A 43,360-nucleotide genomic window follows, 5' to 3' on the forward strand; every position below is an offset into this window, starting at 1 on the left:
GCCGCGCACGGTCGGGGCCCGCAACGTCCGCGCACGCCGTGGTCGCCCGTCGCCCGGCGGGACCGGGGCGGGCTAGCGTGCGGCGCGTGGCACGCACCTACTCGCACGTCGTCATCGGGGCCGGCGCGGTCGGCTCGGCCGCCGCCTACTGGCTCGCCCGCGCGGGCGCGGAGCGGGTGCTGGTCGTCGAGCAGTTCGACCTGGTGAACTCGCTCGGCTCGTCGGGCGACCACTCCCGGATCATCCGGCGGTCCTACCACCGGCCCGAGTACGTGCACCTGACCGACGCGATGTACGCCGCGTGGGACCGGGTCGAGCGCGAGTCGGGCCTGCAGGTGTTCACGCGCACCGGCGGGCTCGACCTCGCCCCGCCCACCGCGGACGGTGCCGACCGCCTCGCCGTGTTCCGGGACGCGATGACCGCGGGCGGGGCGTCCTTCGAGGACCTGTCCACCGCCGACCTGCGCGCCCGCTACCCGCAGTGGCAGGTGCCCGACGGCACCACGGCGCTGCACCAGGCGGACGCGGGGCTGATCGACATCCGCCGCTCGGTCTCCGCGCACACGTCGCTGGCGCTGGCGGCGGGCGTCGAGTTCTGGCCGCACACCCGGGTCACGGGGGTCGACGTCCGGGACGGCGGCGTCACGGTCCGGACCTCGGCGGGCGACGTCGAGGCGGGCGGGCTCGTCGTCGCCGCGGCGTCCTGGCTCGGCGACCTCATGCCGGACCTGGGGCTCGACTTCCGGCTCACGCTGTCCGAGGAGCAGGTCGACTACGTCGCGTCCTCGCGGCTGACCGACTTCACGCCCGACCGGTTCCCCATCTGGGTGTGGCACGGCGACGAGGTCATGTACGGCTTCCCGGTCTACGGCGAGGCCGCGGTCAAGATCGCCCGGGACATGCGCGGGCACTTCGTCACCAGCGAGGGCCGCACGCACCGCGCCGACCCGGCGACCACCGAGCGGTCCCGGGAGTTCCTCGCCCGGCACCTGCCCGCCGCCGCGGGGCCTGCCCTGCGCAGCGCCGTGTGCGTGTACGACATGCCTCCGGACCGGGAGTTCGTGCTGGACACCGTGCCGGGGCACCCGCACGTCGCGGTGTTCAACGGGGCCGGCCACGGCGGGAAGTTCGCGAGCCTGGTCGGGTCCGTGCTGGCGGACCTGGTGACCGCCGGGTCCACGCCGCACGACATCGGGCTGTTCTCGCTGACCCGGCCGGCGATCACCGACCCGGGGTACGCGGCCGACTTCGGCCTGCACGCCTGAGCCCGGGCGCGCCCGAGGTCCGTCCGGCCCCGGGCGCACCGGGGCTCAGGCCGGGCCCGCCCCCGGACCCGCCGTCCCGCCGAGCCCCAGCACGGCCAGACCGCTGCCGTCGCCCTGCTCGAACACCGGCCGGTCGCGCCCGCACCGCGCGCAGACCTCGTACAGCGCCAACGCGCCGCCCTTCTCCGGGTTCCGCCGCACGCGCCAGGCGTGCCGTCCGACGGTGCACCGCAGCGACCGCATCGTCGCCCTCCTCCCCTGGACCGGCGCGACCACGGTCCCGCGGGCGCGACGGTGCCGTCAACCACCCGACCGGGTCACCGGACGTGCGGTCCGCGGCACCTCAGCCCCGGCGCACCGCGTAGCGCAGCCACAGCGTCCCGTTGCCGAACCCGCGCTGCTCCAGCAGCTCCAGGTCGAGCGGCACGCCCTCCGGCCAGAACCGCAGCCCGCCGCCCACCGACACCGGCGCGAGATACGGCTGCACCTCGTCGACGATCCCCGCCCGCAGCGCGTGCGCCGCGAGCGTCGGGCCGTCGACGGTGACGTCGTGGTCGAGCCCCGCGACCCAGGAGCGCACGGCCTCGGGGTCGAACGACCGCTCGACCGTGGTCCGCGCCGTCGTCGGCTCCGCGAGCGTCGAGGAGTAGACGACCTTGTCGGCCGCCTGCCACACCGCGGCGTAGGTCCGGACGAACTCGGGCGGGTCCGGCGACTCCAGCGCCGTCTCCCAGAACGACATGGTCTCGTACATGCGGCGGCCGTACAGGTACGTCCCGACGGACCGCGTCTGCTCCGAGATGAAGTCGTGCAGCGCCGGGTCCAGCGCGCCGCCCCAGTCGCTGCTGCCGGACGCGTCCGCCGCGTAGCCGTCGAGCGAGGTGAACATCGAGTAGATCAGCCGCCCCATCGCCCTACCGTAGGGGCGGCCGCCGCGTGGGCGCCATGGTCTGCGGGGGCGGGTGAAGTCGTGCGCCCCGGCTCGGGTGCCGCCCCCGGACGCCGATGGTGTGGGTGATGCCCTCCTCGATCACCCCGCCGCGACGACGCGTCCTGCCGCCCGGCCCGCTCCTCCTCGGCCCGGCCGCGCTCGTCGCCGCGCTCGCCGTGGTCGAGCACCTGACCGGGGTCGCGGGGCTGACCGCCGCCGGCGGCGCGCTGGCGGCGCTGTCGGCCGGCGTCGTGCTGCGGCAGCAGGTCCAGCTGCGGTCGCTCGAGGAGCGCGGGCTGTGGCGGTGGTGCGGCCGGTCGGTCACGGCCGTCGCCGCGGGCCTGGCGGTGGAGGCGCTCGTCGACCTGACGGTGCGCGGCCCGGCCGCGGCCGACCTGCGCGGGATCGCGCTGACCGTCGGCGGCGTCATCGCCGTGATGTGCGCGCACCAGGGCATGCTCAGCTGGAACAGGTTCCGGACGTCGGCCGTGCACCCGGTGGACTGGATCAACTTCGTCGGCTCGACGCTCGGCGCGCTCGCGCTGCTCGTGTGGGCCGTCGCGGTCGGCGTCCTGCCCGACGACGCGCCGGGCTGGGCCGCCGAGGGCCACCTGGTGCGGGCCGCCGCCCTCGGGGTGCTGGCGGCGATGACGCTCGTCGTCACGGTGCTCGGCGGGCTGCGCGACGACCCGCGCGCGTGGCTGCTGCTGGTCGGCCTCGGGGCGATGGCCGTGGTCGAGCTGGTGCTGCTGCCGTGGCTCCCGGCCGACGGCGCGCCCGCCCTGCCGGTCGTCGTCAGCTGGACCGCGCTCACCCTGGTGACCGCCCGCGCGGGTGCGATCAAGCCGCCGCCGCTGCGCGGGCACTTCGCGTCGACGCTGGTGGTGACGACGTGCGCGATGGTCGCCATCGCCGCCAGCACCGCGGTCCTGGTGCTGGACAGCCTGCGCCCCGCGGGCACCCCGGCCGTGGCGCTGCTCGCCGCCGCCGGGGTCGCGGGCGGCTGCGCGCAGCTGCTCCGGACCGCGAGCGAGCTGGCCGCGCTGGCCGCCACCCGCAAGGAGGCCCGGACCGACCCGCTCACCGGCGTCGCCAACCGCCGGGCGATGCTGGAGGTCGCCGACCGGTTCGCCGCGGCGCGGACCGGGGCGGCGCTGCTGGTCATCGACCTCGACCGGTTCAAGGACGTCAACGACCGGTACGGCCACCCCGCGGGCGACGCCGTGATCCGGACGGTGAGCCGGCGGCTGCAGGCCCGGCTCGACGGGGGCGCGCTGCTCGCCCGGTTCGGCGGCGACGAGTTCGGCGTCGTGCTCGACCACGACGACGTCGAGCGCGCCACGGTGGTCGCGCACGCGCTGCACGAGGCCGTGCGCGAGCCGATCGACGTGACCGGCCGGGTGGTCCGCCTCGACGCGAGCATCGGCGTCGCGAGCACCGCGTTCGGCGACCACCACGACGGCGAGCTGGTCCGCTGGGCCGACACCGCCATGTACGCGGCCAAGCGCGCGGGCGGCGGGGTGCGGGTGTACGACGAGGCGGCCGACGCCCGGGACCGCGACGAGATCGCGCTGGCCGACGAGCTGCGCGCGCTGCTGTCCGCCCCCGACGGCGACGCGCGGCACGGCGTCCTGGAGCTGCACTACCAGCCGCAGCTCGACTGCGCGGACGACCGGGTCGTCGGCATGGAGGCGCTCGTCCGGTGGGCGCACCCGGACCGCGGGCTGCTCCCGCCGGGCGCGTTCATCGACCTCGCGGAGCAGACCGGGTCCATGTTCGCGCTGACCGAGCGGGTGCTGGCCCAGGCGACCCGGACGGCGGCGCGCTGGCAGGCCGAGGGCCGCGACCTGCCGGTGGCCGTCAACCTGTCGACGTCGTGCCTCGGGCACCCGGGGCTGCTGCCCTCGCTGGACGGCGCGCTCGCCGCCGCCGGCCTGCGCCCGGAGGGGCTGGTCGTCGAGATCACCGAGACGACGCTCATGCACGACCCGCGGCACGCCGTCGCCGTGACCCGCGCGATCGCGGACCGCGGCGTCGGGGTCGCGATCGACGACTACGGGTCGGGCTACTCCTCGCTGACCTACCTCAACGAGCTGCCCGCCGGCGAGCTCAAGCTCGACCGGTCGTTCACGATGCGGCTCACGTCGGACGACCGCACCCGCGCGATCGTCTCGGGGACGCTGGAGCTCGCGCACCACCTCGGCCTCCGGCTGATCGCGGAGGGCGTCGAGGACGCCGAGACCGCCGAGGCGCTGCGCGGCATGGGGTGCGACCGCACGCAGGGCTACCTGCACGGCCGGCCGATGCCGCTGGCCGACGCGGACGCGTGGCTGCGCGCCCGGGACGAGGTGGGGCGCTCGGCGGCGGTCGGCGCGTAGCGGCGCGCGCGGGCCGGGGCGCTCGCGCCAGTGGGGTCGCTCGAGGGCCCGGCTGGCCGGCGCGTCGCGCGCCCGGCGCCCCGCGAACTCCACCGATTCTCGCGAGGCCAACCGATGGATCGGGTGGCCTCGCGAGAATCAGGTGGGGATCAGGACCGGGCGGGTCAGCTCGCGCCCGCCCCCGCCCCGGCGCCCGCCGCGGCGCCCGCCGCGGCGCCCGCGCCCGCCGCGGCCGCCGCCTCCGGCGCCGCCAGCGGGAACAGCCGCGCCAGCACGTCCGCCAGCGTCACCACGCCGAGCGTGCGCCCGCCGTCGAGCACCAGCGCCAGGTGCTGCCGCTGCTCCCGCATCTGCGTGAGCGCGCCCGACACCGGCGCGTCGGCCTCCAGCCGCAGCACCGGCCGCGCCAGCGCGCCGACGGGCGCCTCGTCCGGGTGGGCGAGCGTGTCGCGCACGTGCACGACCCCGTCCAGCCGGTCGCCGGCGCCGACGAGCACCCGCAGGTGCCCCGAGCCCTTCGTCGCGGCCCGCACGTCCGCCATGGTGGCGTCCGGCGCGACCGCCGTGGGCGAGCCGCCGGCCCGCACCAGGTCCCGCACGGTCAGGGACTGCAGCTCCAGGGCCCCGGTCAGCTGCCGCGAGTAGGCCGCGTCCAGCGCACCCACGTTGGTCGAGTGCTCGACGAGGTGCCGCAGGTCGTCCGGGTTCTGCCCGGTGGCGACCTGGTCGGCCGGCTCGACGCCGACCCGCCGCAGGCACCAGTTCGCCGCCTCGTTCAGCACGCGGAGCAGCGGCCGGGTGAGCCACATGAACGCGCGCATCGGGGTGGCGAGCAGGATCGCGGACGTCTCGGGGTGCGCGATCGCCCACGACTTGGGCGCCATCTCGCCGACCACCAGGTGCAGGAAGGTGACGATGATGAGCGCCAGGACGAACCCGGCGACGTCCGCGAGCCAGAGCGCGACGCCCCAGCCCTCGAACAGCGGGGTCAGCCAGTGGTGCACCGCGGGCTTGGTCACGGCGCCGAGCGCCAGGGTGCACGCGGTGATGCCGAGCTGGGAACCGGCGAGCAGCACGGTGAGCTCGGTCGAGCTGCGCAGCGCGGCCCGGGCGGACCGGCTGCGCGGCGCGGCCTCCTCGAGGCGGTACCGCTTGGCGGCGAGCGCCGCGAACTCCACGGCGACGAAGAACGCCGACAGGGCGATCAGACCGACGGTCACGATCACCACGACGAGCGGGCTCATCGGTTCTCCTCCTGGTCGCGCTCGACGGCGTCGGCGCGCTCGTCCTCGGTGGGCGGCGGGTCGGCGGGCACGGTGACCCGCACCAGGGCCGGGACGTGCCGCTCGATCTCCAGCACGTCGACCCGCATCCACACGGGGTCCGGCTCGCCCGCGTGCGCGAGCTCGCCCGGGTCGTCCGGCAGCAGCACGACCACGCTGGTCCCGGCCGGGGGCAGCGAGCCGTGCGCGGCGATCACGAGGCCGCCGATGGTCTCCCAGTCGCCCGAGGGCAGGTCGCGCCCGACGGCCCGCTCCACCTCGTCGACGTGGACGTCGCCGGCCATGGTCCAGGCGCCGTCGTCCTCCGCGAGGGTCGGCGCGTGCACGCCGGTGTCGTGCTCGTCGGTGATCTCGCCGACCAGCTCCTCCGCCAGGTCCTCGAAGGTCAGCACGCCGGCGAAGCCGCCGTACTCGTCCAGCACGCACGCGAGCTGGTTGCGCCCGGCCGCGAGCTGCCGCAGCGCGTCGGGCAGCGCCATCGACGTGGGCATGAGCGCGGGCGTCCGCATGAGCCGCTCGACGGGCTCGCCGGGGTCGGTGGCGACCAGCACGTCCTGCAGGTGCACGACGCCCAGCACCTCGTCGTCCGCGGACAGCACCGGGTACCGGGAGTGCCCGCTGGCCATCTGCTCCCGCACGTCCGCGACGGTGGCGCCGGCGCGCACGACGTCGACCCGCGACCGCGGGATCATCGCGTGCTCCACGTCCTGCTCCGGGAAGTCCAGGATCCGGTCCAGCAGGACGGACAGCTCGCGCGGCAGGTCCCCGGACTCGGCGGACTCGGCGACGATGTGCTCGAGGTCGCGCGCGGTCGCGGAGTGCTCCACGTCGTGCACGGGCTCGATCCGCAGCAGCCGCAGCAGAGCGTTCGACGCGGAGTCGAACACCCGGATCAGCCAGCCGAACACGGTGAGGTACGCGGTCGTCGACCCGGCCAGCCGCACCGCGACCGGCTCGGGGCGGGCGATCGCGAGGTTCTTCGGGAACAGCTCGCCGAACAGCATCTGCACGAGCGTCGACAGCAGCAGCGCGAACACCGTGCCGACGGCCACGCCGACGGCCGTGGGCACGCCGACGCCACCCAGGGCCTCGCCGAGCGCGTCGCCGATCAGCGGCTCCGCCACGTACCCGACCAGCAGGCCGGTCACGGTGATGCCGAGCTGGGCGCCCGACAGCATGAACGAGGTGCGCCGGGTCACGGACAGCGCGCGGCGCGCCCCGGCGTCACCGTCGGCGGCGCGGGCGTTCAGACGCGACCGGTCGACGGCCATGTACGCGAACTCCTGCGCGACGAAGTACCCGGTCGCGGCGGTGATCGCCAGCACGACGAGCACGCCCAGGAGCAGGGACAGCACCCACATCAGATCTCACCCCCCGTCGCCGTCTCGCACGGGCGCAGGGGGTCGGTACTACTGTCGCCGTCCATCTCTCTCCAGGTCGGGGGCACGATCGACAGCCTCAACGCGCCGGGTGCCGTGCGGGTTCCCGCGTTCCGGGACCAATGTCCCGCGGCCGCGTCGGCGGGTCAGACCCAGTACCCCGACGACGCCGAGTAGGCCCCCTGGTACTGCCCGCGCCGCAGCCGGATGGCGTTCCGCTTCACGTCGTACGCCAGCAGCCGCCACTGCGGCACCGTCCAGCGCCGGGCGACGGAGGCGAGCGCCCGCGCGCGGTCGACGAGCGGCAGCGGGGCCACCAGCGGCTCGGCCATCATCCGGTAGGCCAGGTACCACTGCGGGAACGCCACCGGCCGGCGGAAGCCCGGGTCGTAGCTGCGCACCTGGACGATCGGGTCCGCGCCGACGGCCTTGCTGTTCTGGTTGTCGTGCCGCCGGCACCGGAACAGCGGCTCCGGCACCACGACCCACTCGGCCCGCAGCGCCGACCGGATGCCGAGCACGATGTCCCCGCCGAAGAACCGCGGGTGCCCGCCCATCGCCCGCAGCGCGTCGGTGCGGAGCACCCCGCCCCAGGCGATCGCCTGCCAGGACTGGCGGCGCAGCAGCTGGTCGACCCGCGCCGCGGGCGCCAGGCCGAGGTACTGCAGGTCCTCGTCGTCCATCGAGCCGACGACGTCGCCCGCGGCGTCCACGAGCGTCACCCGCGGGAACGCGATCTCGGCCTCGGGGTGCGCGAGCAGCGCCTCCCGGCAGCGGACCAGGTGCTGCGGCTCCACCACGTCGTCGGCGGCGTTCCAGAGGAACAGCGGCGCGCGGGCCAGGTCGAGCACCCGGTTGAAGTTCCACGGCACGCCCCGGTTCTGCTCGGAGCGCACGTACCGGAACCGCGGGTCGGCCTCGGCGAACGCGCGGGCGATCTTGCCGGTCTCGTCGGTCGAGCCGTTGTCGGAGACGATCACCTCGATGTCGCGCAGGTCCTGGTCCCGCAGGGCGGTCAGGGCCTCCTGGAGGTAGAGGTCGCCGTTGTAGACCGGCACGCCGACGCTGACCAGCGGCGCAGGGCGGTCGTCGGCCGGCCGCGCGGGCACGGCGTCCTCGGGCAGCTGCACGGGCGGGCCTCCTCTGACGCACCCGGGCCGACGGCGCTGCCTGCCCGACATGTGGCATTTGCCCGGGATGCTACGCCGGGTTCACCCGATTGCGCGCGCGATTCCTCACCCTTTCGTGCCGGCGCCGTCCTGCAGCCCCAGGTGCACGACCAGCAGCGCGATGTCGTCGTCGGGGGCGTCCCCCGCCGCGCCGCGCGCGAGCACCGCGTCCGCGAGGAACCCGGCGTCCAGCGTCGCCGCGCCGGTGGCCCGGGCCTGCGCCTCGGGCGCCAGCTCCGCGACGAGCTCGGCCAGGGCGTCGATCCCCTCCTGCAGGTGCGCCCCGCGCCGCTCCACCAGGCCGTCGGTGTAGAGCAGCACCGTCGAGCCGCGCGGGAGCTCCACCACCGAGTCCGTGCGGGCGTTGCCCGGCGACACCCCGAGCACGAGCTCCGGGCGCGGCGCGCGCAGCTCCCGCACGGTGCCGTCCGGGGCCACCAGCAGGGGCGGCAGGTGTCCCGCGTTGGTCCACCGGAACCGGGTCGTGCCCGCGGCGCGCTCCTCGGGGGTCTGCTCCAGGCGCCCCACGACCGCGGTCGCCATCGCGTCGACCTGCAGCGTGTCGAGCGCCGCGTCGAGGGCGCGCAGCACCTCCGCCGGGGTGCCGCCGGTGGTCGCCGCGATGCCGCGCAGCAGGGTGCGGACCTGGCTCATCACGGCCGCCGCGTGCCGGTCGTGGCCCATGACGTCGCCGATCACCACGACCGTCGACCCCTGCGGCTGCAGGAAGGCGTCGTACCAGTCGCCGCCGACCTGGGCGGCGCGGGCGGCCGGCACGTACCGGACGGCGACCTCCAGGTCGTCGGGCTGGGCGGGCGCGGACAGCAGCGCGCGCTGCAGGGTCTCGGCCATCCGGCGCTGGCCCTCGTACAGCCGGGCGTTGTCGAGCGCGAGCCCCGCCCGGTCGGCGACCTGCACCAGCAGCGCGAGGTCCTCGTCGGAGAGGTCGGGGTGCCCGTCGTCGAGGAACAGCGAGATCGCGCCGACCGTGCGGCCGCGCGCCCGCATCGGCAGGGCGTACCCGGTGCGCGGCGCCAGGGCGGCGAACACCTCCCGCGCCTCGCCGGTGAGCAGCGGCAGCACGGCCGCGGTCGCGTCCGTGATCACGACGGGCTCGCCCGAGCGCAGCGCGCGGTGCAGGAACGAGGTCGGCGACAGCGAGGCGAGCCGGAGCTGGGTGTAGCGCGCCACCGCCCGCCGGCGCGCGGGATCCGCGTGGTAGCCCGCGATGTCCCGGAGGTGCCGGCCCTCGTCCCACAGCGTCACCAGGGCCCAGGAGCCGAAGTGCCGCACCACGTGCCGCGCGAGCCGCCCGACGGCGTACTCGGTGTCGAGCGTCGCGCTCAGGTCCTCGCTGACGGTCGCGAGCAGCGCGAGCCGGCTCGTCGCCGCGTCGGCCTCGGCGAGCGCGGCGGTCCACCGCTCCTCGAGCCGGCGCCGCTCGGTGATGTCGTGGAAGTAGACGGACAGCCCGTCGGGACCCGGGTGCGCCCGCACCTCGTACCAGCCGTCGAGCGGCGGCGGGTAGTACGCCTCGAACGACCGCGCGGCCCCGGACTCGACCGCGCCGCGGTAGTGCTCCTCGAACGCCGAGCCGACCGACAGGGGGAACAGGTCCCAGATCACCCCGCCGAGGAGCTCACCCCGGGTGCGGCCCAGCACGCGCTCCGCCTCCGAGTTCACGTACGAGAACCGCCACGCGTCGTCGAGCAGGAAGAACGCGGTCTGCATCGTCTCGAGCACCCGCGCGATCCGGGCGTCGGCCTCGCGCTCGGTGGTCGTGTCGTAGGCCGCGCCGAGCACCCGGACCGCGGTGCCGTCCGGTCCCGGCAGCGCCATGCCCTTCGCCTTGACCCACCGGACGGCGCCGGACGGGTGCACCACGCGGTACTCGGCCGTGTACTGCGCGACCCGGTCGATCGCGTCCTGCAGCGCCGCCGCGACCCGCGCGCGGTCGTCGGGGTGCAGGCAGGCGTCGAACGCCTCGATGGTGCCGCCGAACGTCCCCGGCTCCAGGCCGAAGATCGCGTGCAGCTCGTCGTCCCAGGCGAGCGCGCCGGAGACGAGGTCCCAGTCGAAGCTGCCGACCTCCCCCGCGGTCACCGCGAGCTGCCAGCGCACCCGGTCGGCCTCGTACTCGACGGCGAGCGCCGACAGCTCGAGCTCCGCGACGGCCGAGGCGGCCAGGTCGGTGAGCACCAGGACGTCGTCCGTCGACCACGCCCGCACCTGGGCGTCGTACACGCACAGCGCGCCGACGACGTGACCGTCCTTGCCGACCAGCGGGACGCCCAGGTACGCGCGCACCCGCCCGTCGGCGACGACGTCCAGGTCGCGCAGCCGGTCGTCCGCGCGCGCGTCCGCGACCACCAGCGGCTCGCCGAGCGAGGCGGTCACCGCGCACACCTGGTCCTGCAGCGGGCTCCGCAGACCGGTCGCGCCGACGACGGGCCCGGCCTCCGGCGGGGCGGGCGTGCCGTCGCCGGCCGTCGGGACGTCGGCGAGCAGGGAGACCTGCGACGACGGGGCGGCGAGCAGGCGGGACGCGAGCTGGGCGAGGCGCTCCAGCGCGGGGTTGCCGACCGACGCCAGCAGCCGCTGCACGGCGGCCCGCGACGACGGCTCCGCCGGGCGCTCCTCGGGATGGTCGGGCACAGGTCCCTCCCTCTGTCGCGGCCTGGCTGCAGCATAGGCGAGCCGGGTGGTGCCGCAGGCGCGATCGGCGCCCGGCACGGCGACGGGGGCGGCGCGCCGTCGCCGACGCACCGCCCCCGTCGGCCGGCTCAGGACGACGCGAGCACGTGCGTCGGCGCGCCGCCGTCCGCCCGGTCGGTCGGCTCCCCCGGCGCGACACGGTCCCGGTCGTCGGCCATGAGGAACCGCGCCACCAGCGTCACGGCCAGGATGACGCCGGCCATCACCAGGTACGAGTGCGCGAAGCCGATCGCCGCGTACGAGGCGCCGAACACCGACGCGAAGATCGCGATGCCGATCTGCTTCGCGAAGTTGAAGCCCAGCATGTAGGCCGTCGCGGAGATCCGGACGTCGAACATCCGGGTGATGTACTTCATCACCGACACGAGCAGGAACGGCATCTCGATCGCGGCCAGCAGGCGCCAGGCGATCAGCAGCCACTCGTGCGTGAAGAGTGCGGAGCCCAGGACTCGCACGAGCAGGATCGCCGCGAACACCATGAGGCCCTTGCGGGCACCGATCTTGTTGACGATGAACGGCGCGGCGACCATGAACGCCGCCTCGGCGAAGATCTGCACCGCCACGACACGCGAGAACAGCACCTCCGGGTCGCCGCTGGCGACGAACGTGGCGAAGTAGTTCGGGAACTGCTGGTCGAACACGTCGTACAGCGCGGCGGTGCCGAACATCAGCACGACGAAGCCGAGGAAGTTCCGGTCGCGGAGCAGCGCGAGCACGGTCTCCTTCGAGACCTTCGTGCCGCCCGACCCGGCGTCTGCCTCGGCGCCGGCGGCCGCGGCCGCCCCGTCGCCCCGCGGCACCCGCGCGACGAACAGCAGCGTGCCCAGCACGATCGCCGACACCGAGCTGGCCCACCAGATGCTGTCCGGGTTCGCGGCCCAGATGAACCCGCCGACCAGCGCCGCGGTGCCGCCCGCGAGCGAGCCGAACAGCCGGGCGTGGCCGTACTCGTAGCCGTTGGCGCGGCTGGCCCGCTCGCTGAACGCCTCCACGACGCCGACGCCCGAGTTCAGGCACAGGCTGAGGAACACGCCCCCGACGACCGCGGCCAGGTACTCGTTCACGCCGATCAGCGGCTGGAACACGAACACGAAGAACGGGCCCGTGAACGCCGCGCACAGCACGACGAACGCGAACAGGTACTTCTTGAAGCCGAGCCGGTCCTGCAGGAACCCGTAGACGGGCTGCAGGGCGAGCGCCGTGATCGCGGAGACGGTGCTGACGACGCCGATGGCGCCGGTGCCCATGCCCTCGCGCGCCAGCCACAGCGGCAGGAACGTGAACGCGAGCTGCCAGATGGCGAAGTAGAAGAAGAACAGCCCGCCGTAGTTCCAGAACACGCCCCTGGAGAGCGACTCCAGGGCGCTCGGGCGCTGCTCGGCGGCGGGGGTGGTGCTGGTGGTCACTGCGGGTCTCCGGCGGGGCTGAGGACCTCGGTCGAGGTCGGGGTGGGGCGGGTGTCGGGCACGGGGGTGCCCCACAGCGGGTTGCCGTGGTCGTCGAACGGCAGGACCTGGGCGCGGGCGTGCCGGTTGGGGTCCTGCAGCGGGTCGCCGACGATCTCGGTATAGGTGCGGGCGTGGTAGACCAGCACCGGCGTGCCGTCGGGCAGCTCGGTGAACGAGTTGTGCCCCGGCCCGTACTGGCCCGCCGCCGGGTCCGAGACGAACACCGGGGCGGGGCTCTTGGTCCACGACGCCGGGTCCAGCAGGTCCGACCCGAGGTCCGCGGTCAGCACGCCCATCGCGTAGTCGATGCCGGTCGCCGCGCCGGAGTACGTGAGGAACACCCGGCCCCCGCGGACCAGGACCGAGGGGCCCTCGTTGACCCAGAACCCCTTGACCTCCCAGTCGAACTCCGGGCGGGACAGCTCCACGGCCGGCCCGGCCAGGGTCCAGGGGTTCGCCATCGGCGCGATGTACAGGTTGGAGTGCCCGCGCACGTCGAACGCCTGCTGCGCCCAGATCAGGTACTGCGTCCCGTCGATCACCGCGGACGTGGCGTCCAGGGCGAACGACTCCCACCCCGTGTCGACCTGCCCCCGCTCGACCCACTCGCCCTCGAACGGGTCGGCGGCCGTGTTCTCCAGCACGTACACCCGGTGGTTGAACGTCTCGGCGGTCCCGGGCACGTCGACCGTGCCGTGGTCGTCCGGCGCCGCCGCGTAGTACACGTACCAGGCGCCCCCGACCCGGTGGATCTCCGGCGCCCAGATCAGGTGCGACTGCGGACCGGACGCGTGCCGGGTCCAGATCGTCACCTCCTCGGCCGCCTGCAGGTCCTCCAGCCGCTCCGCACGCCGCAGCACGATCCGGTCGTACAACGGGTGCGACCCCGTGAAGTAGTACTGCCCCTCGTGCCGCAGCACGCACGGGTCCGCCCGCTGCAGCACGATCGGGTTCACGCCCACGCCGGCGCCGACGTCCGTCACTGTCGTCTCCTCGTCGAGAGCGCCGGGCTCGTTCCCGGCGGACTTCTCCATCGTTGTATGTTAACGCTCACACAGGCTACGCCCCGCTGTCCAGCCGACGGCCGGGACGCTCGTCCCGGCGCGTCCCGGACCCGGGCACCGCCCGCCGGTAGCCTGTCCGGCGCACCGTCCGCCGACCACCCGGAGCCCCGCATGCCCGCGCCCGACCCCGCCCCGCGCCCGGCACCCGCCGCCGGCGGCGCCCGGTTCACCCCGGGCGCCCGCGACTCGCGGATCCCGCCGCGGTGGCTCCCCCGCGCGCTCGCCATGGCCGTGGCCGCCGCGTTCGCGGGCATCCTCATCTGGCGCGCCGCCTCGATGCTCGGCAACGTCATCACGATCATCGTGATCTCGTGGTTCGTCGCCCTGGCGATGGAGCCGATGATCCTCTGGCTCGGCCGGCACGGCGTGAAGCGCCCGCTCGCCACCGGCATCACGATGATCGGCGCGCTGGTGCTCGGCATCGCGGTGCTCGGCCTGCTGGGCGGGCTGTTCGTCAACCAGCTCGTCGACCTCGTGCAGTCGATCCCGGGCTACTACGCGGACCTGCGCGAGATGGCGGCCGACCGGTTCGACGTCCACCTCCCCCGCACCGACGAGCTGCTCAGCAACGCCGGCGACTACGTCGGCAGCATCGCGCCGGGCGTCATCGGCGTCGGCACCTCGATCGCCGGCGGGCTGTTCACCGCCACCGCCGTGCTGCTGGTCGTCTACTACATGGCGAGCGCCGGCCCGAAGTTCCGCGCGGCCGTCTGCCGCTACCTCGCCCCGCACCGGCAGCGCGAGGTGCTGCGGCTCTGGGAGGTGTCGCAGGACAAGGTCGCCGGGTTCATCAACTCCCGGCTCGTGCTCGCCGCCATCTCCACGGTCGCGACCTGGGCCTTCCTGGCGCTCATCCAGATCCCGTACGCGCTGCCGCTCGCCGTGTTCACCGGCCTGGTCTCGCAGTTCATCCCGACCGTCGGCACCTACATCGGCGGCGCGCTGCCGGTGCTCGTCGCGCTGACCGTGTCGCCCCTGCGGGCCCTGGCGGTCCTGGCGTTCATCATCGGGTACCAGCAGATCGAGAATCTGGTGCTCACCCCCAAGGTGTCCCAGCGGTCGCTCGCGCTGAACCCGGCCGTCGCGTTCCTGTCGGTGATCGCCGCCGGGGCCGTGTTCGGGGCGCTCGGGGCGTTCCTCGCGCTGCCGGTCGTCGCGACCATCCAGGCCGTGCTGTCGACGTACCTGCGCCGGCACGAGCTCGTCGACCCGTCGCTGCTCCAGGAGGAGAACGTCGGCCGGCGCAAGGAGGGGGACCGCGCGGACGCCGACGTCCCCGGCGAGGGCGAGCTGCGTCCCCCGGTCGCGTCCCCCGGCGACCCGGCCTAGCGTCGGGCGCACCGGCGCCGCGAGGGCGTCGGACCCGACCCGAGGAGGACGCGTGACCGACTCGACCGACGACTGGATCCCGGACACCCCCGGCGAGGACCCCGACGCACCGGACGCCGAGCCCGAGCGGGACCTCGGCGGCGTGGACCGCGGCGACGACGTGGCGCAGGACCTGGAGGAGAACCTCGAGGACGGCGCGCTGACGGCGAGCCCGGACCCCCTCGACCCCCCGGACTGAGCGTCCCTCGCCTTGCGGACCCGCACGACCCGCACGAGCCTGCGAGTGGATCCTTCCGCACCAACACGCCGGCGCGTGTCGGTGCGGAAGGATCCATTCGTGCGTCAGCGGCCCGGGCCCTCAGGCGTAGAAGACGTCCTCGACCGCCTGGCGGGAGCGGCGCGACGCCCGCAGCCACGCGTCCTCCAGGTCCTGGCCCGAGCCGGACGGGTAGCCCAGCACCGCGGCCAGCCCGGTCAGCACCTGGCGGTCGTGCGGCAGGACGTCCGCGGTGCCCCCGGTCCGGCCGGTCCACAGCACCAGCGCGTCCCGGAGCCGCGACGCCAGGTCCCAGGCCTCGGCCAGCACCGCCGCGTCGTCCTCGGACACCAGCCCGGCGTCCCGGGCCGCGGCCAGCGCGTCGAGCGTCGACGTCGTGCGCAGGCCGGGCACCTCGTGCGCGTGCCGGAGCTGCAGCAGCTGCGCGGTCCACTCGACGTCGGCGATGCCGCCGCGCCCGAGCTTGAGGTGCCGCGTCGGGTCGACGCCGCGCGGCAGCCGCTCCGACTCCACCCGGGCCTTGATCCGCCGCACCTCGCGCACGCCCGCGGCGTCCAGCCCGCCCGCGGGGTACCGCAGGGGGTCCGCCAGCGCGACGAACCGCTCCCCCAGCGCCGCGTCCCCCGCCACCGGCCGGGCCCGGAGCAGCGCCTGGCTCTCCCAGACCAGCGACCAGCGGGCGTAGTACTCGGCGTACGCGTCGAACGAGCGCACCAGCGGGCCGTTGCGGCCCTCCGGGCGCAGGTCGGCGTCCACCTCCAGGGCGGGCTCCGGGCCGACCGCGCCGAGCAGCGCGCGCAGCCGGGTGGCGACACCGGTGGCGAACTCCTGCGCCAGCACGCCGTCGACCGCGCCGTCCGCCCCGCGCACCGGGTCGTGCACGAACAGCACGTCGGCGTCCGACGTGTAGCCCATCTCGCGTCCGCCGAGCCGCCCCATCGCGACGACCAGCAGGTCCGTCGGGTCGGCGGCCAGCCCGCGGGCCGCGCGCTCCTCCCACGCCGCCACCCGCAGCGCGCCCGCCAGCAGCACGTCGGCGGTCGCGGTCAGGCTGCGGGACGCCCGGGTGCCCGTCACGACGCCGAGCACGTCGGCGACCGCGGTGCGCGCGAGCTCCCGGCGGCGCAGCGCGCGCAGGGCGGTCGCCGCGGGCACGGGCTCGGTGGCCCGGGTGAGGATCGCGTCCGCCTCGGCGGCGAGCCGGTCCTGGCTGCGCGGCTCCAGCTCGGCGTCGTCGTCCAGCCACGCCACCGACTCGGGCGACCGGGCGAGCGCGTCCGCGACGTACCGGGACGTCGACAGCGCGCGGGCCAGCCGCTCGGCGGCGGTGCCGGAGTCCCGGAGCATCTTGAGGTACCAGTGCGTGCCGCCGAGCGTCTCGGACAGCCGGCGGAACGCGAGCAGCCCACCGTCGGGGTCGGGCCCGTCCGCGAACCAGCCGATCATCACCGGCAGCAGCTGCCGCTGGATCGCCGACCGCCGGGTGACGCCCTCGGTCAGCGCCGCGATGTGCCGGACGGCGCCGGCCGGGTCGCGGTAGCCGACCGCCGCGAGCCGCTCCCGCGCGGCCTCGGGCGCGAGGCTGACCTCCTCGGTGGACAGCTGCGCGGTCGCCGGCAGCAGCGGCCGGTAGAACAGCGCCTCGTGCAGGTCGCGCACCTCGCGCCGCACCTGCCGCCAGCGCTCGAGCAGCCCCTCGGCGCCCTCGGCGCGCATGCCGAGCGACCGGGCGAGCCGGCGCAGGTCGGCCTCGGCCGTCGGCATGAGATGGGTGCGACGCAGCCGGTGCAGCTGGATCCGGTGCTCGATCGCCCGCAGGAACCGGTAGCAGACCGCGAGCTGCCCGGCGTGCTCGCGCCCGACGTACCCGGCGGCCGACAGCGCGGCCAGGGCGGTCAGCGTGTTGCCGCTGCGGATCTCCGGGTCGGCGCGGCCGTGCACGAGCTGCAGCAGCTGGACGGTGAACTCCACGTCGCGCAGCCCGCCGACCCCGAGCTTGATCTGCCGCTCGGCCTCCGCGGCGGGCACGTTCCGCTCGACCCGGCGGCGCATGGCCTGCGAGTCGGCGACGAAGTTCTCCCGGCGGACCGCCTGCCACACCATCGGGTTGGTCGCCTCGACGTACGCGCGGCCGAGCTCCGGGTCGCCGGCGAGCGGCCGGGCCTTGAGCAGCGCCTGGAACTCCCAGGTCTTCGCCCAGCGCTCGTAGTACGACCGGTGCGAGTCGAGCGTGCGGACCAGCGGGCCGTCCTTGCCCTCCGGGCGCAGCGCGGCGTCGACCGGCCACAGCGCCGGCTCGCCGGACGGCGCGGCGCACGCCCGGGCCAGCGCGGTCGCGAGCCGGGTCCCGGCGGCCAGCGCCTCCGCCTCGTCGGCCCCCTCGACCGGCTCGGCGACGTAGACCACGTCCACGTCGCTCACGTAGTTGAGCTCGCGGCCGCCGGTCTTGCCCATGCCGATGACGGCGAGCCGCACCGAGGCGCCGTGGTCGTCGAGCTCGGCGCGGGCCAGCGCCAGCGAGGCCTCCAGCGCCGCGGCGGCCAGATCGGCGAGCGCGGCGGCGACGCCCGGCAGCCGGGTCAGCGGCTCGCCGGACGTGAGGTCGGTGGCGGCGATCCGCAGCAGCCGGCGCCGGTACGCGCGGCGCATGGCGTCGACGCCGTCGGGCCCGGTCACGCCCGCCACCGCGACCGCCGCCCCGGGGTCCGCGCCGACCGCCGCCAGCAGCTCCGCGCGCACCTCCCCGACCGGCACGCCGGTGCCCGGGGCGTCGTCCAGCACGACGTCCAGGTGCTCGGGGTGCGCGCTCAGGTCGTCGCCCAGCGCGACGGACGCCCCGACGACGGCGAGCAGCCGGTCCCGCGCCGGGCTGTCCTCGGCCAGCGCCGCGGCCAGCCGGTCGCGGCGCTCGGCGTCGGGCTCCACGGCGCCGGCGATCTTCGCGAGCGACAGCAGCGCCTGGTCGGGGTCGGCGGACTCGGCGAGCGCGGGGACGAGCGCCTCGGACGCGAGCGGCGCGGCGCCCGGAAGGCCGTCGGGGCCGGGTGCGGCGCGCGGCGCCTCCTCGTCCGGGACGGCGTCCGCGCCGCCCACCAGCCGCAGCAGCGCGGCGTCGGCCAGCAGCCGCTCCGCGCGCGCGACGTCCGCGAACCCCGCGCGGGTCAGCCGACCCGCGAGCGTGCTGCCCCGACCGACCGACGTGCTGCTCACGCCCCCACGCTACCGACCGCCGCGCGACCTGCGCCTCCGCATCCGGAAACGCCGAGATGGCAACTCTCGGCTGCGTCACCGCGGGGGCGCACAGCCGGGAGTTGCCATCTCGGCGAGATCAGCACCCGGGTCAGAGCATCGGGAGGAAGCGGCGCAGCTCGTAGGGCGTGACCTGCGAGCGGTACTCCTCCCACTCGCGCTTCTTGTTCTTCAGCACGAAGTCGAAGACGTGCTCGCCCAGCGTCTCGGCGACCAGCTCGGACCGCTCCATGACGGCGATGGCGTTCTCCAGCGTGGCCGGCAGCGGCTCGATGCCCAGCGCGCGGCGCTCGGCGTCGGTCAGCTCCCACACGTCGTCGTCGGCGCCCTCGGGCAGCTCGTAGCCCTCCTCGACGCCCTTGAGGCCCGCGGCCAGCAGCACCGCGAACGCCAGGTACGGGTTGGTGGCCGAGTCGACCGCGCGGTACTCGATGCGCGCCGAGTTGGACTTGCCCGGCTTGTACATCGGCACCCGGACCAGCGCGGACCGGTTGTTGTGGCCCCAGCAGATGTACGACGGCGCCTCGGCGCCGCCCCACAGCCGCTTGTACGAGTTCGTGAACTGGTTGGTCACCGCGGTGATCTCGGCGGCGTGCTTGAGCAGGCCCGCGATGAACGACCGCGCCGTCTTCGACAGCTCCAGGTGGCCGCCCGGCTCGTGGAACGCGTTCCGGTCGCCCTCGAACAGCGACAGGTGGGTGTGCATGCCCGAGCCCGGCTGGTCGGCCAGCGGCTTCGGCATGAAGGACGCGAACACGCCCTGCTCCAGCGCGACCTCCTTGACCACGGTGCGGAACGTCATGATGTTGTCCGCGGTGGTCAGGGCGTCGGCGTACCGCAGGTCGATCTCGTTCTGGCCCGGGCCGGCCTCGTGGTGGGAGAACTCCACCGAGATGCCCATGGACTCCAGCATCGTGATCGCGGCGCGCCGGAAGTCGTGCGCGGTGCCGCGCGGCACGTGGTCGAAGTAGCCGCCCTGGTCCACGGGGACCAGCGGCTGCGTCGGGTCGGCCGGGGCGTCGAACAGGTAGAACTCGACCTCGGGGTGCGTGTAGAAGGTGAAGCCCTTCTCGCTCGCCCGGGCCAGCGCGCGCTTGAGCACGTTGCGGCTGTCCGCCAGCGACGGCTCGCCCTCGGGGGTGAGGATGTCGCAGAACATGCGCGCGGTGCCGTGCCGCTCCCCGCGCCAGGGCAGCACCTGGAACGTCGTCGGGTCGGGCTTGGCGATCATGTCCGCCTCGTACACCCGGGTCAGGCCCTCGATCGAGGAGCCGTCGAACCCGATGCCCTCCGAGAAGGCCGCCTCGAGCTCGGCCGGCGCGACGGCGACGGACTTCAGCGTCCCCAGCACGTCGGTGAACCAGAGCCGGATGAAACGGATGTCGCGCTCCTCCACGGTGCGGAGGACGAACTCCTGCTGCCTGTCCATGGGGGACATCCTGCCTGATCCGTGTGTCCGCGAGGTGACGCACGCGCCGGGCCTCGTCGCGCCGGGCCCCTCCCGGCCGGAATAGGCTCACCGGTATGCCTGACCAGACCGGAGTCCGCGTCGCCCTCGCCCAGATCGACACCTGCGTGGGCGACCTCGCCGGCAACGCCGACGCCGTCCTCACGTGGGCCCGGAAGGCCGCCGAGGCCGGCGCCGACGTGGTCGCGTTCCCCGAGATGACGATCACCGGCTACCCCATCGAGGACCTGGCGCTGCGCGCCTCGTTCCGCCGCGGTGCCGAGCGCGCGCTCGCCGACCTGGCGCGGGCGCTGGACGACGCCGGCCTGGGTGACCTGACCGTCGTCGTCGGCACCGTCGGCGAGCGGACGCAGCGCGAGCACGACGACGCCCCGGCCCGCCCCACGAACCAGGCGGTCGTGCTGCAGCGCGGCTCGGTGCACCAGCGGTACGACAAGCACCACCTGCCGAACTACGGCGTCTTCGACGAGTTCCGCATCTTCACGCCCGGCGGCGAGCCGACGGTGGTCGAGGTGGCCGGGCGCCGCATCGGGCTGCTGATCTGCGAGGACATCTGGCAGGACGGCCCGGTCGCCGAGCTGTCCGACGACGACATCGACCTGCTGCTCGTCATCAACGGCTCGCCGTTCGAGGAGGGCAAGGGGCACATCCGCACCGACCTGGCCGCGCGCCGCGCCGCCGAGGTCGCCGCGCCGCTCGCCTACGTGAACATGGTCGGCGGCCAGGACGACCTGGTGTTCGACGGCGGCTCGTTCGTCATCGGGCCGGACGGCACGCTGCTGGCGTCGGCGCCGCAGTTCGTCGAGCACCTGCTGGTTTGGGACCTGCCGGCCCGCGGGGCGGCCCTCGAGCGCGGCACGACCGCCCAGCCGCTCGACCCGGACGAGGAGATCTACCGCGCGCTCGTCACCGGCCTGGCCGGCTACGTCCGGAAGAACGGCTTCCGGTCCGTCGTGCTCGGCATGTCCGGCGGCATCGACTCCGCGCTGGTGGCCGCGATCGCGGCGGACGCGATCGGCGGCGACAAGGTCGTCGGCGTCTCGATGCCGTCGCGCTGGTCGTCGGACCACTCCAAGGACGACGCGGCCGACCTGGCGAAGCGCGTCGGCGCCGACTACCGGGTGCAGGCGATCAAGCCCATGGTCGACGCGTTCGAGGGCGAGATGGCGCTCGACGGTGTCGCCGCGGAGAATCTGCAGGCCCGGGTGCGCGGCGTGATCCTCATGGCGCTGTCCAACGCCGAGGGCCACCTGGTGCTCGCGACCGGCAACAAGACCGAGCTCGCGGTCGGCTACTCGACCATCTACGGCGACGCCGTCGGCGGGTACGCCCCGCTCAAGGACGTCGACAAGTCCCGGGTGTGGGCGCTCGCACGCTGGCGGAACAACCACGCCCTCGACGCCGGCCAGCTCCCGCCGATCCCGGAGAACTCGATCACCAAGCCGCCGTCGGCCGAGCTCCGCCCGGGCCAGGTCGACCAGGACTCCCTGCCGCCGTACGACCTGCTGGACCAGGTGCTGGACGCCTACGTCGAGCACGCCGAGGGCCGTGCCGAGCTACTGGCCCGCGGCTTCGACCCGGAGATCGTCGACCGGGTGCTGCAGCTCGTCGACCGCGCCGAGTGGAAGCGGCGGCAGTACCCGCTCGGCCCCAAGGTCACGGCGCTGGCGTTCGGCCGGGACCGTAGGCTGCCGATCACCACGCGCTGGCGCGAGCCCGTGGACACCGCCGCCTCGGCGGGGACCACCGCGCGCGCGACCGGCACGACCACCGACACCGTGGAGCAGCACTGATGTCCGAGCAGCCGACCCCGGCAGCCACCCCCGCACCCGCGCCGCGGCGCGTCCGCGTGCACCACCTCGCCGAGGCGAAAGCCCGCGGCGAGAAGCTCACGATGCTCACCGCCTACGACTTCGCGACGGCGCGCATCTTCGACGACGCGGGCATCGACCTGCTGCTCGTCGGCGACTCGATCGGCAACACGATGCTCGGCCACACGTCGCCGATCCCGGTGACGGTGGACGAGATGATCCCGCCGACCCGCGCCGTCGTGCGCGCCGCCCGGCGCGCGCTCGTCGTCGCGGACCTGCCGTTCGGCTCCTACGAGACCGGCCCGGCGCAGGCCCTCGCCACCGCGGTGCGGTACCTCAAGGAGGCCGGCGCGCACGCCGTGAAGTTCGAGGGCGGCGTGCGGGTGGCCCCGCAGATCCGCGCGCTCACGGACGCCGGCATCCCGGTCGTCGGGCACCTGGGCTTCACCCCGCAGTCGGAGAACACCCTCGGCGGCCACCGGGTGCAGGGCCGCGGCGACGAGGCGGCCGAGCGGCTCGCCGAGGACGCCCTGGCCGTGCAGGAGGCGGGCGCGGTCGCGGTCGTGCTCGAGATGGTGCCGGCGCCGGTCGCCGCGCGCGTCACCGAGATCCTGCGCATCCCGACGATCGGCATCGGCGCGGGCGCCGAGTGCGACGGCCAGGTGCTGGTCTGGACCGACATGGCCGGCATGGGCGAGTGGTCGCCGCGGTTCGCCAAGTCGTTCGCCCCGGTCGGGCAGCTGCTGGGCGAGGCCGCCCGGGCGTACGCCGCCGAGGTGCGCGGCGGGCAGTGGCCCGACGCCGAGCACTCGTTCCTCAGCTGACCGGCTCGGGCGCGACCGCGGGCGGTCCCGACGGCGGTCGTCGGGGCGGCGATCGTCCGGGCGGCGGTGACCCGCGCGGCCGCCTCCGGCGGAGCTCGGCGGTCCGCGCGGTGCTGGCGGCCGGGGTCCTGCTGCTCGCGGCCGCGGCCGTCGTCGTGCTGCTCGCCCCCGACCGGCTCGGCCTGGCGGACCGGACTCCCGTCGCCCAGCTCGTCGCGCTGCGCGGGCTCGTCGCGTGCCTGCTGGTCGGCGGGGCCGTGCTGCTGGTCGGGGCCGTCGCGGGCTGGCGGCAGGTCGCCGGGCGCGCGGGGGTGCGCCGGCCCGGCTGGCGGCTTCCCCTGGCCCTGGCAGGCGTCCTGGTGCTGGGCGCCGCCGCGCAGGCGGCCGTAGTCGTCGGTCGCGGCGTCGACGGCTCGGGCGCGGGTCCGGCCGCCGACGGCGAGCTGGTCGTGCTGTCGTTCAACACCTTCGGCGTCGTCGACGCCGACGACCTGACCGCCCTGGTCGAGCAGCAGGACGCCGACCTGGTCGTCCTGGCCGAGACGTCCGCCTCGACCGCCCGCGCCGTGGCCCGCGCGCTGACCGACGCCGGCCGCCCGACCACCGCCCTCGCCGCCGACTCGGAGAGCACCCGCGTCGACGGCGTCGCGCTCCTGGTCCGGGACAGCCTGGGCGGCTACACGCACACGTCCGCGGGCCTGCCCGCCACCGAGCTGGGCACCTTCGCCGCGGTGCGCGCCGGCGAGGCGCCCGCCGCGGACGCCGGGGCCGAGGCGGTCGGGCGCCCCGCGACGGCACCCGCGCCGGACGTCGTGGTCGCGGCCCACACCCGCGCACCCTCGGCGGAGTCGTCGATGCCGGACTGGCGCGCGCACGCGGCCGGGATCGCCGAGGTCTGCCGGAGCACGCCCGGCGCGATCGTCGCCGGCGACCTCAACGCCACCCTCGACCACCCCGGCCTGGACGACCTGGGCCCGTGCGTCGACGCGGCCGCCGAGGTCGGCGCGGCCGGCCTGGGGACGTGGCCCGCGGACGTGCCCCGCGTGCTGGCGGCGCCGATCGACCACGTCCTCGTCGACGGGCGGGCGTGGCGGGTGACGGCGTTCGGCGTGCTGGACCGGGTCGGCGCGAGCGACCACCGGCCGGTCGTCGCGCACCTCGCCCGCCGCTGACCCACGCCGCCCGCGCGCCGTCGGTCCCCCTGCGCGCGCCGTCGGTGCCCCTGGGCGCTCCCCCGCCGCGCAGCGTCGTCCCGCACCGTCCCGCGTCGCGCGTGCTGCACCCGGTCGGCCCCCGGGCCCCCTACGCTCGTCGCATGCGCCGCGACTCCGCCGTCCAGCAGCCGGCCGCGGCGCGCTCCACGACCCCGTCGGGGTCCTCCGCCCCGCGCTCGTCGGCACCCCGGTCGTCGTCCCCGCGCGGCCCTCGCCCGCCGGCCCGGCAGCCCCGGCTGCGCCTGACCCGGCGCGGCGTGGTGGTCCTCGGGGTCGCGGCGGCCGTCGTCGTCGCCCTGGTCGTGACGCTCGTCGTCGCCGTCGTCCGGCTCCTGGGCGGACCGGCGCCCGCCGCCGAGCCCGACCCGGTGCCGGTCGCCGTCGTCGACGCCTCGTGCGTCCCCGACGCGTCGACGTCGCAGAACTGCTGGCCCGCGTTCGACGACGGCGCCGACCCGCAGCTCGAGATCTCGCCGTGGGTCACCGGCCGGCTCCGCGGCGGCGACGTCCGGTTCGTGCTCGAGCACGTGGCGGCGCGGTTCGACGCCGAGGTCGAGCCGGTGGACCCCGCGAGCTCGTGGGGCTGGGGCTACCGGACCGTGCGCGGCGAGGAGGACGAGGCCGGCGACGGGCTGTCGAACCACGCCTCGGGCACGTCGATCGACCTCAACGCGACCGAGCACCCGCTCGGCGCCCGGGACACGTTCGACGACGACCAGGTCGCGGCGATCCGCGCGATCCTCGCCGAGGTGCACCCGGCGGTCGCGTGGGGCGGCGACTTCGCCGGCCGGCGCGACGAGATGCACTTCGAGATCGTCGGCTCCCCCGAGGTCGTCGCCGAGGTGGCCGCCCGCCTGCGCGGCGAGGCGCCGGCAGGCTGACCGCCCCGGGCCCGGCCGGGGTCGACCGGGCCCGCGGCTCAGCGGTCCCGGCGGTCCTCCTCGTCCCACGCCTCGGTGCGCGAGCGGGCCTTCTCCAGCGCGTGCTGCGCCTCCTCGCGCGTCGGGTACGGGCCCAGCAGGTGCGACCAGGTCGACTGCTTGCCCTGCTCGACCTGCCCGGTCTCGGTGTTGTAGTAGAACTCGTCGGCCACGGGTCCGTCCTCCTCGTCCTGGGCCGTCCGGCTCACCCGGCACGACCGCTTCTTCGTAGACTGCCAGGCATGACGTCCGTGCACGCGCCGAGGCCGGCGCTGGTCCCGGGCACCGTGAGCCCCCGGCGACCGGTCCCCGCCTCGATCCCCCGCCCCGAGTACGTCGACCGGCCCGCGCCGACCCCCTACACCGGCAGCGACGTCGTCGCCCCCGAGGTCGTCGAGCGCATCCGGGTGTCCGCGCGGATCGCCGCTCAGGCGCTGCAGGAGGTCGGCCGGCACGTCGCACCCGGGGTCACGACCGACGAGCTCGACCGCATCGGCCACGAGTTCCTGCTCGACCACCACGCGTACCCGTCGACGCTCGGCTACCGCGGCTTCCCCAAGTCGGTCTGCACCTCGGTGAACGAGGTCGTCTGCCACGGCATCCCCGACTCGACCGTCCTGGAGGACGGCGACATCGTGAACCTCGACATCACGGCGTACGTCGACGGCGTGCACGGCGACAACAACGCCACGTTCCTGTGCGGGGACGTCGACGAGGAGTCCCGGCTGCTCGTCGAGCGGACCGAGGAGGCGCTGGCGCGCGCGATCAAGGCCGTCCGCCCGGGCCGCGAGGTCAACGTCATCGGCCGGGTCATCGAGAAGTACGCCGCGCGGTTCGGCTACGGCGTCGTGCGCGACTACACCGGCCACGGCGTCGGCGAGGCGTTCCACACCGGGCTCGTCATCCCGCACTACGACGCGGCCCCGATGTACGACCGGGTCATCGAGCCCGGGATGGTGTTCACGATCGAGCCGATGCTCAACCTGGGCACCGCCGACTGGACGACGTGGGACGACGGGTGGACCGTGGTCACCGCGGACCTGCGCCGCAGCGCGCAGTTCGAGCACACCCTGCTGGTCACCGACACCGGAGCGGAGATCCTCACACTCCCATGAGCAACCACCACGGCAAGAACGCGACGACGGCGTTCGGCATCGACATCGGCGGGTCCGGCATCAAGGGCGCGCCGGTCGACCTGGCCACGGGCGAGTTCGCCGCCGACCGCGTCCGCATCCCCACCCCCCAGCCCGCCACCCCCGCCGCGGTCGCGGAGACGGTCGTCGAGCTGGTCAAGCGGTTCGACCTGCCCGAGGACGCCGCCATCGGCGTGACGTTCCCGGCGGTCGTCCAGCACGGCGTCGCCCGGTCCGCGGCGAACGTCGACGGCTCCTGGATCGGCACCAACATCGAGCACGTCCTCGGCGACGCGCTCGGCCGGCCGGTCCTCGCGGTCAACGACGCCGACGCCGCCGGCTACGCCGAGACCCTGTACGGCGCTGCCCGGTCGACCTCGGGCGTCACGTTCATCTGCACGCTCGGCACCGGCATCGGCACCGCCATCGTCGCCGACGGGGTCCTGGTGCCGAACCTCGAGCTGGGGCACCTGGAGATCGACGGCCACGACGCCGAGTCGCGCGCCGCCGACTCCGCGCGCGAGCGCGACGACCTCGACTTCCCGCAGTGGGCCGAGCGGCTCCAGCGGTACTTCGGCGTCATCGAGGACCTGTTCTGGCCGGACCTCATCGTCGTCGGCGGCGGCGTGTCGAAGCACCACGAGAAGTTCCTCCCGCTGCTGCACCTGCGCGCGCCGATCGTGCCGGCGCAGCTGCGGAACGCGGCCGGCATCGTCGGCGCCGCCGCGCTCGCCGCGCGGGCCGGCACCCCCGTCGCGGGGGTCAAGGGCGACTGACGACCGGGCCCGGCACGCGGTCCGCCGCGCGCCGGGCCCGATCCGCCGCCCCGGGGGTCTGGTGCGGCGGCCCGCGGCGACCTACCGTCGCGCCATGGGACTCGCCGTGGCGCAGCTGTGCGTCGACTCGCACGACCCCTCGTCGCTCGCCCGCTGGTGGGCCGACGTGCTGGGCTGGCGCGTCGTCGAGGAGGACGACGACGAGGTCGACCTGGAGCCGCCGCCCGGGGTCTCCGCGTCGCCGTGGCTGTTCCTGCGGGTGCCCGACGCCAAGCGCGTGAAGAACCGGCTGCACGTCGACGTGCGGCCGCCGGACGGCTCCGACCAGGCCACCGAGCTCGAGCGGCTGCTCGCGCTCGGCGCGGTGCGGGTCGACATCGGGCAGGGCCCGGACGCCACCTGGCACGTGCTCGCCGACCCGGAGGGCAACGAGTTCTGCCTGCTGCGCTCGACGCCGTCCGAGCTCGCGGCGCTGCTCGCCGCGGAGGCGGGCGGGTCCGCGGAGGCCCCCGCACCCTGACCTGGGCGTTCGCCGTCCGCCGATCGGGTCCTTCCGGATGCGCGGGCGCACGGCCGGGCTTAGCGTCGGATCACGACGGACCGGTCCGAAGAAGGAGGACACATGGGACTCGACGACAAGATCGCGAATGCCGCTGAGAAGGCCGCGGGCAAGGTCAAGGAGGCCACCGGGCGCGCCTCGGACGACGAGCGCCTCGAGGCCGAGGGCCGCGCCGACCAGTCGAAGGCGGACATCAAGGGCGCCGGCGAGAAGGTCAAGGACGCGTTCAAGCACTGAGCCGGCGCATCGGCTCGCGCGCCCCGTCCCGGGCACCCGGGGCGGGGCGCGCTGCTGCGTGGGGACGGGCGCTGCTACGCGGGCGGCCGCCCGGGCCGGACGGGCGCGCGGAACCGCGCGCCGCCGCCGCGGGTGGCGACGGGTTCCCACTCCCCCGCCCGCGCGAGCCCGACGACGTCGAGGTGCACCTGCGCGATGTCGGCGAGCGGCAGCGGGAAGTCCGGCGACGTGGTGCGGCTCTCCGCGAGGGGGACGCCGCCGTCGTCCAGCAGCGTGAGCGTCCAGGTCAGCGCGTCGGTGCCCGCGGGCACCGGCGAGTGCACGTCGACGTGCCGCGCGAGCGCGGCCTCCGGGCCGCTGAGCGCGGCGATCCGGGGCAGGCGTCGACGTGTCATCCGGGCCCCCTGCGTCGTGCGTGGGGCCGTCGTCCTCAGCCCCGCGCCCAGCCTGGGGCCTCGCGCGGCGTTTGACCAGGACCTTCGTCCCTGGCGACCCTGCGGTCCGGATGTCAGAGGCGCCGCTCCAGCAGCACGACGTCGCGCCACTCCCCGGCGAGCGGTCCGTGCGTCATCCGGGCGATCCGCTCCCGCCGGCCCACCACCCGGAACCCCGCGGCGGCGTGCAGCGCCAGGCTGCCGGCGTTCTCGGGGAACACCGTCGACTGCACGGTCCACAGCCCGCCGGCCTCGGCCGACGCGAGCAGGGCGTCCATGAGCGCACGCCCCACGCCACGGCCGCGGGCGGCGGCTCCCACGTACAGCGACGCCTCGACCACGCCCGCGTACACCGCGCGGCGGGAGACCGGGGAGGCGGCGACCCAGCCGAGGACGGGCCCGGCGGGTGCGTCGGGGCTGGCGTCGGAGGTGGCGTCCAGCGCGACGAAGCGGTGCTCCGGCAGGTGGGAGGCGTCGAAATCCGCCCACGCCGGCGCCGCGCTCTCGAACGTCGCGTGCCCGGTCGCGATCCCCTCCGCGAACACCGCGAGCACCCCCTCGGCGTGCTCGGCGGTCATCGGGCGGAGGGTCACGGCGGGCTGCACGCCGGCCATTCTCACCCCGCGCGCGGGCGGTGGGTGACATCACCCACGACCACCCGCGCGTCGGCGAGGGCGACGGCGCACACTGCGGTGGTGAACCTCGCGCAGACCGTCCCGGGCGGCCTGTCCCGGCTGCGCGCCGCCGTCCCGCTGCTGAACGCGCGGCCGGTCCCGCCCGGCGTGCACCACGACGTCGACCGCCCGATCCCCGTCACCGTGACCCTCCGGTGGGAGTCCGGCGTCGAGCCGCTGGACACCGTCGCGGTCGAGTGGACCGCGACGCTGGTGCGGGTGCGGATCGTCGACCTGCGGGTGATGACGGGCGCGGTCTGGGTCCCCGCGTCGGACGTCCGACGCAGGGCGTGCGCGTAGCCCCACGTCGGCCGTCAGGCCAGGCGCTCGACCCTGACCGCCGCGTGGTGCTCGCGCGGCGCGCCGGGGCGGGCGCCCCAGGACACGACGCCCTGCGCGACGGCGCCCACCTCGGCCGGCACCGCGCCCACGTAGTGCGCGCTGGGGTCGTGGGTGAGCCGCTCCGCGAGCTCGGTGAGGCTGCGGCTGTCGGCGGCCTCGTCGGCCGCGAGCCGGGTCATCCTGAAGCGTGCGTCCGTCATGACGGGCCCCCTCGCCGGTCTGGTCCTCCCAGGATACGAGCGGGGTCGCGCACGCGTGGCGGCCGGGAGCACGAACGGCGCATACCGAGCGAATCGGGACATAGGCCGTGTCGTGTCAGGCACCGTGCACGGACTTTCACGACCGCCTCGACCCCGGCGGCCACCTGCGCCGACGCCGTCGGTGCAGAGGTCGACGCCGCGCCCCGGCGCGACTCCCCCGGCCGTCCGTGCTTACGGTCGAGGCGATCGGAGCACCCCTGATCGACGCACCTCACGAGGAGTCCAGGAGGAGTCCCATGACCCAGCGCCTGTGGATCACCAGCACCGTCACGGCCGGCCTGCTGCTCGGCAGCACCGCCCCCGCGCTGGCCGCCGACGCACCCGCCACCGCCGGCACCACGACGACGCCCGTCGCGGCGGTCGTGCCGCTCGCGGCCGCGGACGTCGAGGCCGCCGAGCAGGCGATCCTCGACCGGACGAACGCCCTGCGCGCGAGCGAGGGCAAGCCGGCGCTCGTGCGCAACGCCCAGATCGACGCCGTCGCGGCCGCCTGGGCCGAGCACATGGCCACGACCGGCCAGTTCCAGCACAACCCGGACTTCTTCCGGCAGATCCCGGCGGGCTGGCGCACGGCCGGGGAGAACATCGCGATGAACTCCTACGACCCGGTCGCGCTGTACACGCAGTGGCAGAACTCGCCCCCGCACCGCGCCAACATGGTGAACCCGGCGTTCGACCAGATCGGCATCAGCGTCGTCGAGCACGGCGGGCTGTACTACGGGGTCCAGGTGTTCGGCGGGTACTGATCCCGCTGCCGCACCGACCCGAGCACGCGACGGAGCCCTGGCCGAGCAGGCCGGGGCTCTCTCGTGCGGATGAGCTGGCCGGTACGCCGGGTTCTGTCCCCGCGCGCGGTTACCCCCGCGCGGGTGGCGACCATCCATCTACGACGCACGTTGCCGTACGCCTCCAGCGGCCTACCCGGGAGCTCGGACGAGCAGCCCTCGAACGCTCCCTGTCTGGCCTTGCTCCGGGTGGGGTTTACCGAGCCGTGCCGGTCGCCCGGCACGCTGGTGGTCTCTTACACCACCGTTTCACCCTTACCACCGTCCGGCCCGAGAGCCGTGCGGTGGCGGTCTGCTTTCTGTGGCACTGTCCCGCGGGTCACCCCGGGTGGGCGTTACCCACCACCCTGCCCTGTGGAGCCCGGACGTTCCTCGGCGAGCCCGAGGGCTCGACGCGGCCGCCTGGCCAGCTCATCCGCGCCGGTCAGCCTACTACGCCCCGGCGCGCCGCCCGCTCCCCGCGCCCTCGCCGGCCGCCTCCGTCAGCCGGTAGTGCAGCCGCAGCACCGGGAGCGTGCCGAGGCGCAGGTCGTGGTCGGTGCGCAGCACGCCCTCGTCGTCGACGAACACGTGGAACCGCTCGTGCACCGGGATGCGCCGTGCCCAGCACCCGCCCGGCCGGTCGACCACCAGGTACGCGCCCGGGTCGCCCCAGCCGCCGGTGCCCGAGGTCAGCACGAGCCCGCCGCGCGCCGTGGTCGTCGGCCGGAGCAGGACGACCAGGCGCCCGCGCGGCAGCGGGAACGTGACGCGGACGGCGGGTTCGCCGGAACCGGGCAGCCGGACGACGCCGTAGAGGCCGCTGAACACGATCCGGCCGGTCGCCCGCAGCCGGCGGAGCCACAGCGCGCCGACCTGGTCGCCGTCCCGGACGAGGGGCGTGACCGCGCTCGACATGCCGTGCGCGAGGTCGAGCGACCGCATCGGCAGCGCGAGCTGGTCGAGCCGCCGGGCGAACAGCGCCGCGACCGCCCAGCCGAACGGCCACGCCCACGGCGCCCACCCGACCCAGGCGTCCAGCCGCCAGCCCGAGGTGCGCTCGTAGAACCGGCGCACCGGGGCGGCGAGCGCGTCGGCGGCGAAGTCGGCGCGGTCGAGGTCCGCCATCGACCCGAGCAGGCCGCTCGTCCCGGCACCGGGGTCGACGGACCCACCCACCATCGCGCCCAGCCGCGCCGCCTCGCCCGGCAGCCACGCGTCGCCGACCCGGTCGACGTCCCCGACCGGCCCCTGCAGCCACGGCGTCGCCGCCAGGTCGACCCGCCGGCCCGTCGCCCGCACCCAGAGCCGCGTCGCCCCGTCCACCCCCCGCGTCAGCACCCGGCGATGGTCGCACCCCGCGGGCCGCCCGCGCGGGAGATCGGGGCAGCGACCTCGGCGATCACGTGGCGAACCGCACGCCCGCCCCGCCCCTGCTCGACGCCCCGCGCCGCCTACAGTTCAGCGCGTGCTCATCCTGCTCCCCCCGTCCGAGGGCAAGACCGCGCCGGTGCGTGGCGCCGCCCTCGACCTGGCCGCCCTGTCCGCCCCGGCCCTGACGCCGACCCGCGAGCGGGTGCTCGACGCCCTGGTCGCGGCGAGCGCCCGGCCGGACGCCGTGGAGGTGCTGGGCGTGGGCGCGGGCATCGCCGACGAGGTCGCCCGGAACGTCGACCTGCGGCACGCGCCCGCCGCCGAGGCCCGCGCCGTCTACACGGGCGTGCTCTACGGGACGGCGGGGCTCGACCGGCTGACAACGGCGCAGCGCCGCCGGGCGGCGGAGAGCGTGCGCGTCGTGTCCGGGCTGTGGGGCCTGGTCGCGCCCGAGGACCGCATCCCGGCGTACCGGCTGTCGATGGGCGTGGACCTGCCCGGCGTCGGGCCGCTGGCGGCCGCGTGGCGGGAGCCGCTGCGCGCCGAGCTCGACCCGCGGGCCGCGGCGGGCGAGCTGGTCGTCGACTGCCGGTCCGCGACGTACCTCGCCGCGTGGAAGCCGCCGCGCGCCACCCACGGGTCGTGGGTGCAGGTGCGGGTGCTCCGCGAGGTCGACGGGAAGCGCTCCGTGGTGTCGCACCACGCCAAGCACACGCGGGGCGTGCTGACCCGGCACCTCGTCACCCGGCGGGGCGCGGCGCCCGCGACGCCGGAGCACCTCGCCCGGGCGGCGCGCGAGCTGGTGGGCACCGAGCTGCTCGCGGTCGAGCTGGACGCCCCGGCGAGCCGCGCGGCGACGCTGTCGCTGGTCGTCGCCTGACCCCGGCGAGACCGTGGTGCGGCCCGCGGGTCCCTGCACCGGGCCTTCACCCGGCGCCCACCCGCCGCCCACCGCCACGGCACGCCCCGGGCGAGCGCCCGGGCTAGCGTGGTGCGGGTCCGGGCGGCCGCCCGACGACAGCGACCGGCAGGACGGGGACGGCAGCAGCATGCGACGCACGGGCACCGCGCGGATCGCGGCGCTGCTGCTGGTGCTCGTCCTGGCACTGGCCGGCGTCGTCGCGGTCGCCGGCGGACCCGCGGGCGCGACGACGTCCGGAGGCGGCTCGTCCGCGGAGCGCGGCGGCACGACCGTCCCCGGGACGACCACCGGCGACGGCCAGGACGCGGGTGCCGGCACCGGCGCCGACGCGGGCGGCGCCGCGGTCCCCGCCCCGTCGCCCACGGTGTCGCCCGCGCAGCCCGCCCCGACCTCGACCCCGGTGCCGACCCCGACGCCGACCCAGCAGGTCCCCGTGCCGGTGCCGACGACCGAGCCGGAGCCGGTGCCCACCCCGACGCCGACGACGGAGCCCGAGCAGACCGGCACCCCGTCGCCCGCTCCCACCCCGACGCCGACCGACGCCGGGGTGGGCGGCTCGCAGCAGTTCAGCCGACCGCCGGCCGTCACCACGTCCTCGACGCCGTGGGCCCAGCTGCTCACGGCGCTGGTGGTCGTGGTCGCCGGCGCGGTCGCGGTCGTCGCGATCTCGGCCCGGCGCGCCCGGCTGGCCGCCCAGGGCGGTGCGGCCGGTGCGACGCCCGTGCCGTCCGGCGCGGCAGCCGCGGCCGGGGCCGGGGCTGATGAGCCAGCCGCCGACACGGCCGAGCTGCGCCCGCCCCCGACGTCCGCCGAGGTGCTGCGCCTCATGGTCGTCGCGGGCGAGGCGATGGTCGACGCCGGCCACACGGTGTCCTCGGTCGCCGACACGCTCGACGAGCTCGCCGCGGTGCACGGCGTCCCCGGCACCGAGACCGTCGTCCTGCCGACCGCGCTCCTCGTGTCCGTCCCCGACGGCGACGGCGTCGCGACCGCGGCGGTCTCGACGGGGCGGCGGCCGCTGATGCTGCACCAGGTCGACGAGCTCACCGACGTGCTCCGCGACGCGTCCGCGCCGGACGCCGACGTCGCCGGCGTGACCGCGCGCATCACGCTGCTGCGGACCACGGCGCCGCCGTTCGGCATGCTCGCGCGCCTCGGCGGGTACCTGCTCCTGTCGGTGGGCCTCGCGGCGCTGCTCGGCGGGTCCTGGGTGGACCTGCTGGTCGCGGCCGGGCTGGGCCTGGCTGTGGGCGCCGTGCAGCTGGTCGTCGGCCGGATGCCCAGCGGCGTCGAGGTGCTGGTCACCGTGGCGTCGGCGTTCGTCGTGGCGGCCGCCGTGCTGCTCGCCGCGCGCGTGGTCCCGGACCTCGGCGTGCTGCCGTCGCTGATCGCCCCGCTCGTGCTGTTCCTGCCCGGCGGGCTGCTCACCACGGGCGTCATCGAGCTCGCGACCGGGCAGATGCTGTCCGGCGCCGGGCGGATCGCGGCGGGCGCGATGCAGCTCGTGATGCTGGCGGGCGGCATCGTCGCGGCCGCCGCCCTGGTGGGCGTCCCCGCCGTGGACCTGGCGTCCGGCGGCCACCCGCTCGGGCCGCTGGCGCCGTGGCTCGGGGTCGCGGTGTTCGGCGCCGGGACGGTGGTCTACCGGTGCGGCCGGCCGCGGACGATCGGCTGGGTGATCCTCGTGCTCGCCGTCGCGTACGGGGCGCAGGTGCTCGGCGACGCGCTGCTGGGCGGGGCGTTGTCGGCGTTCGTCGGCGCGCTGGCGATGACGCCGGTGGCGCTGGCGGTGGCCCGGTTCCCGTCCGGTCCGTCTCCGCTCGTGTCGTTCCTGCCCGCGTTCTGGCTGCTGGTCCCCGGAGCGCTCGGCCTGGTCGGGGTGACCAGCCTGCTCGACGGCGACAGCAACGGGGTGTCCACGCTGGTCACGACCGGCGGGACGATGGTGGCGATCGCGCTGGGCGTGCTCGTGGGGCTGTCTGCAGCGCGGGGCCTGCCGGGACGGCAGGCGCGGTGGTCGCTGGGCGGCGTTCCGGGTCTGATGCCGGCGGCCCGGCCCTGGCCGCGTCGCGGCCGCACGGACCCGCCGGTCTGATCAGCCGCGCGCCGGCCAGCCCTCGCTCGGCGCCCCGGCGACCGCCACCTCGTCGCGCTTGTCCGCGAACAGCCGCACGATGCTCACCGACGCCGGCGCGACCCGCAGCTGGCTCCACGACCCGGGCTGCGCGCCCATGGTCCGACCGAGAGCGGCCCGGATCGACACGGCGTGCGACACGACGACCACGGTGCGGTCGGTCCCCGCCGCCAGCAGACCGTCGAGCGCCGCGCCGATCCGCTCCCCCACGTCGGCGATCGACTCGCCGCCCTCGGGCCGCAGGTCGGCGCGGGTGTGCCAGGGCTCGAGCTGCCCGGGCCAGCGCTGCTCGATCTCCTCGGCGGTGAGCCCCTGCCAGGCGCCGAAGTCGGCCTCCTGGAACGCGGCGTCCACGCGCGGCGTGAGCCCGAGGCGCGCGCCGATGATCGCCGCGGTCTCCTGGGTCCGGACCATCGGCGACGCGATCAGCTCGGTCGGGTACGGGACGTCGCCCCACAGGTCGTCGCCGACCCGGCGGACCAGCTCGCCCGCGGCGGCGGCCTGCGCGCGGCCGCGCTCGGTGAGCGACGGGCCGGGCTCCGACGAGCCCGAGTAGCCGCGCGACACGGTCATCTCGGTCTCGCCGTGCCGCACCAGGATGACGGTCACCGGCTGGGCGTCGTCGAACCGGACAGCCGCCCCCGACGGCCGGCCGCGGCGCGCGGGCTGCTCGCCGCGCGCGGGCGGCGCCGGGGTGCCGGCCTCGGGCTCCAGCGGCTGCGCACTGCCCTGCGGGCCGTCGGCGGGCATCAGTACGCGTCCTCGCCGCGGACCAGGATCCGGCCGGAGTCCTCGCAGTAGACGATCTCGTCCTCCGGCGTCGCCTTGATCTTGGCGAGCTCGGTGGCGGGGACCGGGAGGCCGCTGCCCTCGGACCGCCCGTGCCGCAGCGCCGCGACGGCCACGCCGCCGAGCCGGCCGCGCAGCCGGTCGTAGAGCTGGATCAGCGGCTCGGCCAGCGGGGCGGCCATCGCGTCGCGCTGGGTCGTCACCTCGCCGGCCTGCTTCTCGATGATCGCGAGCTCGGCGTCGCGCTCGGCCACGACGGCCGCGCGGTCGTTGAGCAGCGCGGCGTGCGCGGTGGTGAGCTCGCCGAGGGTGCCCTCGTGCGCCTCCAGCCGCTCCATCGCCTCCAGCTCGACCTCCTCGAGGTCGCCCTGCCGGCGGGCCAGCGAGACGAGCTCGCTCTGCAGCGCCCGCAGGTCCTTCGCGGAGCCCTGGCCGGAGTCGAGCCGGGCCTGGTCGCGGGCCGCGCGGTCCCGGACCTGCTGGACGTCCGACTCGGCCTTGCTGACCTCGCGCTGGATGTCGCCGACCGCGGTGCGGGAGGCGGCGATCGCGGTGTCCAGGTCCTTCAGCTGCGCGTCGAGCTCCGCGATCCGCTTGTGCTGCGGGAGCGCGGTGCGCTTGTGGGCCAGCTGGTCGAGCTTGGTGTCGAGCCCCTGGAGGTCGAGCAGCCGCTTCTGGTCCTGCGGGGAGGCCTTGGTCACGGGTGGTGTCCTTCCGACGGTGCGGTGGTGCTGGAGGGCGCCGGGACGCGGCCGGTCCACGGATCGGTGCGCAGGGTGCTCACGCGGGTCTCCACCGTAGTGCCGCGCGCGGCCAGGTCGGCGCGCAGGTCGCGCTCCGCGCCCCGCAGCCAGGGCCACTCGGACGCGAAGTGCGCGGCGTCCACCAGGTACGGCGGGCTGGCCGCGGCCCCGCGGGCCTCGAACTCGGCGCGCTCGCGCAGCTCGGAGGCCGGGTGGTGCCGCAGGTCGGCCGTCAGGTAGGCGTCGGCGCCGGACGACCGGACGTCGTCGAACAGCGAGTCGCCCGACCCGCCGACGACGGCCACCGTCCGCACGGTCGCGTCCGCCGGGCCCGCGTAGCGGATGCCCTGCGCCGTGGCGGGCAGCGCGGCGGCGACCCGCTCGGCGAACGCGTGCAGGCTCAGCGGCTCGGCGAGGTGCCCGACGCGGCCGGTACCGGTCGGGCCGTCCCAGGTCGCGAGCTCCAGCACGTCGAAGGCCGGCTCCTCGTAGGGGTGCGCGGCGCGCATCGCGGCGACGACCGCGGCACGGAGCCGGCGCGGCGCCACCATCTCGACCCGGGCCTCGACCACGCGGGCGGCCTCGCCGGCACGGCCGATCGCCGGGGTGGCCGCGTCGGACGGCGTGAACGTGCCCTCGCCGGTGCTGGTCCAGGCGCAGCGGCTGTACTCGCCGATCGCGCCGGCGCCGGCCGCGGCGAGGGCGTCGACCAGGCGCTCCGCGTCGCCCGCCGGGACGAACACCACGTGCTTGTCGAGCGGCTCCGCGGGCGCGGGGACCAGGGCGCGCAGGTCCTCGAGCCCGACCAGCCGGGCGAGCTCGTCCGCGACCCCGCCCGCCGCCGCGTCCGCGTTGGTGTGCGCGGTGTACAGGGCGACCCCGCCCCGGATCAGCCTGTGCAGCAGCGCACCCTTGGCGCTGGTCGCGGCGACCGAGTGGATCCCGCGGAGCAGCAGCGGGTGGTGCACGACCACCAGGTCCGCGCCCCAGTCCAGCGCCTCGTCGACGACGGCGGCCAGCGGGTCGACGGCGAACAGCACCCGGCGGACCGGCTGGGCCGGGTCTCCGGTCACGAGGCCGACGCGGTCCCACGACTCGGCGGTGCGCGGCGGGTAGCGGCGCTCCAGCACCCCGACGACGTCGGCGAGGGTGGCGTGCGCGGACGAGGGGGTGGGCGGCGGGGCGGGCTGGCTCACGCGGTCGAACCTACCCGTGCCGGTCACGCCCTCGCCGCCCCGCGCGCGTCAGGGCAGCAGCATCGACTTGATCGCGCGGCGCTCGTCCATCGCGGCGTACGCCTCGGCGACCTCGTCCAGCGGCAGCACCAGGTCGAACACCTTGCCGGGCAGGATCGCGCCGGACCACACCTCGGCGGCGAGCTCCTCGATGTACGCGCGCACCGGGGCGATCCCGCCGCGGACGCCGACGTTGCTGCCGAACATCTGCTGCACCGGCAGCTCCGGCCCGCCCGCGGGGACGCCGACGAAGCCGACCTGCCCGCCCGGCCGCGCGGTGTCGAGCGCCTGCTGCATCGACTCCTTGGTACCGACGCACTCCAGCACCTGGTCCGGGCCGACGCCGCCGAGCAGGTCGCGCACCGCCGCCGCGCCCTCGTCGCCGCGCTCCGCGACGACGTCGGTCGCGCCGAACTCGCGCGCCAGGTCCAGGCGGGACGCGTGCCGCGACATCGCGATCACGCGCTCGGCGCCGAGCCGCTTCGCCGCGAGCACGGCGCACAGGCCGACCGCGCCGTCGCCGACCACGGCCACCGTCGAGCCGGGTCCGACGCCCGCCGACAGCGCGGCGTGGTGCCCGGTGCCCATGACGTCGGTCAGCGTGAGGACGTGCGGCAGCAGGTCGGCGTGTGGGGTGTCCGGCATCGCGACGAGCGTGCCGTCGGCCAGCGGCACGCGGACGTACTCGCCCTGCCCGGCGTCGGTGAACACGCCCTCGGCGTCGTCGCCGCCCCAGCCGCTGCTGTGGACGCACGACGTCGGCACGCCGTTGCGGCAGTGCACGCACGTGCCGTCGGAGACGGTGAACGGCGCGACCACGAACTGGCCCGGCCGCAGCGTCCGCACGTCCGACCCGACCTCCTCGACCACGCCGACGAACTCGTGCCCGATCCGGCGCGGCTGCCTGGTCGGGCGCACACCGCGGTACGGCCACAGGTCGGAGCCGCAGACGCAGGCCGCGACCACGCGCACCAGGGCGTCGGTCGGGCGCTGGATCGTGGGGTCCGGGACCTGCTCGAGCCGGACGTCGTGGGGGCCGTGGATGAGGGTCGCTCGCACGGGGGCAGCCTACGACGGAGGTGTTCGGCGGGGCATGTCAGTGGTGGCCGATAGCGTTGTTCTATGGCACCTGACCTGCAGGAACACCCCGACGGCGACCCGGTCGCGGTCCCGGTGCTGCCGGTCTACGGGCCCGACGGGACCTGCCTGACGGACTTCGGCCCGGACCCGGCCGTGGCGGCCGATGGGGCGCCGCGGACCGGTGAGCAGCGGCAGGTCGAGGCGATCGCGGCGTGCCCGCCGGGGCCCGAGCTGGACGCCTGGCTGCGAGGGCTGGACCTGCGGGCGCTGTCCTCGACGGTGCTGGTCGAGGTGATCGCCGCGCAGGACCGGGTCGAGAGTCATCAGCACGCCCGCAAGCTGGCCATGATCGCGGAGCTCGCCTCCCGGGACGAGATGAGCCCGGAGTGGTCCCCGCTCGCGGGTGCACCGCCGATCAGGCCTGCGTGGCCGGGGACGAGCTGGCGATGCGGCTGGGGTGGCCGCGGGTCACTGCGATGAAGACCGTGCACCGGGCGCTGGTGCTCGACGGGATGCTCGGCGCCACCCGGGAAGCGTTGGAGGTCGGGCACCTCGACCCCGCCAAGGCCCAGGTCCTGACCGCCGAGTTGGCGGACCTGCCGTTCCAGGTCGCGCACGCCGTCGAGGACGCGGTGCTGCCCGAGGCCGACCAGTGCTCCGTCGCCGAGCTCCGGCAGCGGGTGGCGCGGGAGATCCGGTTGGTCGACCCCGAGGGCGCCGCCGCCCGCCGCGAACGCGCCCGCTGCACGAGGAAGGTGTCCCACCCCCGGCCCCAGCCGGACGGGATGGCCTCGATGTGGCTGGTCCTGGATGCGGCGGACGCGCTTCGCGTCGACGGGGTCCTGACCCACGCTGCGAAGACCGCCAAGGCCCTCGGCGACGACCGCACGTTGGATCAGCTACGCGCTGACGGGCTGCGGGACCTGGTCGTGTGCGACGTGCCGGAGTCGGATGGTCCGGCGTTCGAGGTCCACCTGTCCCCGGGCCTGCCGGTCCCGTCGGAGCCGCGACGGTCGTGGAACGGGGCGACCATGACCGACCGGGACGGTGCGGTGCTCACTCGCCCGATCGAACCGATCCCCGTCGCGACCCTGACCCCGCTCGACGACACCACCGCGAGTCCCGCACCCGGCGCGGACCACCCCGCCTCGCCGGCCGGAGCGCTACCGACGCCGGCCAGGACCGCCCTCGCCCCCAGCACCGCACCCGCACCCGCACCAGCGCGTAGCGGCTGCACTCGCTGCTCGGGCCGCCCGGGCGCCGAGGTCCGCATCACCGTCTCCGCATCCACGCTCATCGGGTTGGACGACCAGCCCGCCCACCTCGACGGCCACGGCCCCATCGACGCCGTCCGGGCAAGGGCCCTGGCGATCGGCGGGGTCTGGCAGCGGGTCGTGACCGACCCGCTCACCGACCGGGTCCTGGACGTCGGCCGCGAACGCTACCGACCACCCGCCGCACTCGCAGAACTCATCCGCACCCGCGACCGAACCTGCGCCGCACCCGGCTGCAGGGTCCCGGCCTGCGCATGCGAGCTCGACCACACGAAGGAGTTCCACCCCCAACCGGGCGGCGACCCCGACGCGCCCCTGGGCCACACCGACGCCGACAACCTGGGCCCGCTGTGCCACCGGCACCACCGGCTCAAGACCGACGGCGGCTTCCGGCTGCGCCAGATCAGCCCTGGGCTGTTCGAGTGGATCACCCCCACCGGCCACCGGTACCTGACCCGGCCGGGAACCGGGCAGTGCCACGACGCCACCGCCGACCCCTACGACGCACCACCCCCGTTCTAGCCGCTCGGGTTCTAGCCGCTCGGGCCCGAGCTCCCGTCCAAGACCCAGGCCCGATCCCGCGACCCGAGCCCGACCCGCGCCAGGCACCCCTCGCGTCGTCGATGTCGGTGGTGCGCGGCACACTGGGCCCCATGTGTGGCCGCTACGCGCAGACCCGTGCCGCCGACCAGCTCGAGCGCGACCTCGCGATCGACCGGATCCTCGGCGAGCACCCGGGACCGTCCTGGAACGTCGCCCCGACCCAGGACGTGCCGGTGGTGCTCGAGCGCGTCGAGGACGACGGCCCGCAGCGCCAGCTCCGGCAGGCGCGGTGGGGCCTGGTGCCGTCGTGGGCCAAGGACGTGTCGATCGGGTCGCGCATGATCAACGCGCGCTCGGAGACCGTGCTCGACAAGCCGGCGTTCCGGAAGGCGGCGGCGAGGCGGCGCGCCCTGGTCCCGATGGACGGCTACTACGAGTGGCAGGCCAACGAGCGCGGCCCCAAGACGCCGTACTTCCTGCACGGGGCCGAGCCGCTGGCGGCGGCCGGGCTGTACGAGCTGTGGCGCGACCACGCCAAGGCCGACGACGACCCGACGCGCTGGCTGTGGACGGTCACGATCATCACGCGCCCCGCGACCGACAGCCTCGGGCACATCCACGACCGCTGCCCCGTGCTGCTGCCCGGTCACCTGTGGGACGGCTGGCTGGACCCGTCGATCACCGCGGCCGACGAGGTCGGGGCGATGCTGGTGAACGTGCCGGAGCCGCACCTGACGCCGCGCGAGGTCGGGCGGGCCGTGGGCAACGTGGCGAACGACGGCCCGGCGCTCGTCGAGCCGGTCGACCCGACCGCCGAGGGCTGAGCCGGACGGCGCGTACCCGGCCGACCGCCCGGGCCGCACGGGTCCCCGCGGGCCGAAACGAGCGGCCGTCAGGCCGCGACGCGCGCCTTTGCCGCTCGCCAGTAGCCGCAGAACGTGACGTCCTGCTTCGGCACGCCCGCCGCGACCCAGTGCCGCCGGGCCGCGGCGACCAGCGACTGCTCCCCCACCACCCAGGCGGTCACGGGCTCGTCCGGCACCGGCAGCGCCTCGACGGCCGCGAGCGCCGCTGGCCCCGCCACGGCGTGGGGGTCGTCGCGCACCACCCAGCGCACCTGCACGCAGGCCGGGCCGGCGAGGTCCTGGACGTCGTCGGAGTGCGGCACCTCGACGACGGCGACACCCCGGGCGCCGGTGCCGAGCGAGCCGAGGATGCCGGCGACCGCGGGCAGACCGGTCTCGTCGGCGACGAGCAGCACCCGGTCGTGCGCGGTGGCCGCGGGGAACGTGATGCCCTCGTCGAGGATCGCGACGGCGTCCCCGGGCGCGCAGGTCTGCGCCCAGGTCGCGGCGGGCCCGGAGGTGCCGTCCTCGGGGGTGCCGTGCAGAACGAAGTCGACGTCGAGCTCCGGGCCCTCCGGTCCGTCGGGTCGGTGCGCGCGGACGGTGTAGTTCCGCAGCACGGGGCGCTCGGTCCGGGCGATCGCGAGGTACTTCAGGTACGCGAGGGTGTCGAGCTTGTTCGGCAGCCGCGACAGCACCGCGTCGTCGGCGACGGGGATGAACAGCCGGAACCACTGGTCGTAGCCCATCGGCCGGAACCGCGCCGCGTCGCCGCCGCCCAGCGTGACCCGGACGAACCCGGTCGACACCCGCTCGGTGCGCAGGACGTGCAGCGTCAGCAGCTCGGTGAGCTCGGGCTTGCGCCGGCCGGCGTTGATGTTGCTGCTGCGGGCCACGGGCGCGCTCCTGTCGTCGAGGTTGGTAAGGCTGCCCTTACCGGAGCGGCGACCGTAGCAGCCGCGGCCCCGGCACCGGAATCCCCCGTCCACGGCCGGCGCCCGGCCCGGGACGTCGGTCCGTGGCGGCGGGCGGCGCGCGGTGGCCGGATGGTGCGCATGACCTCCACGGACACCGACCACGAGCCGGGCCCCGACGAGCCTCGGCCGGGCGTGCTGCTCTGCTGGATCCCCCTCGGCGCGGGCGGGCCGCGGGTCGTGCGCGCGAGCGGTCGCGCCTACGAGGCCGTCGCCGCGCTCCGGGACCGCCGCCCGCGCCGGGCGCTCGTGCATGCCGCGCTGCTCGTCCGGCCGGCGGCGGGTCCGCCGGTGGCCGTCGAGGTGGCCCCCGCCTGGGGGCAGCCGGCGGGCGACCGCGGCGTCGTCGCCACGGGCCCCGTCGGCGCGCGGGTCCTCGGGAGGTCCCGGCTGTTCCGCTACGAGGTGCGGTGCTGGGCGGGCGGCTCGGTGCCGGACCTGGCGTGGGCGGTCGCGCGGCGGCGTGCGACGACGGACCCGCGGGTGGCCGCGGCGCTGCTGGCGGCGGCGCCGGGCGTGCCGGTGCGGACCTGGGGCGGTCGCGCGCCGGGCGACCGGGACATGTGGACGTCGAACTCGGTCGTCGCCTGGCTGCTGGCCGCCGCGGGGCTCGACCTCCTGCCCCTCGGGCCGCCGCCGGGCTGCCGTGCTCCGGGCTGGGACGCGGGCGTGCGGGCGGCGCCCGGCCGTCGCAGCGCCGTGCCTACGCCTTCCGGCCCCGCCGCCTCCGATCGGCGCAGGCCGGGCCGGAACGCGTAGGCGGCCCGCTCAGGACAGCCGACCGAGCGCCACGGCGGCGTGCAGCAGCGCGCCCAGGGACTCGTTGTCGGTGATCCCGCCCGCGCGCACCAGCGCCGGCAGGTCGGACCACGGGACCCGCCGCACGCCGACGATGCCCTCCTCGTCCTGGGCGTGCGCCTCGTCGGCCGGCCGCAGGCCCCGCGCGAGCAGCACGTGCCCCGGCGCGTGCGCCACGCCGTTGAGCGAGAACACCGGCCCGAGGTGCGTCCAGTCGGCCGCCGCGAGCCCGGTCTCCTCGCGGAGCTCGCGCGCCGCGGCGACCAGCGGGTCCTCGCCGTCGGAACCGCCCGCGGGCACCTCGAGCGACACCGCACCGGTGGTGTACCGCTCGACCTCGACCAGCACCACCTCGTCGTCGTCGGTCACGGGGACGACGAACACCGCCGGCTGCCGGACCTCGACGACGCCGTACACCCCGTCGCCGCCGTCGGGCCGGGTGACGGCGTCCTCGCGGACCCGGATCCACGGGTTCTCGTAGACGGTGCGGGAGTCGTGGGCGTGCCAGGCGGACATGCCCGCCATCGTGCCAGGAGCCCCGACGTGGTCCGGCCCGGCGGCCCCGGGGGCCGGGCGCCGGGACGGGGCGCCGGGCCGGGGCGGGGGCCGGGGGGGGGGGCCGCGCCCGCCGCCCGAGGGCAGGCACCGGACTCAGCGCCGCCGGCCGCCCGGCCCGCGGGAGGCGTGCCGCGCGAGGTGGCCGGCGCCGAGCGCGACCAGAAGTCGGAGGGCAAAGCGGTCTTAGG

Annotated in this window: 41 protein-coding genes and 1 other RNA gene; 20 read left to right on the forward strand and 22 right to left on the reverse strand. The window is 76.0% G+C overall.

Features of this window, described 5'->3' with window-relative positions:
- Window positions 1-86: 86 nt before the first annotated feature.
- Window positions 87-1,265: an N-methyl-L-tryptophan oxidase gene (gene solA / locus KVT14_RS13245; RefSeq protein WP_217616094.1), complete on the forward strand. Its 1,179-nt coding sequence runs from the start codon at window positions 87-89 to the stop codon at window positions 1,263-1,265.
- Window positions 1,266-1,310: 45 nt separating this feature from the next.
- Here the strand turns inward: solA and KVT14_RS13250 are convergent, their stop codons facing one another.
- The gene (locus KVT14_RS13250) at window positions 1,311-1,508 is read right to left on the reverse strand and encodes a hypothetical protein (RefSeq protein ID WP_217616095.1); all 198 of its coding nucleotides are present in this window, start codon (window positions 1,506-1,508) and stop codon (window positions 1,311-1,313) included.
- A gap of 100 nt (window positions 1,509-1,608) precedes the next feature.
- Window positions 1,609-2,175, reverse strand: coding sequence for a dihydrofolate reductase family protein (locus KVT14_RS13255; RefSeq protein ID WP_217616096.1), 567 nt, complete (start codon window positions 2,173-2,175; stop codon window positions 1,609-1,611).
- A 107-nt stretch (window positions 2,176-2,282) separates the two neighbouring features.
- Between KVT14_RS13255 and KVT14_RS13260 the strand changes: the two genes are divergently transcribed.
- Entirely contained in the window at window positions 2,283-4,574 is a 2,292-nt protein-coding gene (locus KVT14_RS13260) for a bifunctional diguanylate cyclase/phosphodiesterase (protein WP_217616097.1), read from the forward strand.
- A 164-nt stretch (window positions 4,575-4,738) separates the two neighbouring features.
- On the opposite strand, the gene KVT14_RS13265 is transcribed toward KVT14_RS13260, so the two are convergent.
- The 6 genes from KVT14_RS13265 to KVT14_RS13290 all read right to left on the reverse strand — a co-directional run bounded on the left by KVT14_RS13265 (window position 4,739) and on the right by KVT14_RS13290 (window position 13,602).
- Complete coding sequence (locus tag KVT14_RS13265; RefSeq protein WP_217616098.1) at window positions 4,739-5,818, reverse strand: hemolysin family protein; 1,080 nt, start codon at window positions 5,816-5,818, stop codon at window positions 4,739-4,741.
- On the reverse strand, window positions 5,815-7,218 hold the full coding sequence (locus KVT14_RS13270; RefSeq protein ID WP_217616099.1) for a hemolysin family protein: 1,404 nt from the start codon (window positions 7,216-7,218) through the stop codon (window positions 5,815-5,817). The genes KVT14_RS13265 and KVT14_RS13270 overlap by 4 nt, the downstream gene beginning before the upstream one ends.
- Before the next feature lie 164 nt (window positions 7,219-7,382).
- Complete coding sequence (locus KVT14_RS13275) at window positions 7,383-8,366, reverse strand: glycosyltransferase family A protein (protein ID WP_217616100.1); 984 nt, start codon at window positions 8,364-8,366, stop codon at window positions 7,383-7,385.
- Between the two features lie 105 nt (window positions 8,367-8,471).
- Entirely contained in the window at window positions 8,472-11,060 is a 2,589-nt protein-coding gene (locus KVT14_RS13280) for a SpoIIE family protein phosphatase (protein WP_217616101.1), read from the reverse strand.
- A 128-nt stretch (window positions 11,061-11,188) separates the two neighbouring features.
- A complete protein-coding gene (locus tag KVT14_RS13285; RefSeq protein WP_308161064.1) occupies window positions 11,189-12,526 on the reverse strand; it encodes an oligosaccharide MFS transporter in 1,338 nt (445 codons plus the stop codon).
- Entirely contained in the window at window positions 12,523-13,602 is a 1,080-nt protein-coding gene (locus KVT14_RS13290) for a family 43 glycosylhydrolase (RefSeq protein WP_217616102.1), read from the reverse strand. The genes KVT14_RS13285 and KVT14_RS13290 overlap by 4 nt, the downstream gene beginning before the upstream one ends.
- A 141-nt stretch (window positions 13,603-13,743) precedes the next feature.
- On the opposite strand from KVT14_RS13290, the gene KVT14_RS13295 reads away from it, so the two are divergent.
- Complete coding sequence (locus KVT14_RS13295) at window positions 13,744-14,961, forward strand: AI-2E family transporter (protein ID WP_217616103.1); 1,218 nt, start codon at window positions 13,744-13,746, stop codon at window positions 14,959-14,961.
- Window positions 14,962-15,013: 52 nt separating this feature from the next.
- A complete protein-coding gene (locus tag KVT14_RS13300) occupies window positions 15,014-15,199 on the forward strand; it encodes a hypothetical protein (protein ID WP_147796360.1) in 186 nt (61 codons plus the stop codon).
- 120 nt (window positions 15,200-15,319) lie between these two features.
- Here KVT14_RS13300 and KVT14_RS13305 read toward each other — a convergent pair whose 3' ends face one another.
- Together KVT14_RS13305 and KVT14_RS13310 are read right to left on the reverse strand one after the other, a co-directional pair.
- Window positions 15,320-18,448, reverse strand: a complete 3,129-nt coding sequence (locus KVT14_RS13305) for a bifunctional [glutamine synthetase] adenylyltransferase/[glutamine synthetase]-adenylyl-L-tyrosine phosphorylase (protein WP_217616104.1) — start codon at window positions 18,446-18,448, stop codon at window positions 15,320-15,322.
- Between the two features lie 130 nt (window positions 18,449-18,578).
- The gene (locus KVT14_RS13310) at window positions 18,579-19,916 is read right to left on the reverse strand and encodes a glutamine synthetase family protein (RefSeq protein WP_147796358.1); all 1,338 of its coding nucleotides are present in this window, start codon (window positions 19,914-19,916) and stop codon (window positions 18,579-18,581) included.
- Between the two features lie 95 nt (window positions 19,917-20,011).
- On the opposite strand from KVT14_RS13310, the gene KVT14_RS13315 reads away from it, so the two are divergent.
- From KVT14_RS13315 to KVT14_RS13330, 4 genes are all read left to right on the forward strand, one after another.
- Complete coding sequence (locus KVT14_RS13315; RefSeq protein ID WP_217616105.1) at window positions 20,012-21,748, forward strand: NAD+ synthase; 1,737 nt, start codon at window positions 20,012-20,014, stop codon at window positions 21,746-21,748.
- On the forward strand, window positions 21,748-22,590 hold the full coding sequence (gene panB / locus KVT14_RS13320) for a 3-methyl-2-oxobutanoate hydroxymethyltransferase (RefSeq protein ID WP_217616106.1): 843 nt from the start codon (window positions 21,748-21,750) through the stop codon (window positions 22,588-22,590). Before KVT14_RS13315 ends, panB begins: the two co-directional genes overlap by 1 nt.
- A 110-nt stretch (window positions 22,591-22,700) precedes the next feature.
- Window positions 22,701-23,762, forward strand: a complete 1,062-nt coding sequence (locus tag KVT14_RS13325) for an endonuclease/exonuclease/phosphatase family protein (protein WP_217616107.1) — start codon at window positions 22,701-22,703, stop codon at window positions 23,760-23,762.
- A gap of 143 nt (window positions 23,763-23,905) precedes the next feature.
- Entirely contained in the window at window positions 23,906-24,685 is a 780-nt protein-coding gene (locus KVT14_RS13330) for a M15 family metallopeptidase (protein WP_217616108.1), read from the forward strand.
- Between the two features lie 38 nt (window positions 24,686-24,723).
- Here the strand turns inward: KVT14_RS13330 and KVT14_RS13335 are convergent, their stop codons facing one another.
- A complete protein-coding gene (locus tag KVT14_RS13335; protein WP_306795798.1) occupies window positions 24,724-24,933 on the reverse strand; it encodes an SPOR domain-containing protein in 210 nt (69 codons plus the stop codon).
- A gap of 24 nt (window positions 24,934-24,957) precedes the next feature.
- On the opposite strand from KVT14_RS13335, the gene map reads away from it, so the two are divergent.
- The 4 genes from map to KVT14_RS13355 all read left to right on the forward strand — a co-directional run bounded on the left by map (window position 24,958) and on the right by KVT14_RS13355 (window position 27,429).
- Entirely contained in the window at window positions 24,958-25,839 is an 882-nt protein-coding gene (gene map, locus KVT14_RS13340; protein ID WP_254630903.1) for a type I methionyl aminopeptidase, read from the forward strand.
- Window positions 25,836-26,633, forward strand: a complete 798-nt coding sequence (gene ppgK, locus KVT14_RS13345; protein WP_217616110.1) for a polyphosphate--glucose phosphotransferase — start codon at window positions 25,836-25,838, stop codon at window positions 26,631-26,633. Before map ends, ppgK begins: the two co-directional genes overlap by 4 nt.
- Window positions 26,634-26,727: 94 nt before the next feature.
- A complete protein-coding gene (locus tag KVT14_RS13350) occupies window positions 26,728-27,153 on the forward strand; it encodes a VOC family protein (RefSeq protein ID WP_217616111.1) in 426 nt (141 codons plus the stop codon).
- Between the two features lie 102 nt (window positions 27,154-27,255).
- Entirely contained in the window at window positions 27,256-27,429 is a 174-nt protein-coding gene (locus KVT14_RS13355) for a CsbD family protein (RefSeq protein WP_217616112.1), read from the forward strand.
- Between the two features lie 74 nt (window positions 27,430-27,503).
- Here the strand turns inward: KVT14_RS13355 and KVT14_RS13360 are convergent, their stop codons facing one another.
- Window positions 27,504-27,824 (reverse strand): hypothetical protein, encoded by a 321-nt coding sequence (locus KVT14_RS13360; RefSeq protein WP_217616113.1) that lies wholly within the window; start codon window positions 27,822-27,824, stop codon window positions 27,504-27,506.
- Between the two features lie 113 nt (window positions 27,825-27,937).
- Window positions 27,938-28,477 carry a GNAT family N-acetyltransferase gene (locus tag KVT14_RS13365; protein WP_217616114.1) on the reverse strand — a complete coding sequence of 180 codons (540 nt, stop codon included), beginning with the start codon at window positions 28,475-28,477 and terminating at the stop codon, window positions 27,938-27,940.
- Between the two features lie 81 nt (window positions 28,478-28,558).
- Here KVT14_RS13365 and KVT14_RS13370 point away from each other — a divergent pair, with 81 nt between their 5' ends.
- Window positions 28,559-28,837 carry a hypothetical protein gene (locus KVT14_RS13370; protein ID WP_147796348.1) on the forward strand — a complete coding sequence of 93 codons (279 nt, stop codon included), beginning with the start codon at window positions 28,559-28,561 and terminating at the stop codon, window positions 28,835-28,837.
- Window positions 28,838-28,851: 14 nt separating this feature from the next.
- Here KVT14_RS13370 and KVT14_RS13375 read toward each other — a convergent pair whose 3' ends face one another.
- Window positions 28,852-29,079, reverse strand: a complete 228-nt coding sequence (locus KVT14_RS13375; RefSeq protein ID WP_217616115.1) for a hypothetical protein — start codon at window positions 29,077-29,079, stop codon at window positions 28,852-28,854.
- A gap of 296 nt (window positions 29,080-29,375) precedes the next feature.
- Between KVT14_RS13375 and KVT14_RS13380 the strand changes: the two genes are divergently transcribed.
- Window positions 29,376-29,885: a CAP domain-containing protein gene (locus KVT14_RS13380; RefSeq protein WP_217616116.1), complete on the forward strand. Its 510-nt coding sequence runs from the start codon at window positions 29,376-29,378 to the stop codon at window positions 29,883-29,885.
- Between the two features lie 66 nt (window positions 29,886-29,951).
- On the opposite strand, the gene rnpB is transcribed toward KVT14_RS13380, so the two are convergent.
- Together rnpB and KVT14_RS13390 are read right to left on the reverse strand one after the other, a co-directional pair.
- Window positions 29,952-30,338, reverse strand: an RNA gene (rnpB, locus tag KVT14_RS13385) — RNase P RNA component class A.
- 18 nt (window positions 30,339-30,356) lie between these two features.
- A complete protein-coding gene (locus KVT14_RS13390; protein ID WP_217616117.1) occupies window positions 30,357-31,244 on the reverse strand; it encodes a hypothetical protein in 888 nt (295 codons plus the stop codon).
- 127 nt (window positions 31,245-31,371) lie between these two features.
- Between KVT14_RS13390 and KVT14_RS13395 the strand changes: the two genes are divergently transcribed.
- A complete protein-coding gene (locus KVT14_RS13395) occupies window positions 31,372-32,157 on the forward strand; it encodes a YaaA family protein (protein WP_217616118.1) in 786 nt (261 codons plus the stop codon).
- Window positions 32,158-32,326: 169 nt separating this feature from the next.
- Window positions 32,327-34,294 (forward strand): threonine/serine exporter ThrE family protein, encoded by a 1,968-nt coding sequence (locus KVT14_RS13400; RefSeq protein WP_217616119.1) that lies wholly within the window; start codon window positions 32,327-32,329, stop codon window positions 34,292-34,294.
- Here the strand turns inward: KVT14_RS13400 and KVT14_RS13405 are convergent, their stop codons facing one another.
- Genes KVT14_RS13405 through KVT14_RS13420 form a run of 4 tightly spaced genes read right to left on the reverse strand, consistent with a single transcriptional unit; the run spans window position 34,295 to window position 38,159 of the window.
- A complete protein-coding gene (locus tag KVT14_RS13405; protein WP_217616120.1) occupies window positions 34,295-35,083 on the reverse strand; it encodes a histidine phosphatase family protein in 789 nt (262 codons plus the stop codon).
- Window positions 35,083-35,823, reverse strand: coding sequence for a zinc ribbon domain-containing protein (locus KVT14_RS13410; RefSeq protein ID WP_217616121.1), 741 nt, complete (start codon window positions 35,821-35,823; stop codon window positions 35,083-35,085). The genes KVT14_RS13405 and KVT14_RS13410 overlap by 1 nt, the downstream gene beginning before the upstream one ends.
- Entirely contained in the window at window positions 35,820-37,061 is a 1,242-nt protein-coding gene (locus KVT14_RS13415) for a Nif3-like dinuclear metal center hexameric protein (protein WP_217616122.1), read from the reverse strand. Before KVT14_RS13415 ends, KVT14_RS13410 begins: the two co-directional genes overlap by 4 nt.
- A gap of 48 nt (window positions 37,062-37,109) precedes the next feature.
- Window positions 37,110-38,159: a zinc-dependent alcohol dehydrogenase family protein gene (locus KVT14_RS13420; RefSeq protein ID WP_217616123.1), complete on the reverse strand. Its 1,050-nt coding sequence runs from the start codon at window positions 38,157-38,159 to the stop codon at window positions 37,110-37,112.
- Window positions 38,160-38,222: 63 nt separating this feature from the next.
- On the opposite strand from KVT14_RS13420, the gene KVT14_RS13425 reads away from it, so the two are divergent.
- The 3 genes from KVT14_RS13425 (at window position 38,223) to KVT14_RS13435 (ending at window position 40,821) form a co-directional block, all read left to right on the forward strand.
- Entirely contained in the window at window positions 38,223-38,660 is a 438-nt protein-coding gene (locus KVT14_RS13425; RefSeq protein ID WP_217616124.1) for a hypothetical protein, read from the forward strand.
- A complete protein-coding gene (locus tag KVT14_RS13430; protein ID WP_254630899.1) occupies window positions 38,657-39,976 on the forward strand; it encodes an HNH endonuclease signature motif containing protein in 1,320 nt (439 codons plus the stop codon). Before KVT14_RS13425 ends, KVT14_RS13430 begins: the two co-directional genes overlap by 4 nt.
- Before the next feature lie 131 nt (window positions 39,977-40,107).
- Window positions 40,108-40,821, forward strand: coding sequence for an SOS response-associated peptidase (locus tag KVT14_RS13435; protein WP_217616126.1), 714 nt, complete (start codon window positions 40,108-40,110; stop codon window positions 40,819-40,821).
- A gap of 68 nt (window positions 40,822-40,889) precedes the next feature.
- Here the strand turns inward: KVT14_RS13435 and KVT14_RS13440 are convergent, their stop codons facing one another.
- Window positions 40,890-41,738: a siderophore-interacting protein gene (locus KVT14_RS13440; RefSeq protein WP_217616127.1), complete on the reverse strand. Its 849-nt coding sequence runs from the start codon at window positions 41,736-41,738 to the stop codon at window positions 40,890-40,892.
- Window positions 41,739-41,897: 159 nt separating this feature from the next.
- On the opposite strand from KVT14_RS13440, the gene KVT14_RS13445 reads away from it, so the two are divergent.
- Window positions 41,898-42,575 (forward strand): hypothetical protein, encoded by a 678-nt coding sequence (locus KVT14_RS13445; RefSeq protein ID WP_217616128.1) that lies wholly within the window; start codon window positions 41,898-41,900, stop codon window positions 42,573-42,575.
- A gap of 9 nt (window positions 42,576-42,584) precedes the next feature.
- Here the strand turns inward: KVT14_RS13445 and KVT14_RS13450 are convergent, their stop codons facing one another.
- On the reverse strand, window positions 42,585-43,130 hold the full coding sequence (locus KVT14_RS13450; RefSeq protein WP_217616129.1) for an NUDIX hydrolase: 546 nt from the start codon (window positions 43,128-43,130) through the stop codon (window positions 42,585-42,587).
- Window positions 43,131-43,360 lie beyond the last annotated feature (230 nt).

The organism is Cellulomonas sp. GbtcB1 (genome assembly GCF_019091725.1).
Classification (GTDB): domain Bacteria; phylum Actinomycetota; class Actinomycetes; order Actinomycetales; family Cellulomonadaceae; genus Cellulomonas.

What these genes read in the sequence shown, in the direction of transcription:
- ppgK (WP_217616110.1), top strand. Translation starts at nt 25,836, where the DNA reads ATGAGCAACCACCACGGCAAGAACGCGACGACGGCGTTCGGCATCGAC.
- KVT14_RS13310 (WP_147796358.1), bottom strand. Translation starts at nt 19,916, where the DNA reads ATGGACAGGCAGCAGGAGTTCGTCCTCCGCACCGTGGAGGAGCGCGAC.
- KVT14_RS13295 (WP_217616103.1), top strand. Translation starts at nt 13,744, where the DNA reads ATGCCCGCGCCCGACCCCGCCCCGCGCCCGGCACCCGCCGCCGGCGGC.
- KVT14_RS13445 (WP_217616128.1), top strand. Translation starts at nt 41,898, where the DNA reads ATGACCTCCACGGACACCGACCACGAGCCGGGCCCCGACGAGCCTCGG.
- KVT14_RS13375 (WP_217616115.1), bottom strand. Translation starts at nt 29,079, where the DNA reads ATGACGGACGCACGCTTCAGGATGACCCGGCTCGCGGCCGACGAGGCC.
- KVT14_RS13315 (WP_217616105.1), top strand. Translation starts at nt 20,012, where the DNA reads ATGCCTGACCAGACCGGAGTCCGCGTCGCCCTCGCCCAGATCGACACC.
- KVT14_RS13405 (WP_217616120.1), bottom strand. Translation starts at nt 35,083, where the DNA reads ATGCCCGCCGACGGCCCGCAGGGCAGTGCGCAGCCGCTGGAGCCCGAG.
- KVT14_RS13270 (WP_217616099.1), bottom strand. Translation starts at nt 7,218, where the DNA reads ATGTGGGTGCTGTCCCTGCTCCTGGGCGTGCTCGTCGTGCTGGCGATC.
- KVT14_RS13365 (WP_217616114.1), bottom strand. Translation starts at nt 28,477, where the DNA reads ATGGCCGGCGTGCAGCCCGCCGTGACCCTCCGCCCGATGACCGCCGAG.
- panB (WP_217616106.1), top strand. Translation starts at nt 21,748, where the DNA reads ATGTCCGAGCAGCCGACCCCGGCAGCCACCCCCGCACCCGCGCCGCGG.
- KVT14_RS13435 (WP_217616126.1), top strand. Translation starts at nt 40,108, where the DNA reads ATGTGTGGCCGCTACGCGCAGACCCGTGCCGCCGACCAGCTCGAGCGC.
- KVT14_RS13355 (WP_217616112.1), top strand. Translation starts at nt 27,256, where the DNA reads ATGGGACTCGACGACAAGATCGCGAATGCCGCTGAGAAGGCCGCGGGC.
- KVT14_RS13360 (WP_217616113.1), bottom strand. Translation starts at nt 27,824, where the DNA reads ATGACACGTCGACGCCTGCCCCGGATCGCCGCGCTCAGCGGCCCGGAG.
- KVT14_RS13250 (WP_217616095.1), bottom strand. Translation starts at nt 1,508, where the DNA reads ATGCGGTCGCTGCGGTGCACCGTCGGACGGCACGCCTGGCGCGTGCGG.
- KVT14_RS13350 (WP_217616111.1), top strand. Translation starts at nt 26,728, where the DNA reads ATGGGACTCGCCGTGGCGCAGCTGTGCGTCGACTCGCACGACCCCTCG.
- KVT14_RS13430 (WP_254630899.1), top strand. Translation starts at nt 38,657, where the DNA reads ATGAAGACCGTGCACCGGGCGCTGGTGCTCGACGGGATGCTCGGCGCC.
- KVT14_RS13265 (WP_217616098.1), bottom strand. Translation starts at nt 5,818, where the DNA reads ATGAGCCCGCTCGTCGTGGTGATCGTGACCGTCGGTCTGATCGCCCTG.
- KVT14_RS13260 (WP_217616097.1), top strand. Translation starts at nt 2,283, where the DNA reads ATGCCCTCCTCGATCACCCCGCCGCGACGACGCGTCCTGCCGCCCGGC.
- KVT14_RS13290 (WP_217616102.1), bottom strand. Translation starts at nt 13,602, where the DNA reads ATGGAGAAGTCCGCCGGGAACGAGCCCGGCGCTCTCGACGAGGAGACG.
- KVT14_RS13400 (WP_217616119.1), top strand. Translation starts at nt 32,327, where the DNA reads ATGCGACGCACGGGCACCGCGCGGATCGCGGCGCTGCTGCTGGTGCTC.
- KVT14_RS13330 (WP_217616108.1), top strand. Translation starts at nt 23,906, where the DNA reads ATGCGCCGCGACTCCGCCGTCCAGCAGCCGGCCGCGGCGCGCTCCACG.
- KVT14_RS13425 (WP_217616124.1), top strand. Translation starts at nt 38,223, where the DNA reads ATGGCACCTGACCTGCAGGAACACCCCGACGGCGACCCGGTCGCGGTC.
- KVT14_RS13255 (WP_217616096.1), bottom strand. Translation starts at nt 2,175, where the DNA reads ATGGGGCGGCTGATCTACTCGATGTTCACCTCGCTCGACGGCTACGCG.
- KVT14_RS13450 (WP_217616129.1), bottom strand. Translation starts at nt 43,130, where the DNA reads ATGTCCGCCTGGCACGCCCACGACTCCCGCACCGTCTACGAGAACCCG.
- KVT14_RS13380 (WP_217616116.1), top strand. Translation starts at nt 29,376, where the DNA reads ATGACCCAGCGCCTGTGGATCACCAGCACCGTCACGGCCGGCCTGCTG.